The 56,746-nt window shown below is 71.5% G+C and carries 51 protein-coding genes and 2 riboswitches (2 of these 53 running past the window's edge); of the genes, 20 read left to right on the top strand and 31 right to left on the bottom strand.

The genetic code is table 11. The annotated features are described in order from the left end of the window. Positions 1-965, top strand: the 3' portion of a protein-coding gene (locus tag AB0B45_RS28610) for a peptide ligase PGM1-related protein (RefSeq protein WP_358136529.1). Its footprint begins 382 nt before the window's first position; the window shows 965 of its 1,347 coding nt (coding positions 383-1,347); the start codon falls outside the window, past its left edge; its stop codon occupies positions 963-965. An 11-nt stretch (positions 966-976) separates the two neighbouring features. Here AB0B45_RS28610 and AB0B45_RS28605 read toward each other — a convergent pair whose 3' ends face one another. From AB0B45_RS28605 to AB0B45_RS28595, 3 genes are all read right to left on the bottom strand, one after another. Next, the gene (locus AB0B45_RS28605; protein WP_358136526.1) at positions 977-1,105 is read right to left on the bottom strand and encodes a hypothetical protein; all 129 of its coding nucleotides are present in this window, start codon (positions 1,103-1,105) and stop codon (positions 977-979) included. 48 nt (positions 1,106-1,153) lie between these two features. After that, positions 1,154-2,044: a class I SAM-dependent methyltransferase gene (locus tag AB0B45_RS28600; protein ID WP_358136524.1), complete on the bottom strand. Its 891-nt coding sequence runs from the start codon at positions 2,042-2,044 to the stop codon at positions 1,154-1,156. Positions 2,045-2,115: 71 nt separating this feature from the next. Next, the gene (locus AB0B45_RS28595) at positions 2,116-2,325 is read right to left on the bottom strand and encodes a hypothetical protein (RefSeq protein WP_358136521.1); all 210 of its coding nucleotides are present in this window, start codon (positions 2,323-2,325) and stop codon (positions 2,116-2,118) included. Between the two features lie 71 nt (positions 2,326-2,396). Between AB0B45_RS28595 and AB0B45_RS28590 the strand changes: the two genes are divergently transcribed. Continuing rightward, positions 2,397-3,527, top strand: coding sequence for a D-alanyl-D-alanine carboxypeptidase (locus AB0B45_RS28590; protein ID WP_358136518.1), 1,131 nt, complete (start codon positions 2,397-2,399; stop codon positions 3,525-3,527). 89 nt (positions 3,528-3,616) lie between these two features. Here AB0B45_RS28590 and AB0B45_RS28585 read toward each other — a convergent pair whose 3' ends face one another. Together AB0B45_RS28585 and AB0B45_RS28580 are read right to left on the bottom strand one after the other, a co-directional pair. Further along, positions 3,617-4,549 (bottom strand): YhjD/YihY/BrkB family envelope integrity protein, encoded by a 933-nt coding sequence (locus AB0B45_RS28585; protein WP_358136515.1) that lies wholly within the window; start codon positions 4,547-4,549, stop codon positions 3,617-3,619. 55 nt (positions 4,550-4,604) lie between these two features. Continuing rightward, complete coding sequence (locus AB0B45_RS28580; protein ID WP_358136512.1) at positions 4,605-5,825, bottom strand: amidohydrolase family protein; 1,221 nt, start codon at positions 5,823-5,825, stop codon at positions 4,605-4,607. 59 nt (positions 5,826-5,884) lie between these two features. On the opposite strand from AB0B45_RS28580, the gene AB0B45_RS28575 reads away from it, so the two are divergent. Then, positions 5,885-6,388, top strand: coding sequence for a MarR family transcriptional regulator (locus AB0B45_RS28575; RefSeq protein ID WP_358136509.1), 504 nt, complete (start codon positions 5,885-5,887; stop codon positions 6,386-6,388). 83 nt (positions 6,389-6,471) lie between these two features. Here the strand turns inward: AB0B45_RS28575 and trpS are convergent, their stop codons facing one another. After that, positions 6,472-7,479, bottom strand: coding sequence for a tryptophan--tRNA ligase (trpS, locus tag AB0B45_RS28570; protein WP_358136506.1), 1,008 nt, complete (start codon positions 7,477-7,479; stop codon positions 6,472-6,474). A 14-nt stretch (positions 7,480-7,493) separates the two neighbouring features. Beyond that, positions 7,494-8,804: a hemolysin family protein gene (locus AB0B45_RS28565; protein ID WP_358136503.1), complete on the bottom strand. Its 1,311-nt coding sequence runs from the start codon at positions 8,802-8,804 to the stop codon at positions 7,494-7,496. Between the two features lie 105 nt (positions 8,805-8,909). Here AB0B45_RS28565 and galE point away from each other — a divergent pair, with 105 nt between their 5' ends. From galE to AB0B45_RS28550, 3 genes are read left to right on the top strand one after another with little or no spacing between them, the layout of a single operon-like run. Beyond that, positions 8,910-9,869: a UDP-glucose 4-epimerase GalE gene (gene galE, locus AB0B45_RS28560; protein ID WP_358136500.1), complete on the top strand. Its 960-nt coding sequence runs from the start codon at positions 8,910-8,912 to the stop codon at positions 9,867-9,869. A 26-nt stretch (positions 9,870-9,895) separates the two neighbouring features. Further along, positions 9,896-10,039, top strand: coding sequence for a hypothetical protein (locus tag AB0B45_RS28555; RefSeq protein WP_358136498.1), 144 nt, complete (start codon positions 9,896-9,898; stop codon positions 10,037-10,039). 27 nt (positions 10,040-10,066) lie between these two features. Then, the gene (locus AB0B45_RS28550; RefSeq protein ID WP_358136495.1) at positions 10,067-11,314 is read left to right on the top strand and encodes an MFS transporter; all 1,248 of its coding nucleotides are present in this window, start codon (positions 10,067-10,069) and stop codon (positions 11,312-11,314) included. Here the strand turns inward: AB0B45_RS28550 and AB0B45_RS28545 are convergent. The 3 genes from AB0B45_RS28545 to AB0B45_RS28535 all read right to left on the bottom strand — a co-directional run bounded on the left by AB0B45_RS28545 (position 11,252) and on the right by AB0B45_RS28535 (position 15,764). Beyond that, entirely contained in the window at positions 11,252-12,364 is a 1,113-nt protein-coding gene (locus AB0B45_RS28545) for a hypothetical protein (RefSeq protein WP_358136492.1), read from the bottom strand. The two genes, AB0B45_RS28550 and AB0B45_RS28545, sit on opposite strands and share 63 nt — an antisense overlap. Positions 12,365-12,628: 264 nt before the next feature. Continuing rightward, on the bottom strand, positions 12,629-13,603 hold the full coding sequence (locus tag AB0B45_RS28540; protein ID WP_358136489.1) for a malate dehydrogenase: 975 nt from the start codon (positions 13,601-13,603) through the stop codon (positions 12,629-12,631). A 55-nt stretch (positions 13,604-13,658) separates the two neighbouring features. Next, a complete protein-coding gene (locus tag AB0B45_RS28535; RefSeq protein WP_358136486.1) occupies positions 13,659-15,764 on the bottom strand; it encodes a transporter substrate-binding domain-containing protein in 2,106 nt (701 codons plus the stop codon). Positions 15,765-15,972: 208 nt separating this feature from the next. On the opposite strand from AB0B45_RS28535, the gene AB0B45_RS28530 reads away from it, so the two are divergent. Further along, positions 15,973-17,103 (top strand): saccharopine dehydrogenase NADP-binding domain-containing protein, encoded by a 1,131-nt coding sequence (locus AB0B45_RS28530; RefSeq protein ID WP_358136815.1) that lies wholly within the window; start codon positions 15,973-15,975, stop codon positions 17,101-17,103. Positions 17,104-17,170: 67 nt separating this feature from the next. Here the strand turns inward: AB0B45_RS28530 and AB0B45_RS28525 are convergent, their stop codons facing one another. The 4 genes from AB0B45_RS28525 to AB0B45_RS28510 form a co-directional block, all read right to left on the bottom strand. Beyond that, positions 17,171-18,211 carry a polysaccharide deacetylase family protein gene (locus AB0B45_RS28525; protein ID WP_358136483.1) on the bottom strand — a complete coding sequence of 347 codons (1,041 nt, stop codon included), beginning with the start codon at positions 18,209-18,211 and terminating at the stop codon, positions 17,171-17,173. 251 nt (positions 18,212-18,462) lie between these two features. After that, positions 18,463-19,677, bottom strand: a complete 1,215-nt coding sequence (locus AB0B45_RS28520) for an NADP-dependent isocitrate dehydrogenase (RefSeq protein WP_358136480.1) — start codon at positions 19,675-19,677, stop codon at positions 18,463-18,465. A gap of 52 nt (positions 19,678-19,729) precedes the next feature. After that, positions 19,730-20,062 carry a DUF3017 domain-containing protein gene (locus AB0B45_RS28515; RefSeq protein ID WP_358136477.1) on the bottom strand — a complete coding sequence of 111 codons (333 nt, stop codon included), beginning with the start codon at positions 20,060-20,062 and terminating at the stop codon, positions 19,730-19,732. Between the two features lie 229 nt (positions 20,063-20,291). After that, on the bottom strand, positions 20,292-21,413 hold the full coding sequence (locus AB0B45_RS28510) for a citrate/2-methylcitrate synthase (RefSeq protein ID WP_358136474.1): 1,122 nt from the start codon (positions 21,411-21,413) through the stop codon (positions 20,292-20,294). Positions 21,414-21,594: 181 nt separating this feature from the next. Here AB0B45_RS28510 and AB0B45_RS28505 point away from each other — a divergent pair, with 181 nt between their 5' ends. Further along, entirely contained in the window at positions 21,595-22,236 is a 642-nt protein-coding gene (locus AB0B45_RS28505) for an FHA domain-containing protein (RefSeq protein WP_358136472.1), read from the top strand. Positions 22,237-22,478: 242 nt separating this feature from the next. On the opposite strand, the gene AB0B45_RS28500 is transcribed toward AB0B45_RS28505, so the two are convergent. Then, entirely contained in the window at positions 22,479-24,002 is a 1,524-nt protein-coding gene (locus AB0B45_RS28500; RefSeq protein ID WP_358136469.1) for a family 10 glycosylhydrolase, read from the bottom strand. Positions 24,003-24,147: 145 nt separating this feature from the next. Here AB0B45_RS28500 and AB0B45_RS28495 point away from each other — a divergent pair, with 145 nt between their 5' ends. The 3 genes from AB0B45_RS28495 to murQ all read left to right on the top strand — a co-directional run bounded on the left by AB0B45_RS28495 (position 24,148) and on the right by murQ (position 27,395). Further along, positions 24,148-25,551 carry a glycoside hydrolase family 3 protein gene (locus AB0B45_RS28495; RefSeq protein WP_358136467.1) on the top strand — a complete coding sequence of 468 codons (1,404 nt, stop codon included), beginning with the start codon at positions 24,148-24,150 and terminating at the stop codon, positions 25,549-25,551. After that, complete coding sequence (locus AB0B45_RS28490) at positions 25,536-26,408, top strand: MurR/RpiR family transcriptional regulator (protein WP_358136465.1); 873 nt, start codon at positions 25,536-25,538, stop codon at positions 26,406-26,408. Before AB0B45_RS28495 ends, AB0B45_RS28490 begins: the two co-directional genes overlap by 16 nt. 81 nt (positions 26,409-26,489) lie before the next feature. Then, positions 26,490-27,395 carry an N-acetylmuramic acid 6-phosphate etherase gene (gene murQ / locus AB0B45_RS28485; RefSeq protein ID WP_358136463.1) on the top strand — a complete coding sequence of 302 codons (906 nt, stop codon included), beginning with the start codon at positions 26,490-26,492 and terminating at the stop codon, positions 27,393-27,395. 32 nt (positions 27,396-27,427) lie between these two features. On the opposite strand, the gene AB0B45_RS28480 is transcribed toward murQ, so the two are convergent. After that, on the bottom strand, positions 27,428-28,279 hold the full coding sequence (locus AB0B45_RS28480) for a bifunctional methylenetetrahydrofolate dehydrogenase/methenyltetrahydrofolate cyclohydrolase (RefSeq protein ID WP_358136461.1): 852 nt from the start codon (positions 28,277-28,279) through the stop codon (positions 27,428-27,430). A gap of 111 nt (positions 28,280-28,390) precedes the next feature. On the opposite strand from AB0B45_RS28480, the gene AB0B45_RS28475 reads away from it, so the two are divergent. The 4 genes from AB0B45_RS28475 to AB0B45_RS28460 are packed head-to-tail and all read left to right on the top strand — an operon-like array spanning position 28,391 to position 31,465. Continuing rightward, positions 28,391-28,780 (top strand): TIGR03618 family F420-dependent PPOX class oxidoreductase, encoded by a 390-nt coding sequence (locus tag AB0B45_RS28475; RefSeq protein WP_358136812.1) that lies wholly within the window; start codon positions 28,391-28,393, stop codon positions 28,778-28,780. Continuing rightward, the gene (gene cbiE / locus AB0B45_RS28470) at positions 28,777-29,982 is read left to right on the top strand and encodes a precorrin-6y C5,15-methyltransferase (decarboxylating) subunit CbiE (RefSeq protein WP_358136459.1); all 1,206 of its coding nucleotides are present in this window, start codon (positions 28,777-28,779) and stop codon (positions 29,980-29,982) included. The genes AB0B45_RS28475 and cbiE overlap by 4 nt, the downstream gene beginning before the upstream one ends. Then, entirely contained in the window at positions 29,979-30,725 is a 747-nt protein-coding gene (gene cobM / locus AB0B45_RS28465) for a precorrin-4 C(11)-methyltransferase (protein WP_358136456.1), read from the top strand. The genes cbiE and cobM overlap by 4 nt, the downstream gene beginning before the upstream one ends. Positions 30,726-30,748: 23 nt before the next feature. Next, entirely contained in the window at positions 30,749-31,465 is a 717-nt protein-coding gene (locus AB0B45_RS28460; RefSeq protein ID WP_358136809.1) for a cobalt-precorrin-6A reductase, read from the top strand. Here the strand turns inward: AB0B45_RS28460 and AB0B45_RS28455 are convergent. Genes AB0B45_RS28455 through cobG form a run of 3 tightly spaced genes read right to left on the bottom strand, consistent with a single transcriptional unit; the run spans position 31,453 to position 34,786 of the window. Then, complete coding sequence (locus tag AB0B45_RS28455) at positions 31,453-32,916, bottom strand: precorrin-2 C(20)-methyltransferase (RefSeq protein WP_358136453.1); 1,464 nt, start codon at positions 32,914-32,916, stop codon at positions 31,453-31,455. The two genes, AB0B45_RS28460 and AB0B45_RS28455, sit on opposite strands and share 13 nt — an antisense overlap. A 5-nt stretch (positions 32,917-32,921) precedes the next feature. Further along, positions 32,922-33,542, bottom strand: coding sequence for a precorrin-8X methylmutase (locus AB0B45_RS28450; RefSeq protein WP_358136450.1), 621 nt, complete (start codon positions 33,540-33,542; stop codon positions 32,922-32,924). Then, entirely contained in the window at positions 33,539-34,786 is a 1,248-nt protein-coding gene (gene cobG / locus AB0B45_RS28445) for a precorrin-3B synthase (RefSeq protein WP_358136447.1), read from the bottom strand. Before cobG ends, AB0B45_RS28450 begins: the two co-directional genes overlap by 4 nt. A 17-nt stretch (positions 34,787-34,803) precedes the next feature. Beyond that, a riboswitch (cobalamin riboswitch) is annotated at positions 34,804-34,989 on the top strand. A 32-nt stretch (positions 34,990-35,021) separates the two neighbouring features. Here cobG and cobN point away from each other — a divergent pair. Next, positions 35,022-38,612 (top strand): cobaltochelatase subunit CobN, encoded by a 3,591-nt coding sequence (cobN, locus tag AB0B45_RS28440; protein ID WP_358136446.1) that lies wholly within the window; start codon positions 35,022-35,024, stop codon positions 38,610-38,612. Here the strand turns inward: cobN and AB0B45_RS28435 are convergent. Genes AB0B45_RS28435 through AB0B45_RS28410 form a run of 6 tightly spaced genes read right to left on the bottom strand, consistent with a single transcriptional unit; the run spans position 38,567 to position 44,123 of the window. Next, positions 38,567-39,904, bottom strand: a complete 1,338-nt coding sequence (locus tag AB0B45_RS28435) for a cobyrinate a,c-diamide synthase (protein WP_358136807.1) — start codon at positions 39,902-39,904, stop codon at positions 38,567-38,569. The genes cobN and AB0B45_RS28435 overlap by 46 nt on opposite strands. An 8-nt stretch (positions 39,905-39,912) precedes the next feature. Further along, a complete protein-coding gene (cobO, locus tag AB0B45_RS28430; RefSeq protein ID WP_358136443.1) occupies positions 39,913-40,515 on the bottom strand; it encodes a cob(I)yrinic acid a,c-diamide adenosyltransferase in 603 nt (200 codons plus the stop codon). A 1-nt stretch (position 40,516) separates the two neighbouring features. Beyond that, positions 40,517-42,595: a VWA domain-containing protein gene (locus AB0B45_RS28425; RefSeq protein WP_358136441.1), complete on the bottom strand. Its 2,079-nt coding sequence runs from the start codon at positions 42,593-42,595 to the stop codon at positions 40,517-40,519. Beyond that, the gene (locus AB0B45_RS28420; protein WP_358136438.1) at positions 42,592-43,272 is read right to left on the bottom strand and encodes a histidine phosphatase family protein; all 681 of its coding nucleotides are present in this window, start codon (positions 43,270-43,272) and stop codon (positions 42,592-42,594) included. Before AB0B45_RS28420 ends, AB0B45_RS28425 begins: the two co-directional genes overlap by 4 nt. After that, entirely contained in the window at positions 43,167-43,922 is a 756-nt protein-coding gene (locus AB0B45_RS28415; RefSeq protein WP_358136436.1) for a CbtA family protein, read from the bottom strand. Before AB0B45_RS28415 ends, AB0B45_RS28420 begins: the two co-directional genes overlap by 106 nt. A gap of 9 nt (positions 43,923-43,931) precedes the next feature. Continuing rightward, entirely contained in the window at positions 43,932-44,123 is a 192-nt protein-coding gene (locus AB0B45_RS28410) for a CbtB-domain containing protein (RefSeq protein ID WP_358136434.1), read from the bottom strand. Between the two features lie 30 nt (positions 44,124-44,153). Then, a riboswitch (cobalamin riboswitch) is annotated at positions 44,154-44,283 on the bottom strand. 195 nt (positions 44,284-44,478) lie between these two features. On the opposite strand from AB0B45_RS28410, the gene AB0B45_RS28405 reads away from it, so the two are divergent. From AB0B45_RS28405 to AB0B45_RS28395, 3 genes are read left to right on the top strand one after another with little or no spacing between them, the layout of a single operon-like run. Beyond that, a complete protein-coding gene (locus AB0B45_RS28405) occupies positions 44,479-48,570 on the top strand; it encodes an NEW3 domain-containing protein (protein ID WP_358136431.1) in 4,092 nt (1,363 codons plus the stop codon). Then, entirely contained in the window at positions 48,567-49,343 is a 777-nt protein-coding gene (locus AB0B45_RS28400) for a hypothetical protein (RefSeq protein ID WP_358136428.1), read from the top strand. Before AB0B45_RS28405 ends, AB0B45_RS28400 begins: the two co-directional genes overlap by 4 nt. Beyond that, entirely contained in the window at positions 49,343-50,281 is a 939-nt protein-coding gene (locus tag AB0B45_RS28395) for an ROK family protein (RefSeq protein WP_358136425.1), read from the top strand. Before AB0B45_RS28400 ends, AB0B45_RS28395 begins: the two co-directional genes overlap by 1 nt. Here AB0B45_RS28395 and AB0B45_RS28390 read toward each other — a convergent pair. The 3 genes from AB0B45_RS28390 to purN all read right to left on the bottom strand — a co-directional run bounded on the left by AB0B45_RS28390 (position 50,241) and on the right by purN (position 52,760). Continuing rightward, on the bottom strand, positions 50,241-50,417 hold the full coding sequence (locus AB0B45_RS28390) for a hypothetical protein (RefSeq protein WP_358136422.1): 177 nt from the start codon (positions 50,415-50,417) through the stop codon (positions 50,241-50,243). The genes AB0B45_RS28395 and AB0B45_RS28390 overlap by 41 nt on opposite strands. Positions 50,418-50,574: 157 nt before the next feature. Then, on the bottom strand, positions 50,575-52,140 hold the full coding sequence (purH, locus tag AB0B45_RS28385) for a bifunctional phosphoribosylaminoimidazolecarboxamide formyltransferase/IMP cyclohydrolase (RefSeq protein ID WP_358136420.1): 1,566 nt from the start codon (positions 52,138-52,140) through the stop codon (positions 50,575-50,577). Continuing rightward, the gene (gene purN / locus AB0B45_RS28380) at positions 52,137-52,760 is read right to left on the bottom strand and encodes a phosphoribosylglycinamide formyltransferase (protein ID WP_358136417.1); all 624 of its coding nucleotides are present in this window, start codon (positions 52,758-52,760) and stop codon (positions 52,137-52,139) included. Before purN ends, purH begins: the two co-directional genes overlap by 4 nt. A gap of 76 nt (positions 52,761-52,836) precedes the next feature. Here purN and AB0B45_RS28375 point away from each other — a divergent pair, with 76 nt between their 5' ends. Continuing rightward, positions 52,837-53,253 (top strand): hypothetical protein, encoded by a 417-nt coding sequence (locus AB0B45_RS28375; protein WP_358136415.1) that lies wholly within the window; start codon positions 52,837-52,839, stop codon positions 53,251-53,253. 59 nt (positions 53,254-53,312) lie between these two features. Here AB0B45_RS28375 and AB0B45_RS28370 read toward each other — a convergent pair whose 3' ends face one another. From AB0B45_RS28370 to sucC, 3 genes are all read right to left on the bottom strand, one after another. After that, complete coding sequence (locus AB0B45_RS28370; RefSeq protein WP_358136412.1) at positions 53,313-54,935, bottom strand: DUF6350 family protein; 1,623 nt, start codon at positions 54,933-54,935, stop codon at positions 53,313-53,315. A gap of 253 nt (positions 54,936-55,188) precedes the next feature. Then, positions 55,189-56,064 carry a succinate--CoA ligase subunit alpha gene (gene sucD, locus AB0B45_RS28365; protein ID WP_183650574.1) on the bottom strand — a complete coding sequence of 292 codons (876 nt, stop codon included), beginning with the start codon at positions 56,062-56,064 and terminating at the stop codon, positions 55,189-55,191. Further along, positions 56,064-56,746: the 3' portion of an ADP-forming succinate--CoA ligase subunit beta gene (gene sucC, locus AB0B45_RS28360; RefSeq protein ID WP_358136410.1), read on the bottom strand. It continues 499 nt past the right edge of the window; only the last 683 of its 1,182 coding nucleotides appear in the window; its start codon lies beyond the right edge, outside the window — the gene reads right to left on this strand; the stop codon is at positions 56,064-56,066. The genes sucD and sucC overlap by 1 nt, the downstream gene beginning before the upstream one ends.

The following is a 56,746-nucleotide window of genomic DNA, read 5'->3' as shown; positions in this document are numbered from 1 at the left end:
AGCAGCTCGCCGCGTCACTCAACGTCCCCATCTACGGTCCGGCGACCTCGCTGGCCTACTACGGCTCCAAGAGCGGGGCGCGCGAGATCGGCACGGAGGCGGGCGTGCCGATGGCGCGCGGCTTCGGCGACCTGTACACGATGTCGCAGATCGAGGACGCCGTGCTCTCGCTGCCCGGCGAGCGCGTCATGGTCAAGCTGAACGACGGCTACTCGGGCCTCGGCAACGCGATCGTGCCCAAGGACGACTGGACCCGCACCGAGTTCTCCGCGGGCGCGGACGAGACCTGGACCGGCTTCGCGGCCAAGCTCGCCGAGCGGGGCGGGGTGGTGGAGGAGTTCATCGAGCACCGCCCGCTCTACTACCCCAGCGCGCTGGCCAGGATCACCCCCGGCGGCCACTACGACGTCGTCGCCACCCACGACCAGGTGCTCGACGGCCCGGTCTACCAGGGCTGCACGTTCCCCGCCAGGATCGAGTACCGGCAGGAGGTCAGCGCCTCCGCCACCAAGATCGCCAAGCTGCTGGCGGAGCGAGGCGTGGTCGGCCTGTTCGGCATGGACTTCTTCGCGATGAAGACCGACGCGGGCTACGCGGCGCTGCTGTGCGAGGTGAACCTGCGCATCGGCGGCACCACCCACCCGTTCGGGGCGGCGCTGCTCACCACGGACGCCGTCTACGACCCCGCCACGGGGTTACTGATGAGCGGGGACCAGCCGAAGTACTACACCGCCACCGACAACTGCTCGGCGGGCTGCCTGCGCGGCCACACGCCCGGCCAGGTGGTGCGGATGGTCGAGAGGCTCGGGCTCGGCTTCGACGGGCGGCGCCGTACGGGGAACGTGTTCCACCTGCTCGGCGCCGTTCCCGAGCACGGCAAGCTGGGCTTCACCAGCATCGGCGACTCGCGGGAGGAGGCCGAGGAACTGCACAGGATCACCCGGCAGGCGCTCTGCGGAGGCTGATCCGCCCGAAGCTAGCGGCTGAGTTCGTAGACGTTGTTGAACGGGTCGTCGAGCGGCAGCCGCCTGAGTTGGGTGAAGCCTGCCTGGAGCGCCATCTCGCGCAACCGGCCCTCCGGCAGGCCGCAGGTGCCCAGGCCCATGCCGCCGTTGGCCAGGGAGACCGGCAGGCAGTAGGCGAGGCTGAGGCCCTACAGCACGGTGCCCATCGGACCGGCGTTGTCCTGGCTGCGTTCGGCGCAGTTGATGTCGACGCAGACGTACCTGCCGTCCGGGTCGAGGCCGTCGTGGATGGCGGTCAGCAACCCGAGGGGGTCGGCCGAGTCGTGCAGCACGTCGAACGTGGTGACCACGTCGAACGTGCCGGGCAGCCCCTCGGCGGCGTCGTGGAGCTCGTACCGCAGCCGATCGCCCACCCCCGCCTCGCGCGCCTGCTCGGTCGCGGCCTGGATCGACGGCTCGTACAGGTCGAGGCCGACCAGCTCGCTGCGGGGGAACGCCTGCGCGAGCTTGAGCAGCGCGCGGCCACGCCCGCAGCCCACGTCGCAGACCTGGGCACCGGCCTCCAGCTTGGCCCGCGCCTCGGGCATCAGCGGCAGCCAGACGGGGACGAGCTGGTGCTCGAACCAGGGTGCGGTGAACCGGTCGATGGACTCGGCCACCTCTGGCCCGTACAGCTCCTGCGAGACGCCGCCGCCCGAACGGAAGGCCCGCAGCAGCTCGTGGAAGCTCTGGCCGTAGTTGGTGGAGTAGTCGAAGAAGGCGTTGCCGAGGAACATCGTCCCCGCCTCCTCGGCGAGCACGGGGACGTGCTCGGCCGGCAGGCCGAACCGGCCGCCGTCGTCCTGTGTCAGGTACCCGGCGGCGGCCATCCCCGCCAGCCACTCGCGCACGTATCGCTCGGTCAGGCCGGTACGGCCGGCCAGTTCCTCACCCGAAGCCGGCCCACGGTCCGCGAGGTCCTTGAAGAGCCCCAGGCGATCCCCGATCGCGGCCATGAACACCGCGTTCGCCCCTGCGTAGTCGGCGAAGACCTTCTCCATGAACTCTTCGGCCCCGGCCTGGCTCGTGCCGTCCGCCATCTCGCCTCCCCGTCGTCATGCGCGCGCGTGCGTCGGGGGGCGCCAGGGAATTTGCCCGGATCGTGCTCTTATCAACCCCCTCGACGGGCCGTGCCCATGTAGCCACGCCAGCCGATCAGGGCGAGCACCACGCCCAGGACCACGTTCACGGCGATGAGTATGCCGTGGACCACGTAGAAGCCGGTCGAATGCCCTTCGGCGAGGTTGAATCCAAGGTTGATCCACTCGAACACCATGAACGCACCAATGATGATCAGGAATCCGGCGATCTTTCGTGACATGCCCATCTCTCTGCTGCTTGGCGGGTAGTGACGCCTCATGCGCTATGTCACGAAGCTACGCTGAGGTCGCTATGGGGACGAAACTGGTGCCGGTCGCGGCACTCCTGGCCACGGTCGTTCTGGCCGCCGGCCCTGCCTTGGCCGCACCGCCTGCCGCCGACGGCCCGCTGGGCGGCGACCAACTGGCCGCCAAGGGCCTGGTCGCGCCCAAGGGCGTGAAGGCGCCGCCGAAGACGAAGGCCACCTCCTTCGTCGTCGCCGACGCCGAGACGGGGCAGGTGCTCGCCGCCAAGAACGCCCACGGCCGCTACCTGCCCGCGAGCACGCTCAAGACGCTCACCGCGCTCGCGCTCATCCCCAAGCTCGACAAGAACCTCAAGGTCAAGCCCAGCAGGACGGCCGTCAACCAGGAGGGCAGCGCGGTGGGTCTGTCCACCAAGCCCATCTACAAGGTCGACGACCTGTTCAAGGCGCTCATGCTCACCTCGGGCAACGACGCGGCGATGGCGCTGGCCGAGGCGAACGGCGGGCTCACCGCGACGCTCGCCGAAATGAACGCCGTGGCGAAACGCCTGCAAGCCAACGACACGGTGGCCAAGACGCCGAGCGGCCTGGACAAACCCGGACAGAGCAGCTCGGCCTACGACCTGGCGCTGATCGCCCGCGCAGGCCTGGCCAATGCGGAGTTCCGCAGGTACGTCAGCCTCAAGTCCTCACGCTTCCCCGCGCCCAAGGGCTACTACGAGATCGGCAACCACAACAAGCTGCTGTGGCGCTACAAGGGCATGGTCGGCGTCAAGAACGGCTGGACCTCCAAGGCCCTCGGCAGCTTCGTCGGCGCGGCCACCCGCAACGGGCACACGATCATCGTGACGATCATGCGCCATGACGGCTACTTCTGGGAGGAGGTCGAGCACCTGCTCGACTGGGGCTTCGCCACGCGCGGCAAGGTCGCTCCGGTGGGCATGCTGGTGGACCCGCTGCCCGCCCAGCCGGCGACGAAGCAGGTGCAGGCGCCCGCCGTGCCCGCCACTCGCGCCGCCACGCCGGCGCAGGGCGCCTCCTCGGAGCCCGCCACGAGCCGCGCGATCGGCGCCCTCGCGATCGGCGGGGCCGTGCTCGGCGGCGCGGGGTTGCTGTTCTACGGCATCCGCAGGCGCAGGACCGCCCGTGGATCCTCGCGTACGGCAGGCCCCCGATAGCCCACCGCGGTCACCGCTGACCGCCCGTCTGTCACGCCGCTCCAGCGGGACTCCGGCGGGCCGCCGTCACGTCGCCTGTTTCACGGGCCTCACGGCAGGTACCCGTAGGACGGCAGGGGGGTGGGGTCGGGCGGTGGGTGCAGGCCCGAGGTGGCGGTCCACGCGGCCACGTAGAGCGTCAGCCGCGCCGAGAAGTTGATCCACAGCAGCAACCCCGCCGTCACGGCGAACGTGCCGTACACGGGGTTGCTCAGCGTGCCCGCCAGCAGCAGCGTCGCCACCTGCTTGAGCACGCCGAACCCGATCGCCCCCAGTGCCGCTCCCCTGGCCAGGACCTTGAACGGCTTGGTCGTCCTGGCCACCCAGCCCAGGACGATGAGGAACAGCACCCAGTCGGCCGCCACGCTGGCCGCGAGGCCGACCGCGGCCAGCGTGAACTCGGCCCCCGCCGACGTCTCCACGCCGAGGAACGTCGCCACGGTCGTCGTCGCCTGGGTGGCGAACCCGCCGACCAGCGCCGAGGTGATGAGCGTGACACCGAGCATGAGCAGCGTGACCAGGTCGCGGGCCTTGCCGATGAAGAAGTTGAGCGGCGGCGTCGTCGTCATCGACATCTCGCGCAGGGCCCCGCGCAGGGCGTCGACCGCGCCGAGCCCCGCGTACAGCAGACCGACCAGACCGATCATTCCGGCGCTCGTCCGCGCCTGTGCGATCCCATCCAGGTTGATGAGGTCGGCGAGGCCGGGGAGCAGCTCGGTGATGGACTTCTCCAGCGCTTCGCGGATCTCGGTCCGCTCCTGGAGGATGTAGCCGAACAGCGCGAACGCCAGCGCGATGATCGGGAAGAGCGACAGGAACGCGAAGTAGGTGACGGCCCCCGCCAGCCTGTCGCCGTTCTGCAGCTGGTACCGCTGCACGGTCCTGAGCAGGTGGTCGACCGGGTGCCATCGCACCCTCGATCGCGCGGTCGTCCGGCGACCCCATTCCTTGACCGCGCCGATCCGGTCGACCCATGTGCCCATGACGAATGCTTCTACCCGATCCGCCCCTGGACAGCCAGCAGCCAAGGGGCGGGTGTCACACCGTGACCAGCCGGCCTCCGCGCTTGAGGATCCGCCCCGACACCAGCACGGTGTCGACCGCGCTGGTGTCCGCGTTGAGCACCACCGCGCCGATCACGTCCTGCGCGCCGGCCATCGAGGGCGTGTCGGCCCGCAGGAGCTGCAGGTCGGCCTGCTTGCCGACGCGCAGCGACCCGGTGACGTCCGCGAGCCCGACCACCTCGGCCCCCTCGATCGTGGCCATCCGCAGCGCGTCACGGGTGGTGAACCCGAGCCCCGCCCCCTCGGGCCTGCCCCGCTCCAGGGCATGCGCGGCCCGCATCATCCCGAACATGTCGCCGGGCCCGCTGGTCACCGCGTCGGCGCTGAGCGAGGCGGGAATGCCCGCCTCCCTCGCCCTTCCGGTGACGGGGTATCCGATCGCCAGCGCCATCTCGCTGAACGGCGAGACCGACACGCTGCCACCGCTGCCCGCGATGCGCTTGAGATGCTCGTCGGTGTAGTAGTTGGCGTGGATGTAGGTGGTCCGAGGGCCGCCCATGAAGCCGTGCGCGTCGAGGAAGTCCAGGCCGAGTTCGGCGCTCTCGACCCCGTGGCCGCCCATGTGGACGCTCACCGGCACGTCGAGCTCCTGAGCGAGGCGCCATTCACTCGCCGCCCGCTCCAGGTCGCCGAACTCGGGGCCGAACGCGGCGATCGCCATGGTCAGCAGGTCTCCGGTGAGGGCCTCGCGGACCCGGCGCCCCTCGGGCGTCATCTGGTCCTTGTCCGCCCCGCCGTAGCAGAAGCCGAAGACGGCCCTGATGCCGGAGGCGGTCAGCGCGTCCACGGCGGCGTCGGTGTGCTCCGGCGTGAACTGCACGTGCGACCAGTCGAGCATGCTCGTGATCCCGCCGTCGAGGCATTCACGCACGCCCGCGGCGATCCCCGCGTGGACGTCGTCGGGCCCGAAGCGGGGCGCCAGCTCGCCCAGCACGTGCGCCACGTAGTCGCCCAGCGTGGTGTCGGGGGCGACCGCCCTGATCGCCCCCTGCCAGGTGTGCCGGTGGCTGTCCACGAACCCCGGCAGCACGATCATGCCGGTCGCGTCGATCTCCTCGACGCCCTCCGCGCTCAGGTCCGACCCGACCGCGGCGATCTTGCCGTCCCTGACGAGCACGTCGACCTCGCCGACCACGACGGGCTGCGGCTCGGTGTCGATGACGACGCCGTTCTTGATGATCCATGAATTACTCATAGCAAAAGCTTAGAGAGAAGCTTTTCAAAAAGCAATATGACTGAGGGTATCCTCTGAACGTGAACCAGGATGAGGTCGATGGGCTGGTGCCCCGCTGGCGGGAGGCAGGGCTCGCGCCGTCGCTCATCGCCAGCCTGGAGCTGAGCAAGCGGATGGCCCGGGTCCACGGGCTGTTCGAGCAGGCGGTGAAGGCCGAGCTGGCCGAGATCGGGCTGACCTACGCGGAGTTCGACGTGCTCGCCGCGCTGACCCGCACCGGGCCCCCGCACCGGCTGAAGCCGAGCGAGCTGGCTCGCGGGCTGTTCCTGACCTCGGGCGGCACGAGCAACGTCCTGCAACGCCTGACCGCGGCCGGGTATGTCGAACGCGAGGACAACCCGGGTGACGCCCGTAGTCGCTGGGTCCAGCTCACCGCCGAGGGGCTGCGGGTGGCGAACCTGGCCCTCGAGGGCTCCAGCCGCGCCCACACCGAGGCGATGGCCGGTGTGCCCGAGTCGACCCTCCGCCACGCGGCCGACGCCCTGCGCGAACTCACCCTCGCCCTGGGCCGCCGCGTCCGCTGACCCGCCCCAGGGTTTCCCGGCCAGACACGACGAAGGCCCTCACGACGGTGGTGACCGTACCGGAGGGCCTTCGAGGGTGGCGATCAGAACGCGCGCGGCAGGAAGCCCACCCGGTCGCGCACCTGCTCCATGGTCTCGCGAGCCACCGCGCCCGCGCGCTCGGCCCCGATGGCCAGCAGCCTGTCGAGCTCGACCTCGTCCGCCAGCAGCTTCTCCGTGCGCTCGCGAATCGGCGTGAACGCCTCGACGACCACCTCGGCGACGTCCTTCTTGAACGTCCCGTACCCCTGCCCCTCGTAGCGCGCCACCAGCTCGGGGATCGGCGTGCCCGACAGGGCGGACTGGATGCGCAGCAGGTTGGAGATGCCCGGCTTGTTCTCCTCGTCGAACAGCACCTCGGACCCCGTGTCGGTCACCGCGCGCATGACCTTCTTGCGCAGCGGCCCCTGCTGCTCCAGCACGTCGAGGATGCCCGCGGGAGACGAGGACGACTTCGACATCTTCGCGGACGGGTCCTGGAGGTCGGAGATCTTCTCGACCTCCTTGAGGATGTGCGGCTCGGGGAGGGTGAAGGTGTCGCCGAAGCGGTGGTTGAAGCGCTGCGCGAGGTCGCGGGTCAGCTCCAGGTGCTGCTTCTGGTCGGCGCCGACCGGTACGCTGTTGGCCTGGTAGAGCAGGATGTCGGCGGCCTGCAGGATCGGGTAGGTGAACAGGCCGACGCTGGCCGCGCTCTCCCCGAACTTGGCCGACTTGTCCTTGAACTGCGTCATCCGCGCCGCCTCGCCCATGCCGGTGAGGCAGATCAGCACCCACGCCAGCTCACTGTGCTCGCGCACGTGTGACTGGACGAAGACGGTGGAGCGCTCGGGGTCGAGCCCCGCGGCGAACAGCTGCGCGGCGGCCACCCGGGTACGGCGGCGCAGGTCGGCCGGCTCGGTGGGCACGGTGATCGCGTGCAGGTCGACCACGCAGTAGAACGCGTCGTGCGTGTCCTGCAACGTCACCCACTGGCGGACCGCACCCAGGTAGTTGCCCAAGTGGAAAGAGTCCGCGGTGGGCTGGATGCCGGAGAGTACGCGAGGTCTGGCCATAGCCCGCAATTGTGTCAGGAATCCGGCTCGAGCGGCGACTCGATCAGCGCACGGCGCTTCACCCTGACCCGGGAGATCCGCCTGCCGTCGAGCTCGGTGACCGTGAACTCGAAGCCGGGGATCTCCACGCGTTCGCCGGTCGTGGCCAGGTGACCGAGTCCGGCCAGCATGAAGCCGCCGAGCGTCTCGTAGGGGCCGTCGGGGAGCCTGACGCCGGTCTGGGCGGCGAAATCGTTGAGGTTGGTCAACCCGTCGATCTCTATCTCGCCCGCGGGAAGGAGGACGGGATGCTCCTCGATGTCGTACTCGTCCCTGATGTCGCCGACGAGCTCCTCGACGAGGTCCTCCATGGTGACGATGCCTGCCGTCCCGCCGTATTCGTCGACCACGATCGCCAGGTGGTGTCCCTCGTCGCGCATCTCCGACAGCGTGGTGAGCACCCGTTTGGAGGCCGGCACGAGTTTGATGGGCCTGATGGGCACCAGCTGACTGATCGGGTCGATGCGGCCGGTGAGCACGGGGTCGAGCAGGTCCCTGACGTGGACGAACCCCAGGATCTCGTCATAGGAGGAGCGGTAGACGGGGAAGCGGGAGTGCGGCATCGCGGCGACCAGCACCGCGGCCTCGGCCAGCGGCGTGTCGGCCTCCATGAACTCCACCTCGGTGCGCGGCAGCATCACCTCGCGAAGCTGCCGCTTGCCCGCGGAGAACACCTCGCCGATGAGGTGCCGTTCGTCGGCGGTCAGCTCGGTGTGGCCGGCCACCATGTCGCGCAGCTCCTCGGTGGTCATCTCCTCGCGGTCGGCCTCGGGGTTGCCGCCGAGCAGCTTGACCACGCCGTCGGTGGACTTCGACAGCGCCCAGATGATCGGCCTCGACAGACTGGCCAGCCGGTCGAGGAAGGGCGCGACGAACAGTGAGAGCCCCTCGGCGCGCTGCCTCGCCAGGCGCTTGGGCGCGAGCTCGCCGAGCACGAGGGAGAGGTAGGAGATGGCGAGCGTCACCAGAACCAGCGCGGCGGGTTCGGCGAAGCCTTCCGGAAGACCCCAGGTCACCAGGGTAGGTTCGAGTTCACCGGCCAGACGGTCGGCACCGAAGGCGGCCGACAGCATGGTCGCGACCGTGACGCCGATCTGGACGGCCGACAGGAAGCGATTGGGGTCCTGGGCCAGCTTCGCGACTCTGGCGCCTCTGCGTCCTCGCTGTTCGAGCTTGCGGATCTGGCTTTCCCGCAGGGAGACCATGGCCATCTCCGCCGCCGCGAAGAAGCCGCCTATCAGGATGAAGATCAGGACGATGGCGATATTGGCCACAACGCTGTTCAACGCAGGTGCTTTCGACGTAGTGGTCTGCCAGCGTACCCGGCCGGGTGGTGAGGGCCGAGTATGCTGGGGCCGTACAAAATCAAACACGAATAAACAGAGGTGAACATGAAGCTGCTTGTCACGGGAGGCGCCGGATACATCGGCAGCGTCGTCGCCGCCCAGCTCGTCGAGGCTGGGCACGAGGTGACGGTGCTGGACGACCTGTCGACGGGGCACGCCGACGCCGTCCCCGCGGGGGCCAGGTTCGTCAACCGGCCGATCACCGAGCCAGGCGACGCGCTCGAAGGGGTCGAGGGCGTTCTCCACTTCGCGGCCAAGTCGCTGGTCGGCGAGTCGGTGGAGAAGCCGGGGCTCTACTGGGCCAACAACCTGGGCGGCACGCTGGCGCTGCTGGAGGCCATGCGCGTCGCGGGCGTACGCAGGATCGTCTTCTCCTCCACCGCGGCGACGTACGGCGAGCCCGAACGCTCCCCCATCCTGGAGAGCGACCCGACCCGCCCGACCAACCCGTACGGCGCGTCCAAGCTGGCCGTCGACACCGCGCTGACCGCCTACGCGGGCCTGCACGGCCTCGGCGCGGTCAGCCTGCGCTACTTCAACGTGGCGGGCGCCTACACCGCCCCCGACGGCCGCGTCTACCGCGAGCGCCACACCGTCGAGACGCATCTCATTCCCAACGTCCTCAAGGTCGCCACCGGCGAGCGGGATTCGGTCAGCGTGTTCGGCACCGACTACCCGACGCCCGACGGCACCTGCGTGCGCGACTACATCCACGTCGCCGACCTGGCCCGCGCCCATCTGCTCGCCCTGGAGGCGACCACGTGGGGCGAACACAAGATCTACAACCTGGGCAGCGGCACGGGGTTCTCCGTCCAGGAGGTGATCGAGGTCTGCCGCGAGGTGACGGGCCACCCGATCCCCGCGGTCGTGGGGCCGCGCCGCGCAGGCGATCCCGCCGTGCTCGTCGCCTCCTCCGACAAGATCCAGCACGAGCTGGGCTGGAAGGCCGAACGCGCCGCGATCCGCGACATCGTGGCGGATGCCTGGAATGCCGTCACCCGCTAAGCGAAAATATGCTGAGATAGCGAAATGTGAGGACCTTTTCACAGAAGGTGCTGTTCGCTCTCGCGATCCTTCTCGGCAGCAGCGTGACCGCCGCCGGGGTGGTGTTCGCCACGACCGAACCCACCTCGGCGACGCAGCAGGCGCCCAGCTGCACGCCCAAAGCCAGCTAAATAGGGACGACCGATAATCTTTCGGTCGTGCTCCTCCCCGAACGCGGCCCCGTGCGCTCCCTTGCCTTCTCCGTCCTGCTTCGCGCCACAGGCCGCGGTCTGTTCATCACCGTCAGCGTCATCTTCTTCCTCAGCTCGGTCGGCCTGTCGGCCACACAGGTCGGCGTCGGCATGACGATCGCCGGCGTCGTCAGCCTCGCCGCAGGACTCCCGTCAGGACGCCTGTGCGACGTGTTCGGCCCGCGCGCGGTCTCCATCACCTTCGCCGGGCTCGGCGGCCTCGCCATCCTCGGCTACGCCTTCGTGGACTCCTTCTGGGGTTTCGCGGTCGTCGCCGCGCTGGCCAAGTTCGCCGACGCCGGAGACAGCGTCGCCCGCGCCACGCTCGTGGGCGGCATCGCGCCCCCTGGCGAGCGCGTGCGGGTCCGCGCCTACATCCGCGCGGTCACCAACGTCGGCTGGTCCATCGGCGGCCTGGCCGCGGGCGTGGCCCTGGCCGTCGACACCAGGCCCGCCTACCTCGCCATGGTGTACGGCTGCGCGGCCTGCTACCTGGGCGCGGGCGCGCTGACGCTGCGCATCCCCCGTGTCGCCCCCGCCCCGAAGGCCGCCGAGGGCGGACCGACGTGGATCGTCCTGCGCGACCGCCCCTACGTTGTAGTCGCCCTGCTGAACACTGTGCTCGTCATGCACCTGTCGCTGTTCACCACGATCATCCCGATGTGGATCAAGCACATCGGCGCGCCAGGCGTGATGGTCGCCGCCATCGGCCTGATCAACACCATCACCGTCACCCTCCTCCAGGTGCGGCTCAGCCGCGGCACCGGCGAGGTCGCCAGCGCCGCCCGCGCCCAGCGCAGGGCGGGCGCGCTCCTGCTGCTGGCCTGCGTGTTGTTCGCGCTCGCGGCCGGACAGCCGGTGTGGGCCATGGTCGCCGCCCTGGTCGGCGGCGCGCTCCTGCACGTGTTCGGCGAACTCCTGCAGTCGGCGGGCTCGTGGGGGCTGTCCTACGAGCTGGCGCCCTCGCACGCGCTCGGCCAGTACCAGGGCCTCTTCAACACCGGATGGCAGGCCGCCGAGGTCGTCGCGCCCGTCCTGCTCACCACCGTCGTCATCGGCTGGGGCTGGCCCGGATGGCTGCTCGTCGGCGCGCTGTTCCTGCTGGCGGGCCTCGCCGTGCCGCCCGCCGCCCGCTGGGCCGCCAGGACCAGGTCAGCGCACGTCGACGCGCAGGCCCGCCTGGTTGTCGGCGGGACGGCGGTCACCGAAGCGTGACGACCTGACCTCGCCCTTGACGTTCACCACGTCACGCGAGGTGCTGAAGAACAGCTCGAAACGCACCTTGTCACCAGGGGCCACGTTGGCCGGCTCGCACACGACCTGACCGCCCCTCCGCCTGCACACCGCGTCGCCCGCGACCCGAGCACCACCGCTCACCGACCTCCCCGCGACCCGCGCACCACCCGCGTTCTGTGCGCCACCCGCGCGGCCCGCGTTCTCTGCGCGGCCCGCGCTCGCCGGGTCCCCAGGGGTTGCGCCTGCCAGGTTCCCTACGCCGCCCGCGCTGCCCTGGGCGAGCAGCCGCGCCCCTTCCGCCGTGAGCTCGACACGGGCGTCCCGCACGACGTGCGGCCCCCTGTTGTGCACCGTCGCGACCAGCGTGAAACCGCCGTCGCGCGCATGCGTCGCCCTGAGCCGCAGCCCGAGGTCCGCGCCGGGATCGACGGTGGTGGTGAGGGACGCGCGGTTGTCGGAGTCGTCGACATCGGCTCCCTGGGCCGACATGCTCGCCACCAGCCGCAACGGGCCCGCGGCGTGGGGCCGCACGTTACCCTTGATCGTCACTCCGCCCGTGCCGCCCGCGGCCACGTTCACCGGCGAGGGGCAGACCACCTCGTTGAGCGTACGGCCTGGCCTGCACGTGGTCACGTCCACGCCCACGACCTCGACGCCGTCGGGGACGACCACGTTGAGGACGGGCAGCACGGCGTCACCTGGGCCCGCGTTGCGGACGTCGACCCGGTAGGTGATCGGGTGCCCCGGCTGGGCGACCGAAGGGCTGGCCGACACCTTCACGGACAGATCCGCCTGGCCCGGCTGAGCGGCCGAAGGACTGGGCGACACCTTCACCGGCAGGTCGGCCTGCCCCGGCTGAACGACCGACGAACTAGGTGACACCATCACCGGCAGACCCGCCTGGCCCGGCTGAGCGGCCGACGGTCCGGCCGGCACCTTCACAGGCCGATCCGCCTGCCCCGGTACCGGGTCCGCCTTCACCGGCACCGAACCGCTCATCACCGCCACCGCCATCGCAGCGGTGATCATCTTTCTCGCAACGCGCCCCATACCCATCCTGTCCCTCTGACCGGCCACCCATTCTTCCCTGGTGACCTGCGCAAACCCCCAGACCGACACGCGTGGCGGATCGTCGGGGAGGAGGGGCCGGCCGGGGGTCCAGGTGTCGAACCAGTCGTTCGAGGGGCGGGCGACGTGACGGCGGCCGGCCGGAGTCCTGCTGGAGTGCGCGTGAACGACAGACGGCCACCGGTGACCCCGGTGGCCGTGATTCTGCCTTGCCGTACTAGAGGATCAGATCAGTCCGAGCTCGCGCACCGCGTCGCGCTCTTCGACGAGTTCGGCGACGGAGGCGTCGATGCGCTCGCGGGAGAAGCCGTCGATCTCCAGGCCCTGGATGATCTCCCAGCGCCCGCCCGCCGAGCGGACGGGGAACGACGAGATGAGCCCCTCCGGCACCCCGTACGAGCCGTCCGACGGGATCGCGGCGGAGGTCCACTCGGTGCCGTTCACCCAGTCGTAGACGTGGTCGATGGCCGCGTTCGCCGCGGACGCGGCGGAGGAGGCGCCGCGCGCCTCGATGATCGCCGCGCCGCGCTTGGCGACGGTCGGGATGAAGGTCTCGCGCAGCCACTCGGAGTCGACCTGCTCGGCGGCGATCTTCCCGCCGACCTCGGCGTGGAACAGGTCTGGGTACTGCGTCGCCGAGTGGTTGCCCCAGATGGTCATCTTCTGGATCTCGGTGACCGGCACCTGCAGCTTGGCGGCCAGCTGGGACAGGGCGCGGTTGTGGTCGAGGCGGGTCATCGCGGTGAACCGCTCGGCGGGGACGTCCGGCGCGTTCTGCTGGGCGATGAGGGCGTTGGTGTTGGCGGGGTTGCCGACGACCAGGACCTTGATGTCGTCGGCCGCGTGGTCGTTGATCGCCTTGCCCTGCGGGCCGAAGATGCCGCCGTTGGCGCCGAGCAGGTCGCCGCGCTCCATGCCGGCCTTGCGGGGCATGGCGCCGACCAGGAGGGCGACGTTGGTGCCGTTGAAGGCGACGTTCGGGTCGTCGGTGATCTCGATGCCCGACAGCAGCGGGAAGGCGCAGTCGTCGAGCTCCATGGCGGTGCCCTCGGCCGCCTTCACCGCCTGCGGGATCTCCAGCAGGCTCAGCTTGACCGAGACGTCGGCGCCCAGCAGCTGGCCCGAGGCGATGCGGAACAGCAGGGCATAACCGATCTGTCCGGCAGCTCCGGTGACGGTTACCTTGACGGGCGCGGCCATGGCCTTCCCCTAACTCGGAAGAATCTAATCGTGACGTCTGGATGTTACTCGCTCGTCATCGACAGGATTCCATCACGGGTACCTTCAGGTCGGCCCTGAAGTCCACATTGGGAAAATGGGTGGCCACGAGCTGCCCGATCGTGTTGCTCGCGATCATCTCGGAGATCGCGCCCTTGACCGCCTCGCACGTGCGCGCGTCGCCCTGCTTGATGCCGACGGCGTAGCGCTCGTCGCTCAGCGTGGCGTTCAGGATCCGGTAGCGGGCGTTCTCCCTGTTGGCGAAGCCCGCGAGGATCAGGTCGTCGCCCGCCACCGCGTCGACCTTGCCCATGGCCAGCTTCCTGATGCAGTCGGCGTAGTTGGACGCGCTGACGGTGACCATGTCGACCATCTTCTGCACCTTGCTGACCGCCGAGCTGCGCTGGTCGCACAGCTTCATGCCCTTGAGGTCGGCCGGTTTGGAGATCTTCGTGTCGCCGTCGCGAACCAGCAGGCCCTGATGGGCCAGGATGTAGGGGCCCGCGAACTGCACGCCGCTCTCGTCGATCGAGTAGGTGGCGACGATCAGGTCGACCTCGCCCTTGGCCAGCGCCTCGGCCCGCAGCGCCGGCGGGACGACGACGAAGGTGATGCCGCTCTCCGCGACGCGCAGCTCCTTCGCGATGCGCTTGGCGACGTCGATGTCGAAGCCGGAGAACCCGCCGTCGCGGCTGTGGTAACCGACGCCTGGGACGTCGCCCCTGACGCCGATCGTGAGCTTGCCCGTGGCCGCCGCCCTGTCGACGACCGAGTCGCTCGCGGCCGTCGGCTCGGGGCTGCGCTCGCTGACCAGCGCCACGGGCCAGCCGTAGCGGAGGGCGGCGAGCGCGAGCGCGACGACGAGCAGCACGGCCACCGCCAGCGCCACCCACGGCGTCACCGACCTGCGCCGCTTCGCGGGAGGGGCCACGGTGGGCGGCACGAGGTACTGGGCGGACGGCTGGCCTGGCCCCGCCTGATCGGGCGGCATGGCGTGGACGGGCACCGACACGGGCGGCTGGGTCGGCGGCTGGGTCGGCGCCTGGCTCGCGGACACCGCGGGGAACCCCGAGTACGCCGAGCCTCCCGACGTCGCCGAACCCTGGGAAGGGCCTCCGGAGGCCGCCGAGCCCCGGGAAGGGCTTCCCGACAGCACCGAACCCCCCGAAGGGCCTCCCGAGACCGCCGAACCCCGGGAAGGGCCTCCCGAGGCGCCCGTGGCGGCGGGGCGGCCCTGAGCCATGGCCGTGGGGAGCCGCGCCATCGGCGTCGTGTCGTCGCTGGCGATCTTCACACCCTGGCTGAGCACCGCCGTGGACGCGCCCGCCGTACGCGGAGGGTGCCCGAGCAGCCGCAGCAGGATCTCGTCGGCGGAGGGCCGCTCCCTCGGGTCCTTGGCCAGCGCCGCGCTTGCCACCCCGCGCAGCGGCTCAGGCAGCGTGCTGACGTCGACCACGTGGTTGAGGATGCGGTTCAGCACGACCGCGATCGAGTTGCCCTCAAAGACCGTCACGCCCGTCGCCGCGTAGGCGATCGTGGCGCCCCACGCGAACACGTCGGTGTAGGGCCCGATGTCGTCACCCGCGATCTGCTCGGGCGCCATGTACGCGGGTGTGCCGATGGCCCTGCTGGTGATCGTTCCCGTGGAGTCGATGATGCGGGCGATCCCGAAGTCGACCACCCTCGGCCCGTCGGCCGCGATGAGCACGTTGTCCGGCTTGAAGTCGCGGTGGATGATCGACGCCTGGTGGATGGCGGTGAGCGCGGTCGCCGTGCCGATCGCCAGCCGCTCCAGCGCCTGGCCGGACAGCGGCCCGTCGCTCTCCACGAGGTCCCTGAGCGAGAAACCGTCGATGTACTCGCTGGCGATGTAAGGGGTGTTGCCCTCGAGATCGGCCTCGATCACTCGTGCCGTGCAGAACGAGGCCACACGCTGGGCCGCCTTCAGCTCCCTGGCGAAGCGCGACCTGGCGGTCGTGTCGCCGCTGAACTTGACGTGCAGCAGCTTGATCGCCGCACGCTCCCCTTGGTTGTCGGCCCCCAGGTAGACGATCCCCTGACCGCCCTCCCCGATGCGCCCGGACAGCGTGAACGAGCCCAGCTGGCTGGGGTCGCCCGCCATCAACGGCGCGATCTGCGGCATGCGTCATCCCCACGTTGGCTTTCTGCCTGACGAGGCAAACTTTACGACGCTCAGGAACCCCCCAGGGAACCGTTAACCGTTCGTGACGTCACAGTTCGTGACTTCCGGGTAGAGAGGTCGCTGCACGCCGGCCCCTGTGTCATCGGCGGTGTCAACGCTCACAGGAGGCTTGTGCCGTCTCTCGCCAGCGCGTCCACAGAATGTCATTCTGGAGCGTATGTACGACATCGTGCTGCTCGGAGCGACCGGCTTCACCGGCGCCCTCACCGCGGAATACCTGTCCAGAGTCGCCCCTGCGGGATGCCGATGGGCGCTGGCGGGCCGCGATCGCGCCAAGCTCGAAGCGCTGGGCCTGGACGTCCCCCTCCTGCACGCCGACGTCACAGAACCCGCCTCCCTCGACGCCCTCGCGGGCCGGGCGCGCGTGGTCGCCACCACCGTCGGCCCCTATATCCGGTACGGCGAGCCGCTCGTCAAGGCGTGCGCCCAGGCAGGCACCCATTACGTGGACCTGACCGGCGAGCCCGAGTTCGTCGACAGGATGTTCGTCCGCTACGACGGCCTGGCCCGCGGCACCGGGGCCAAGATCGTGCACGCGTGCGGCTTCGACTCCATCCCCTACGACCTCGGCGTCCTGTACACGGTCGAGCTGCTGCCCTCGGACGTTCCGCTCAAGGTGAGCGGATTCCTGCGCGGCGACGGCAGACCGTCGGGCGGCACCCTGCAGTCGGCGGTGACGGCCATGTCGAGGGCGCGGCAGATGGCGGAGGCGGCCACGCAGCGCCGTTCCGCCGAGATCAGGCCGAAGGGCCGCAGAGTGAGCGCGCTGCCCGGCGGGCTGCGCTACGTCGGCGGCTGGGCGCTGCCCATGCCCACCATCGACCACCAGATCGTCGGCCGCTCCGCCCGCGCTCTCGACCGCTACGGCCCCGACTTCACCTACCGCCAGTACTTCGCCGTCAGGCGGCTGCCGTCCGCGCTGGCCGTGGCGGCGGGGGCGGGAGCGATGACGGTCGTCGCCCAGATCCCCGCGGGCCGCGACTGGCTGGTGAAGAGGATCGCCGCGGGTGACGGGCCCTCGGCGGAGCAGCGGGCGCGCAGCTGGTTCAGGCTCACCCTGCTCGGCGAGGGCGGCGGCGAGCGCGTCATCACCGAGGTCTCGGGCGGCGACCCCGGCTACTCCGAGACCGCGAAGATGCTGGCGGAGTCGGCGCTGTGCCTGGCCTTCGACGACGTGCCCGATGTGGCGGGCCAGCTCACCACGGCCGTCGCCATGGGCAGGCCGCTCATCGACCGCCTCCAGGCCGCGGGGATCCGCTTCGCCACCCGCGAGGGCTGAACCCCGGCCATGGACCACCGGGGTCGAGCGGTTGCCGCTCGACCCCCGTGGGGTTCGGCGCCGTCTCCTAGTACGGCAGCGCGCGCTGCGCGAAGGCCTTGCGCAGGAAGGGCGCCTTGAACTTCGGGTAGGCCACCGTCGTCGGGTCGCCGTCCGAGGTGTAGCGCTGGTCGGAGTTGGTCTTCAGCCAGTCGAACCACGCGGTCGAGCAGAACTGCGAGCAGTCGCCCTTCTTGTCCATGGCCCTGATGCGCGGGATGCCGAGCGGGTCGAAGTTCTTGCTGAACGGCGCGGGCGCGGGCGTGTACCCGGCCAGGAACACCCCGGCGTGCTTGTAGACGGTCGAGCCGCTCTTGCCGTTCGCCGCCCACTCCTTCTTGCGGGGCTGGTTCCCGTACGGCAGCGCCAGCGTGATCGGCGGCGCCCCTCCGAGGTCCGTGACCAGCCGCTGACCCGCCGCGATCTCGGCGGTCACCTCCTTCTGCGACTTGCCCAGGAGGTTGAGGTGGTCGCGGGTGTGGTTGCCGATGTCGAAGCCGTTCTGCTTCAGCCACAGCAGCATCTGCGACTGCTCCTCCGGCGTGGTCTTGCCGAACATGTCACGGGTCACGTAGAAGGTGGCGGCGGGGCGGAAACCGGGGTTCTTCCTGGCGACGTCCAGCAGGATCGCGACCGCGGTGTTGGGCTTCAGCTGGCCGAGCTCGTCCATCGAGAGCTGCGCGGGCGAGGAGTCGTCGAAGGTGAGGACGACGGCGTGCTTGCCCGCCGGGATGTCGATCTTGCCGGAGACGAACTCGGCGGCGCTGATCGGCACGTAGTCGTCCTTGACCATGCGCTCGAGGTCGGAGCGGAACTGCTGGGGCGTGCGGTCGTCCTGGGTGGCCGGCTTGTCGATCACCCGGTGAAACATGATCACTGGGATCTGGCCCAGCTCGTTGGCCTTGACCTTGACCGCGGCCGCCATCTTGGCGGCCTTGGCGGCCTGTGCCTGTCGTAGAACGGCGGCCTGGTCCAGCTGCGGCTTGGCGACGTTCGCCGCGGTGTTCGCGCCGCCACAGCCGGCGGACAACGCGCCTATCACTATCAGCCCTGCACCCAGCATCCGCATGGGAACCCCCCGGTAGATCGACTACAGGGGGCTCATACCCAACTACGGGACGTGAATGGACCGTGCGCTGGTATGGAATCAGCCAGAAGGCACGCGGCGGCGTGAACGGCGCCGATCCCCCGGTGGGCGCCACGGCGCGGGGGCGTGGCGGGCTTTCGGGGCTTGGGGATCTCTTTGCCGAAGCGGGTTCTACGTCAGGGGACGCGAAAGGGCCGCCCGGGGGCGGCCCTCGAACGGGAGGAAGAGGAGGGTCAGGCCATCTTCTTCTTCAGGTTCTCGTCCAGCGTCGCCAGGAAGTCCTGGGTGGTGAGCCACTTGGCGTCGCCGCCGACCAGCAGCGCGAGGTCCTTGGTCATCTGACCGCTCTCGACGGTCTCGACGCAGACCCGCTCGAGCTTCTCGGCGAACTCGATCACCGCGGGGGTGTTGTCGAGCTTGCCGCGGTGCTGCAGACCGCGCGTCCACGCGAAGATCGAGGCGATCGGGTTCGTGGAGGTCGGGTTGCCCTTCTGGTGCTCACGGTAGTGACGGGTCACCGTGCCGTGAGCGGCCTCGGCCTCGACGGTCTGGCCGTCGGGGGTCATGAGGACGGAGGTCATCAGGCCGAGCGAGCCGAAGCCCTGCGCGACGGTGTCGGACTGGACGTCGCCGTCGTAGTTCTTGGCCGCCCACACGTAGCCGCCCTCCCACTTCAGCGCCGCGGCGACCATGTCGTCGATGAGGCGGTGCTCGTAGGTGATGCCGGCCTTCTCGAAGTCCGCCTTGAACTCGGTCTCGAAGACCTCGGCGAAGATGTCCTTGAAGCGGCCGTCGTACGCCTTGAGGATCGTGTTCTTCGTCGAGAGGTAGACCGGGTAGTTGCGGGCCAGGCCGTAGCGCATGGAGGCGCGGGCGAAGTCGCGGATCGACTCGTCCAGGTTGTACATCGCCATCGCGACGCCGCCGCCGGGGAAGTCGTACACGTCCATCTCGACCGGCTCGGAGCCGTCCTTGGGGGTGTACGTCAGGGTCAGCGTGCCCGGGCCCGGGATCCTCAGGTCGGTGGCGCGGTACTGGTCGCCGAAGGCGTGACGGCCGACGACGATCGGCTTGGTCCAGCCGGGAACCAGGCGCGGCACGTTCGACATGATGATCGGCTCGCGGAAGATGACGCCGCCGAGGATGTTACGGATGGTCCCGTTCGGGGACCTCCACATCTTCTTGAGGCCGAACTCCTCCACCCGGGCCTCGTCAGGGGTGATGGTGGCGCACTTGACGCCCACGCCGTACTTCTTGATGGCGTTGGCGGCGTCGATGGTGACCTGGTCGTCGGTGGCGTCGCGGTGCTCGATGCCGAGGTCGAAGTACTTCAGGTCGACGTCGAGGTAGGGAAGGATCAGCTGGTCCTTGATGAACTGCCAGATGATCCGGGTCATCTCGTCGCCGTCAAGCTCGACGACGGGGCCCTCTACCTTGATCTTGGGCATGCGTATGGTTCCCCTTCGTGACAAATAATGATTGAGGTTATCGGAGGCGTGGTCATCGGCCGAAAAGGGCCAGGAGCTGCGCCTTCAGTGCGGGGTACTCCAGGAACAGCGCGGTGACCACCAGCGCGGCTCCGAGTACCGCCATCGTCCAGACGTCGATGCTCTTCGCTCGTACGGCAAGCGCCCCGCCGTACCCAGCGAATCGGACGGCGGCCCCGACCAGGAGAATCGCTCCCAGCGCGAACCCGCCCCATTCGGCGTCCACCAGGAAGAGCACGAGCACGCCGACAGCCGCACCCGCCAGAATCAGCGGGTACGGTCCCCATCCCTCATCGCTCGGGCGTCCGCTGACGCGGGCGCCCTCGCCCTCTTCTGCCTGGCTCATCCCTGGTGCCTGTGACTCCTCCGCTCCCCGAAGGAGAGCGGCTTCTCGCTTTCCCCAGCCGGGGTAGGCGACGGACAAGCCCTGCCCGTTTCGAACATGAGAACCATATCAAGGGAGGGATGCCCCTGCCGGGTGGACCCAGCAGTTCCCTCGCTCTCTCCAGGCGGGCCCATGGTCGCGTTCGCCTGGGCTTCCGTTGGCATTGGAGCCTCACTCTCTCCAGCCCGGCTCATCGCTCGTCGATGGGCTTCCATTTCTGGTCACGCTCGCCGATGTACTCACTGTCCGGCCTGATCAGCCTGTTGTCCGCGTGCTGCTCGATCACGTGCGCGGTCCATCCGGACATGCGGCTGATCGAGAAGACCGGCGTGAACAGGTCGGTCGGGATGCCAAGGTAGTGGTAGACGGTGGCGGCGTAGAAGTCGACGTTGGGATAGAGGCTCTTCGTCTCGAAGACGACCTCCTCCATCTCCTTGGACATCCGATAGTAGGTGTCGTCGCCCGAGGCCGTGGCCAGCTCTTCCGACATTCTGCGCAGGTGCGTGGCGCGCGGGTCCTCGGTCTTGTAGACGCGGTGGCCGAAGCCCATGATCTTCTCGCCCGCGGCCAGCTTGTCGCGCACCGACCGCGCCACCTGTGACGGGTCGAGCGACTCCAGCGTCTTCATGACCTGCTCGTTCGCGCCGCCGTGCAGCGGGCCCTTCAGCGTGCCGATGGCGGCGACGATGGCCGAGTGCATGTCGGACAGCGTCGCGGCGCACACGCGGGCGGCGAACGTCGAGGCGTTCATGGTGTGGTCGGCGTGCAGGACCAGGCAGGCATCGAAGATCTCGGCCTCGCGCTGCGTCGGCGTGCGCCCCGTGACCTGCAGGAGGAAGTTCCCCGCGATGCTGAGGGAGTCGTCGGCGTCGATCAGGGCCTTGCCGGTGCGAGCGGCGTGGTACCTGGCCACGAGCTGCGGCTGCTGAGCGGTCAGCCTCGCGGCCTTGCGCAGGTTGGCGTCGGGAGCGATGGAGTCCTTGTCGGGATCGTCGGCTCCGGAGAGGGAGACCAGCGAACGCAGCGCCTCCATCGGCTTCTGCTTCTCCGCGATCTCGGCGATGTTGGCCGAAACCAGCGCGCCCAGTTCGCGTCCCCTGACGAGTTCCTCGCCGTACTCGCCCAGTTCCTGGCGTGTGGGCAGCTTGCCGCGCTGCAGCAGGTGGGCGGTTTCTTCGAACGTCGCGCGGCCGGCCAGGTCATGGATGTCGTATCCACGGTAGAAGAGGCGACCGGCCTTCCCGTCGATGTCGCTCAGCGCTGTGGACGCGGCGACGACATCGGCCAGGCCTTTTGTGGGCTTGTCCGCCATGTGTGTTTCCTCCGCTTATCTTCGTCCGAAGTCTACCCGTGAGCAGGTAAAACCGGCCGCAGAGGTCCAGACCAATTTCACGCCGGATTCTCCTTATGGCAAAGGCGATTCCCCATCCCTTCGTTTGGGTAAGCCGGAGCTGTAGTAACAGTAACGGCGGGCTACCTGGGGAGGAACTGCCGTGGAGGGGCCCTTCATACGCATCGAGGACACCGGCGAGGTGGTCCCGTTGCGTCCCGAGATCACGACTGTGGGAAGGGGCCGTGGTGTCGACATCCGGCTGACCGACCCGAGCGTGTCTCGGCTCCACGCTGAGTTCGTACGGCGCGGACCGTACCTGTATGTCGTTGACCTGGGCCTGTCCCGCAACGGCACGCGGGTGAACGGGAGGCCGATCGCCCGGAGGGTCCTTGACGACGGCGACGTCGTCTCCTTCGGGGCGGCGCGCGGGCGCGTCGGCGGCGTGCCGCGCGAGGACTTCACGCCGGAGGTCGAGCTGCGCAGGGCCGCCGCGCCCGAGCTGACCAGGCGCGAGGTCGACGTGCTCACGTCGCTGTGCAGGCCCGCGCTGTCGGACGAGGCGTTCGTCGCCCCCGCGACGGCACGCGAGATCGCCGATGACCTGGTGGTGACCGAGGCGGCGGTGAAACAGCACCTGCTCAGGCTCTACCAGAAGTTCAGGATCCCCGAGGGGACCAACAGGCGCACCAGGCTGGCCAACGAGGTGGTCGCGCTCGGCCTGGTCAGGCCGACTCCGGTGGTGCCCCCACAGCGCTCTGGAACGTCCCAGGAAAGCCAGCCGGCGGGTCGCCGCGCCAGCTGATCCGCAGGGCGACCGGTGCTTCGGCGAGGGGTTCCGGCAGCCTGAGCGGTGCGGGTCGCGCGGGCCGCCGCCGGAGGGATCACGGTGTCGAGCGCGCGGACCCTCGCCCGTCGTGACGGGCGAGGGTAGTTCGGCGGACGGGCCGCTCGCCGGTGTGGATGATCACACCGGCGAGGGCGCCGTGCTCCGTCGCCCGGCCGGCGACGCCTCGATGCCGTCGTCGCCGGACGTCGGGCCGATCCCTACCAGACCCTGCGACCGTGGCTCGGCCTGCTCGTCCTGCTGACCCTGTCCACGGCCATGACGTAGTAGTGGTCGCCCTTCTTGCCCTCGGCGTCCACCCAGCGGACGAGCCTGTCGCCGGGGATGACCGCCACCAGGTTGCGGGCGTCGTCGAACTGGTCGATCTCGTCGGCCGACCTGAAGATCGCGAACTGGAACGGCTCGTGCCTGCCCGTCGCGATCACGTTCAGCTCGACGCCCCCGCTGACCCTGCGCGCGTAGGCGAGGACGGGCCGCTTGGGCTTCTCGCCGTCGGCGAGCCTGGGCAGCAGGGGCGGGAGCGCGGGCCGCTGGTAGTGGTCCTTCACCGCGGTGCTGATCGAGCCGATCCTGTCGACGCGCACGTCGTTGGCGTTGTACCAGATGTCGCCGCCGATCTGCGGGTGCGCCCTGTTCAGCGTCAGGTGCCTGGCCAGCTCGGCGGGGTCCTGCCACTGCGGGACCTGCGCGGGGTCGCCCGCCTTGTAGGCGGCCTGGCCGATCCACAGCATCGTGCCGGTGCCGTCGGCCACGTCGGACCACCAGGGCACGAGCTTGCTGTAGTCGGCGGGCGGCTGGCCGATGTACCAGTAGAGCTGGGGCGCGATGTAGTCGAGCCACCCCTTCTTGACCCAGCCGCGGGTGTCGGCGTGCAGGCTGTCGTAGGACTGGCCGCCGTTGGTGTCGGAGCCGAGCGGGTCGGTGCCCTTGTTGCGCCAGATGCCCGAGGGGCTGATGCCCCACGCGACCTCCGGCTTGACCTCGCGGACCCGCTGCTGCATCTCCGAGACCATCAGGTCCACGTTGTGGCGCCGCCACGCGGCCAGGTCGGGGAAGCCCGCGCCGTACTTGGCGAAGGTTGCGGCGTCGTCGAAGGCCGTGGTGTTGGTCGGGTAGAAGTAGTCGTCGAAGTGCAGGCCGTCGATGTCGTAGCGGGTCAGCGCGTCGAGCATCGCGTCCTGGCAGAACTTGCGCACCTCGGGGAGGCCCGGGTTGTAGTAGAGCTTCCCGCCGAACGGGAGGATCCAGTCGGGGTGGACGCGCCCGGGGTGCGAGGGGTGCAGCTTGGCGGGGTCGGCCTGCATCGAGACGCGGTAGGGGTTGAACCACGCGTGGAAGGTGAGGCCGCGCTTGTGGGTCTCCTCGACGGCGAAGCCCAGCGGGTCGTAGCCGGGATCCTGCCCCTGGACGCCGGTCAGCCATTGCGACCACGGCTCGAACGTCGATGGCCAGAAGGCGTCGGCCGTGGGCCTGATCTGCACGAACACCGAGTTGAGCTTGCGCTGGACCGCCAGGTCGAGCCAGGCGATGAACTCCGCCTTCTGCTGGTCCGCGGTCAGCCCCGGCTTCGACGGCCAGTTGATGTTGACGACGGAAGCGATCCACATGCCGCGCATCTGGCGCAGCGGCGGCACGTAGTCGGGCTCGGCGAAGGCGGGGAGCGGCACGACGGAGGCGGCCGCGGCGAGGGCCAGACCCTTCAGAACGGTCCTTCTTGTGGGCATGGGGGGTGCCTCTCGGGGGAGGTGGTTGTGTTCGAGGGTGACGATGGCAGAAAATTACCTTCAGATCAACAATTGTGAAGGAAAATGCCGCCTTGGCCGATTGGCGACCCAGCCGCTCGGTCATGAGGCCGACCGAGGAGGTCTCGTGACCGCTGACCTGCACAGACTCGCCCTGACCGTCCTCCAACCCGGGTTCGAGGGCGGCACCGCCCCCGACTGGCTGAGGAAGGCGCTGGGCGAAGGGCTGGGCGGCGCCGTGCTCTTCGCGCGCAACGTCTCGGCCGGTACGGCAGCGCTGGTCGCCTCGCTGCGCGCGGAGAACCCCGGCGCCGTGGTCGCCATCGACGAGGAGGGCGGCGTCGTCACCCGGCTGGAGGCCCGCGAAGGCAGCTCCTTCCCTGGCAACAGGGCGCTCGGCGTGGTCGACGACGTGGCGCTGACCGAGCGGGTGGGCCGCCAGATCGGGCGAATGCTCGCCGAGCTGGACATCACGCTTGACTACGCCCCTTCCGTGGACGTCAACGCCAACCCGGCCAACCCGGTGATCGGCGTCCGCTCCTTCGGGCCGACCGCCGACCTCGTCGCGCGCCACTCCGTCGCCTACATCCAGGGCGTGCAGGGAGCGGGCGTGGCCGCGTGCGCCAAGCACTTCCCCGGACACGGCGACACCGTCACCGACTCGCACCTGGCGCTGCCGACCGTGCACGCCTCCCTCGCCGAGCTGCGCGATCGCGACCTGCCGCCGTTCGAGGCGGCCATCAAGGCGGGCGTGCGGTCCGTCATGTGCGGGCACCTGCTGATCCCCTCGCTCGACCCGTCGACGCCCGCGACGCTGAGCCGTACGATCCTGACCGGGCTGCTGCGGGAGGAGCTCGGCTTCGACGGGATGCTGGTCACCGATGCGATCGAGATGAAGGCGGTCGCGGCGATCTACTCGCCGGGTGAGATCGCCGTGCGGGCGCTCACCGCGGGCGTGGACGCGATCTGCGCGGGCCTGGTCACCGCCGAGGGCCTCTACGAGATCCGCGACGCGATCGTGGCCGCCGTCCTGGACGGGACGCTGCGAGAGGAGCGCCTGGCCGAGGCGGCGGGGCGGGTTCATGCCCTCTCCGAGTGGTACGGCAGGCAACCGCGCGACGCCGAACCCGACGACGAGGCCGGGATGGAGGCGGCCGTCAGGGCGCTCACCATCACGGGCTCCGCCCGGCTGACCACCGCCCCGCTCGTCGTCGAGGTGAACACCCGGCACAACCAGGCGATCGACCCGAACACCCCGACCGGCCTGGCCGCCGCGCTCGGCGAGATTCTGCCGGGGACGGAGCGGACCTCCACCCCCGAGTTCGACGAGCGGCCCGTGGTGCTGGTCGTCCACGACACTGCCCGTCACCCATGGGTGCGGGAGACGGTGGCGGAGGCCGTACGGCGGCGCCCCGATGTGATCGTCGTCGAGACGGGCATCCCAGGCGAGCCCGCGGGCGCGGCCCACATCGCCACGCACGGCATCTCCAAGGTCTCGGCGAAGGCGGTGGCACGGTGGCTGACCAGATGAACGAGCCGGTCAACCCGGTCTCGGCGGTGCGGGCGGTGCTGCCCTCCCTCACCCCCGCGGCGCAGGCGATCGCCAGGATCATCCTGGAGGACCCGGGCGTGGTCGTGCGCAGCACGATCACCGAGTTCAGCGCCGTGTCGGGCACGAGCGAGGCGACCATCGTGCGGACCGCCCGCGCCCTGGGCTACTCCGGCTACTCCCAGCTCCGCTTCGCGCTGGCGGGCGCCGTCGCGAGGGAGACGCCCGAACGGCTGGTGCCCGGCGACCTCGGCCCCGACGACCCGCTCACCGACGTGATCGCCAAGGTGACGCGGGCTGAGGTGGACGCGCTGTCGGACACCGCGGAACAGCTCGTGCCCGACCAGCTGGGCGAGGTGGTGGCGGCCATCGCCGCCGCGCGCAGGATCAACGTCTACGGCGTAGGCGCGTCGGGACTCGTGGCGGCCGACCTCGCGCACAAGCTGATGCGCATCGGCCTGTCCAGCCATCCCTTCAACGACGCGCACCTCGCGCTGACCAGCGCCGCGCTGCTGCGCGAGGGCGACGTCGTGGTGGCGGTGAGCTGCTCGGGCGAGACGACCGACGTGATCGAGCCCACCAGGACGGCGAAGGAGGCGGGCGCGCTCGCCATCGCCATCACCAACAACCCGCGCTCGTCGCTGGCCCAGACGGTCGACCACGTGCTGGTGTCGGCGGGACGGGAGACGGCGTTCCGGCCGGGGGCGCTGGCCAGCAGGATCAGCCAGCTTCTGATCGTCGACTGCATCTTCGTCGGGCTGGCGCAGCGCACGTTCGACAGCTCGGAGACGGCGCTGCGCGCGACCAGGGAGGCGCTCGAGGTCTTCAGGACCCGATAACGGACCGCCGAAGGCCCCTATGAAGGAAACTTTCACCTATAGTCGGGTGTGGCTAGCTTTTCTCCATCCTGCGGGGGGACCATGACGCGCGGCATCTCGGATCTCGTCACCGAGCAGCGGCTGCCCGGGCTCGACGACCTCGACGCGCTCCCCACGATCGACCTGGTCAAACGCATGAGCGAGCAGGACGCCCTCGTGCCCGCCGCGGTGGCGGGGCAGTCCGAGCGGATCGCCGCCGCCGTCGACGCCGTCTCCGCGCGCCTGCGGCGGGGCGGCAGGCTGATCTACCTCGGAGCCGGTACGGCGGGCCGCATCGGCATGCTCGACGCCAGCGAGTGCGGCCCCACCTTCGGCACCACGCCTTCGGAGGTGTTCGCGCTCATCGCGGGCGGCCCCTCGGCCTTCGCGGTCGCCGTCGAGGGCGCGGAGGACTCGGCAGCGCTGGCCGTCGCCGACCTGACAGAGGTGGAGGTGTCGGCCGCCGACGCGGTGGTGGGCATCTCGGCCAGCGGGCGGACACCGTACGCGGTGGGAGGTGTACGGCACGCCCGCGCCGCCGGTGCGCTGACCGTCGGAGTCGCGTGCAACGCGGGCTCGGCGCTCGGCGCGGCGGCGGAGATCGCCATCGAGGTGGTGGTGGGCCCCGAGTTCCTGACGGGGTCCACCAGGCTGAAGGCGGGGACGGCGCAGAAGCTGGTCTGCAACATGATCTCGACGCTGACGATGGTGCGGCTCGGCCGCACGCACGGGAACCTGATGTCGCACCTGGTGGCCTCGAACGAGAAGCTGTGGGCACGCGCTCAGGACATGGTGTCGTCCATCACCGGACTGCCGGACTCGGAGGTCGGGCCCGCGCTCCGCGCGGCGGACGGGTCGGTGCCCGCCGCCGTCATCATGCTCCTCACCGGCGCCGACCCCACCGAGGCCCGCGCCGCCCTCGACCGCACCTTTGGCAACCTCCGCGAGGCCCTCCGCTCCCTCAGCTGACCCGCTCCCGGAGCGGCCACCTCGGAAGGACCTCAGCGAAGCGCGTGCTCGGCCGCCTCCACCACGTTGGACAGCAGCAGCGCCCGCGTCATCGGCCCCACGCCACCCGGGTTCGGCGTGAGGAACCCGGCCACCTCGGCCACGTCCGCCGCCACGTCACCCGCGATCTTCCCGTCCACCCGCGACACGCCCACGTCGAGCACCGCCGCGCCGGGCTTCACCATGTCCGCCGTGATGAGCCCCGGCACGCCTGCGGCCGCCACCACGACGTCCGCGCGCCGCACGTGCGCGGCCAGGTCGGCGGTCCCGGTGTGGCAGAGCGTCACGGTCGCGTTCTCGGTGCGCCTGGTCAGCAGCAGCCCGAGCGAGCGCCCCACCGTGATCCCGCGACCGACCACCACGACGTCGGCGCCCTTCAGCGGCACGCCGTACTCCTGCAGCAGCAGCACGATGCCGTGCGGCGTGCAGGGCAGGGGCGCGTCGACCATGTGCACGAGGCGGCCGAGGTTGACGGGGTGGAGCCCGTCGGCGTCCTTGGCGGGGTCCATGCGCTCCAGCAGCGCCATGGTGTCCAGGTGCTTGGGCAGCGGGAGCTGGACGATGTAACCGGTGCAGGACGGCGAGGCGTTGAGCTCGTCGATGGCGGCCTCGACGTCGGCCTGGGTGGCGGTCTCCGGCAGGTCGACGCGGATGGAGGCGATGCCGACCTCCGCGCAGTCGCGGTGCTTGCCCGCGACGTAGATCTGGCTGCCGGGGTCGTCGCCGACCAGCACGGTGCCGAGCCCGGGGACGACGCCCCGTGCCTTGAGCGCGGTCACCCGCGCGGTGAGGTCCGCCTTGATCTTGGCCGCGGTCGCCTTGCCGTCGAGTTTCACAGCGCTCATGCCCACATCCTTGCAGAGCCTCCTCCGCTGTCCGCAAGCCCCGCCCCGATGACCCGGGCAAACGGCCTCGCTACGCTGACCGTGCACGAGAACCAGACGGAAGGGGCGAAGGTGGATCTGGCCGCGCGGGGAGCGGAGTTCGCCGAGTTCTGGCGGGAGCGGCACCTGTGCACGCTGACCACGGTCAGACCGGACGGCACGCCGCACGTGGTGCCGGTGGGCGCGACGCTCGACCTGGAGACCGGGATCGCCAGGGTCATCACCTCGGGCGCCTCGCACAAGGCGCGCACGCTCGCGGGGAGCGACGGCGCGCGAGTGGCGTTGTGCCAGGTCGACGGCCGCCGCTGGTCCACGCTCGAGGGCACGGCCGTGGTGCGCACCGAGCCCGAGCAGGTCGCCGACGCCGAGGCCCGCTACACCGCCCGCTACAAGCCGCCGCGGCCGAACCCCGCCAGGGTCGTCATCGAGATCAGCGTCACCAGAGCCATGGGCACAGTGTGATCACCGTCGTCGGCATCGGGGCCGACGGCTGGGACGGCCTGACGTCCCAGGCGCGGCAGGCCGTGCAGGACGCGGAGGTGCTGCTGGGCTCGGCCCGCCAGCTCGACCTGGTCCTTGAGACCGGAGCGCGCAAGGTGCGCTGGCCCTCGCCGCTGCTGCCCGCGCTGCCCGGGCTGCTGGCAGAGTTCGGTGATGCCGCGCTGTGCGTGCTGGCCAGCGGCGACCCGATGTTCTTCGGGATCGGCTCGACGCTGGCCAGGCTCGCGGGTCCGGAGAACCTGCGCGTGCTGCCTCATCCGTCCAGCCTGTCGCTGGCGTGCGCGCGCCTCGGCTGGCCGGTCGAGGAGACGGCGGTGATCAGCCTGGTGGGCAGGCCCCTCGACGCGCTGCGGCGTGCCGTACTGCCGGGGCGTCGGTTGCTGGTGCTGGCGGCCGACGCGAGCGGGCCCGCCCGCGTGGCGGGACTGCTGAAGGAGCACGGCTACGGCGCGAGCGTCCTGCACGTCCTGTCGGACCTCGGTTCGGCGGCCGAGTCGCACCTCACGGGAACGGCCGTCACCTGGCGGCAGGAGGGCTCAAGCCTGAACGTGGTCGCGGTCGAGTGCGTGGCCGACGAGGGGACGGTGCCGCGCCCGCTGGTGCCGGGGCTGCCCGACGACGCGTTCGAGCACGACGGCCAGCTCACCAAGCGCGAGGTGCGCGCGGTCAGCGTCGCCCGCCTCGCCCCGCTGCCCGGCGAGCTGCTGTGGGACGTCGGCGCGGGCGCGGGCAGCATCGCGATCGAGTGGATGCGCGCCCACGCCACGTGCGCGGCGATCGCCGTCGAGAGCGACCCCGAGCGGGCGGCCAGGATCGGGCGGAACGCGGCCGCGCTGGGCGTGCCAGCGCTGAAGGTCGTCACGGGGCGGGCGCCCGAGGCGCTGGAGGGGCTGCCGGCCCCCGACGCGGTGTTCGTCGGCGGAGGGGCCACCGTACCCGGCCTGCTGGAGGCCTGCTGGCGAGCCCTGCCGCCCGGCGGCAGATTGGTGGCCAACGCGGTCACGCTGGAGTCGGAGTCCGTCCTGACCACCTGGTACGGCAGGCACGGCGGCGACCTGGTCCGCCTCTCGGTCAGCAGAGCCTCCCCCGTGGGCGGCTTCACCGGCTGGCGGACCATGATGCCGGTGACCATCTGGACAGCGACCAAGGAGACCGGCACGTGACCGTCCACTTCATCGGCGCGGGGCCCGGCGCGGCCGACCTCGTCACGCTGCGCGGGCTGCGCCTGATCGAGAGCTCGCCCGTATGCCTGTACGCGGGCTCGCTCGTGCCGGAGGAGCTGCTGGAGTCGTGCCCGCCGGGCGCCCGGCTGGTCGACACCGCGAACCTCACCCTCGACGAGATCGTCGCCGAGCTGGCCGACGCCCACGCCAAGGGGCTCGACGTGGCCAGGCTGCACTCGGGCGACCCTTCGGTGTTCAGCGCGATGGCCGAGCAGATGCGGCGGCTCGACGCGATCGGCGTGCCGTACCAGGTGGTGCCGGGGGTGCCCGCGTTCGCGGCGGCGGCCGCGTCGCTCGGCAGGGAGCTGACCGTGCCAGGCGTCGGCCAGACGATCATCCTGACCAGGACCTCTGCGCGGGCGACGCCGATGCCCGAGGGCGAGGACCTCGCCACGCTGTCGGCCAGCAGGGCCACGATGGTGCTGCACCTGGCCGTGCAGCGGATCGCGGAGGTCGCGGCCGAGCTGGTCCCCGCCTACGGGGCCGACTGTCCCGTGGCGGTCGTCGCCAGGGCCAGCCGTGACGACGAACTGGTCATCAAGGGGACGCTGGCCGACATCGCCGATCAGGTGAAGGCGGCGGGTGTGGTCAGGACCGCGGTGATCGTGGTGGGCAGGGTGTTGGCGGCCACGCAGTTCCCCGACAGCCACCTGTACTCCGCCGAACGCTGCCGCCGGCCGTGACACCCCACGACCGCAGGCGACGGATCTTGATCTTGGGTGGCACGGCCGAGGCGCGGGCGCTGGCGGCGGCCCTCGAAGGCGCCGTCCACGTGGTGTCGTCGCTGGCGGGACGGGTGCGCGAGCCCAGGCTGCCGGTGGGCGACGTGCACGTCGGCGGGTTCGGCGGCCCCGAGGGGCTGGCCGCCTGGGTGTCCGCCAACGGCATCGACGCCGTGGTGGACGCCACGCACCCGTTCGCGCGGCGGATGACGGCCTCGGCCGTCGAGGCGTGCCGTACCGCGGGAGTGCCGTTGCTGGTGCTGCGGCGGCCCGGCTGGCCGCCGCGGCAGGGCTGGGTGCTGGTCGACTCGCTGGAGGAGGCGGCGCGGGTGCTGCCCTCGCTCGGCCGCCGCGTGTTCCTGACGACCGGGCGCAGAAGCCTGCCGGTGTTCGCGGGCCTGACCGGCCTGTGGTTCCTGGCCAGGTCGGTCGACCCGCCCGCGCCGCCGGTCCCCGCCAACGTCCACGTGGTGCTGGCGCGCGGGCCGTACACCGTCGAGGGCGAGCGGGCGCTGATCCGCGAGCACCGCCTCGACGTGCTGGTCACCAAGGACAGCGGCGGCGAGATGACCACCGCGAAGCTCGCGGCGGCCGACGAGCTCGGGCTGCCCGTGCTGGTCGTGCGACGGCCGCCGTTGCCCGAGGGGGCGGTGCTGGTGGACAGCGTCGCGGCGGCCGTGGCGTGGGTTCAGGCGGGGTAGCGCCTCGGGGTGTAGACGACGCCTTCCCCTGTGACCCGCGTGGTGGAGGAGCCGATGATCAGCAGGCAGCGCATGTCCACCCGCTCGGGGTCGAGCTCGCCGAGCGTGGTGACGGTGATCGTCTCCTGCGGTCCGCCCACGTCGCGCCCGATCACCACGGGGGTGGCCGGTTCACGGTGCTCCAAGAGCAGGTCGCGGGCCGCGCCCACCTGCCAGGTACGGCTGCGCGAGGCGGGGTTGTAGATCGCCAGCACCAGGTCGGCCACGGCGGCGGCCCGCAGCCGCCCGGCGACGATCTCCCACGGCTTGAGCAGGTCGGACAGGGAGATCACGCAGTAGTCGTGCCCGAGCGGCGCCCCCGCCCTGCTCGCCACGGCGTGCGCGGCCGTCAGACCAGGCACGATCCGCACGGGAACGTCGGGGAAGTCCTCGGCCGCCTCCAGCACCGCGCTGGCCATCGCGAACACGCCGGGATCGCCTGAGGAGACGACCGCCACCCTGCGGCCCTCACGGGCCAGTTCCAGCGCGTGCGCGGCGCGCTCGGCCTCGACCCTGTTGTCGGTGCGGTGCCTGATCTGGCCCGCCCGCTGCGGCACCCTGTCGACGTAGGGGCCGTAACCGACCAGGTCGGTCGCCTCGGCCAGCACGTGCCGCGCCTCGGGGGTGAGCCACTGCGAACCCGCGGGCCCGAGACCGACGACCGCCACCCCTGGCTCCAGGTGGTCGTCGTCGCGTCCGCCGCCGCTGGGCAGCAGCGCCAGCGAGAAGTACGGCACGCCGGCCGGGTCCACGTCCTTCAGCGGCTCGATCCGCTGGTTCGCCGTGGTCGCCCGCTCGACGTACCACGCCTCGTCGAGGCGGCCCGCCTCGGCCAGCGCGTCGCGGACCTTCTCGAAGGTCCTGCCGAGCTTGAGCACGGCCACCGAGTCCGCGTTCCTCAGCTTCTCGGTGATGACGTCGGCGGGGAGCGTGCCGGGCAGCACGGTCAGCGTCTCCTCGTGCTCCACCAGCGGACGCCCGAGCACGGCCGCGGCGCCCGCCACCGAGGTGACGCCCGGCACCACCTCGGTCTCGTAGCGGTGGGCGAGCCGCTTGTGCATGTGCATGTAGGAGCCGTAGAAGAGCGGGTCGCCCTCGCACAGCACCACCACGTCCCTGCCCTCGTCCAGATGGGCCGCCAGACGTCGCGCGCACTCGGCGTAGAAGTCGTCGAGCGCGCCCTGGTAGCCGCCGGGATGGTCGGTGGTCTCCGTGGTCAGCGGGTACTTCAGCAGCTCCTCGACCTGCCCCTCCCGCATGTACGGCAGCGCGATCGAGCGCGCGATGCTCCTGCCGTGCCTGGCGCTGTGGTAGGCGATCACGCCCGCCTCGCCGATCAGCCTGGCCGCCTTGACCGTCACCAGCTCGGGGTCCCCAGGCCCCAGCCCCACCCCGAACAGCCGTCCCGCCACGCCGCTCACTCCTGTTCGCTCGCGATCGCGTTGACCGCGGCCGCCGCCATCGCACTGCCGCCTCTGCGACCGTGCACCACCAGGTACTCCAGATCGCTGCTCGCCAGCGCCTGCTTCGACTCCGCCGCCCCGATGAAGCCCACCGGGATGCCGAGCACCGCGGCCGGGCGGCCCGCGCCCTCCTCGACCAGCTCCAGCAGCCTGAACAGCGCGGTGGGCGCGTTGCCCACGGCGACGACGGCGCCGTCCAGCCGTTCGCGCCACAGCTCCACCGCCGCCGCGCTGCGCGTGGTGCCCATCCGCTCGGCCAGCTCGGGCACGCCCGGGTCGCCGAGCGTGCAGATCACCTCGTTGTCCTTCGGCAGGCGGGCCCTGGTGACGCCCGAGGCGACCATCATGGCGTCGCACAGGATCGGGGCGCCGCCGCGCAGGGCCGCTCTCGCCGCGGCGACCACGCCGGGCGAGTAGGCCAGGTCGGTGACCAGGTCGGTCATACCACAGGCGTGGATCATGCGGACGGCCACCTGGGCGACATCCGCGGGTAGTCCCGCGAGGTCGCTCTCGGCGCGGATGGTGGCGAACGAGCGCCGGTAGATCTCCGCGCCGTCGCGGATGTAGTCGGTCATTTCCCCTCTTCTTCGGTACGGCCTGCGACCCGGTAGCCGGTCGGAGTGGCGACGATGTCGACCACCTCTCCGGCGGGACGCCCGCAGCGCCGCTCGCACCCGGCCCAGTGGACGGGACGGGCCTCTGGTTCGTGGTCCGGCCGCTCCGCCCAGCGTCGCGCGTCGAGCTGGACGTCGGCCAAGGACTTCGCGCAGCCGGGGCGGCCCGTGCAGGCGCTTAGCCCGGCCCACGAGGTGCCGGGGACGGTGACCAGGCCCGCCTCGGTGAGCCTGTCCGCGACCGGTTGCACGGCATCGGGCGGCAGGCCGGGCAGGACGACGGTACGCCACGGCGTGACGCGGGCCTCGAGGGCGGCGTCGGCGAGCGCCGTGGCCTGGTGGGCGGACAGGCGGCCGAGCGGGACCACTACCTCGAGCGCGACAGCCCCGTCGACCTGCCGGAAAATCCCGGCATCATGCACCCGCACGCCTTCCGAGCCGGTCAGGCCGGGCTCTTCGGCCAGGTGGACCGCGGGCTGGGCGGGGCTCTCCTGGACCGCGTCGGTCAGGCGAGCCGCGAGCCGGGCGGGGCCTTCGGGGAGGTCGGTGACGCGCCACGCGGTGCCGTCGCTGAGCTCCATGAACGCGGTGGCGGCCGCGAGCATCAGCGCGACCACGTCGGACACGTCCACGGGCAGCCCGGGCCGTACGCCGCCGAGCAGCAGCACGCCGCCGGAGGGCGAGGTGGCGAGGAAGGTCACGTCGGCGCCGCAGGACAGGACGTCGCCGGTGCCGTCGTCCAGCGCGAAGAGGAAGCGGCCCGAGAGCGCGGCCAGCTCAGGGGTGCCGCACAGCCCTCTGTCCAGGGCGGCGACCAGCGGCCGGACGTCCACGAGGGACGAGGGGGCGCGACCCGCGAGGGGGGAGGCGAGGATGTTGCGCACCCGCTCGTGCGTGGCGGACGGCAGCAGCCCCGCCGCCGCCATCCGGGCCGCGAAGGCCGGCACGCTCGAAGGGTCCGAGGGGTCGGGGGCACGCAGGCCGCGGACCTGGACGTTCGCGCGGGAGGTCAGCTCGATCACGCCGGACCCGAGCTCGGCGGCGCAGGCGGCCAGCTCTCTCAGCTGGCCCGACGAGAGCGCGCCTCCCGGGATGCGGACCCTGGCGAGGGCGCCGTCCGCGGCGGTGTGGACCTGGAGAGCCCCAGGACACGCGTCAGGGCGCGCCTGGCCCGAAAAGTCGCCTATGTCCGCAGTTATGTCCACGCGGAGGATGGTAACCCGTCCAAAACCCTCTAGTCTGATCGCAGACGAGGGCGACGGAGGAAGCCGGTGCGAAGCCGGCGCGGTCCCGCCACTGTGACCGGGGAGCGAACCCCACCGCAGGCCACTGTCCGGAGACGGATGGGAAGGCCGGGGTGTGCGTCGATCCGGGAGCCAGGAGACTCCCGCACTCGTGACACCCGCGACCGGGGCGAGGACCCCGAGGGAGGAGTTCCCTGTGCCCGAGAGCACGGCCGTTCTGCTGCTGTCGACCTCCGACACCGACCTGCTCAGCGCGAGGGCGAGCGGCGCGCCGTACCGGCTGGGAAACCCCGCGAGGCTCACGGTCGACGACCTGCCCGCGCTGGTCGAGGGCACGGACCTGGTGGTGGTGCGGCTGCTCGGCGGGCGCAGGGCCTGGGAGGAGGGGCTCGACCACCTGCTCGCGGGGCCGCGCCCCGTCGTGGTGCTGGGCGGGGAACAGGCGCCCGACGCCGAGCTGATGGAGCTGTCCACGGTCAGCGGCGGCGTCTGCGCCGAGGCGCACGCCTACCTCGCCCACGGCGGCCCTGCGAACCTGGCCGAGCTGCACGCCTTCCTCTCCGACACGGTGCTACTGACCGGGCACGGGTTCGCCGCGCCCGAGCCGACCCCGACCTGGGGGCTGCTCGACAGGGAGCAGGCCGCCGAAGGTCCCGTCGTGGGCGTGCTCTACTACCGGGCGCACCACATGGCGGGCAACACCGGGTTCGTGCGGACGCTCTGCGACGCGATCGAGGAGGCGGGCGGGCGGGCGCTGCCGGTCTTCTGCTCCTCGTTGCGTACGGCGGAGCCCGAGCTGCTCGACACGCTGCGGAGGGCCGACGCGCTCGTGGTGACCGTACTGGCCGCGGGAGGCACGCGGCCCGCGACGGCGGGAGCGGGCGGCGACGACGCGGCGTGGGACGTGGGCGCGCTGGCCGAGCTCGACGTGCCGATCCTGCAGGGCCTCTGCCTGACCACGAGCAGGCAGGCGTGGGAGGAGAACGACGACGGCCTGTCGCCGCTCGACGCGGCCTCGCAGGTGGCGATCCCCGAGTTCGACGGGCGAATCATCACGGTGCCGTTCTCGTTCAAGGAGGTGGACGAGGACGGGCTGACCGTCTACGCGGCCGATCCCGAGCGGGCGGCCCGCGTGGCGGGCACCGCCGTACGGCACGCCAGGCTCAGGCACGTCCCGAACGCCGAGAAGAAGCTCGTGGTGATGCTGTCGGCCTATCCGACCAAGCACTCGCGCGTCGGCAACGCGGTCGGCCTCGACACGCCCGCGAGCACGGTGAAGCTGCTGGCCAGGCTGGCCGCCGAAGGCTACGACCTGGGCGAGGGCCTGCCCGGCGTCGCGGAGCGGGACGGCGACGCGCTCATCCACGCGCTCATCGCGGCGGGCGGCCAGGACCAGGAGTGGCTGACGGAGGAGCAGCTCGCCGCCAACCCGGTGCGCATCCCGGCCGCTGCGTACATCGCCTGGTACGACACGCTTCCCTGGGAGCTGCGCGAGGCGATGGAGCGGCACTGGGGGCCGCCGCCCGGCGAGCTGTTCGTGCACGAGGGCGACATCGTGCTCGCCGCGCTCCAGGCGGGCAACGTCGTGGTGATGGTGCAGCCGCCGCGAGGCTTCGGCGAGAACCCGATCGCGATCTACCACGACCCCGACCTGCCGCCCAGTCACCACTACCTGGCCGCCTACCGGTGGCTGTCGGCGGAGTTCGGCGCGCACGCGATGGTGCACGTCGGCAAGCACGGGAACCTGGAGTGGCTGCCGGGCAAGTCGGCGGGCATGTCGGCGGCGTGCGGGCCCGACGCGGCGCTGGGCGATCTGCCGCTGGTGTACCCGTTCCTGGTGAACGACCCCGGCGAGGGGACCCAGGCGAAGCGGCGGGCGCATGCCGTCCTGGTGGACCACATGGTGCCGCCGATGGCGCGCGCCGAGACCTACGGCGACATCGCGCGGCTGGAGCAGCTCCTGGACGAGCACGCCTCGATCGCGGCGATGGACCCGGCCAAGCTGCCCGCGATCAGGGCGCAGATCTGGACGCTGATCCAGGCGGCGCGACTCGACCACGACCTGGGGCTGGCCGACCGGCCGCACGACACGGAGTTCGACGACTTCCTGCTGCACGTGGACGGCTGGCTGTGCGAGGTGAAGGACGCGCAGATCCGCGACGGCCTGCACGTGCTGGGCGCGGCGCCCGAGGGTGCGGTGCGGGTCGACCTGGTACTGGCGATGCTGCGGGCCAGGCAGATGTGGGCGGGCACCGAGACGCTGCCTGGGCTGCGGGAGGCGCTGGGGCTCGCGGAGGACGGTACGGCGAGCCTGGCCTGCGTGGACGCGGCAGAGTCGACGGCCAGGGCGCTCGTGGAAGGCATGGAGGCCCGCGGATGGGACGTGACGGCGGCCCGCGAGGTCGCCGCGTCCATCGCGGAGGAGCGGCGGGAGCTGGTGGTGCGGATCCTGGAGTTCGCCGCCACCGAGGTCGTCCCCAGGCTGGCGAGGACCGTCGACGAGCTCGACCATCTCCTGCACGCGCTCGACGGCGGCTACGTCCCCGCGGGCCCCAGCGGCTCCCCGCTGCGCGGCCTGATCAACGTGCTCCCCACCGGCAGGAACTTCTACTCAGTCGACCCGCGTGCCGTGCCCAGCAAGCTGGCGTGGGAGACCGGCCAGGCGATGGCCGAGTCGCTTCTGGCCCGCTACCGCGCCGACACCGGCGAGTGGCCTCGCTCGGTCGGCCTGTCGGTGTGGGGGACCAGCGCCATGCGTACGGCGGGCGACGACGTCGCCGAGGTCCTCGCGCTGCTGGGGGCCAGGCCGGTGTGGGACGACGCGTCCAGGAGGGTCACCCGCCTGGAACCGATCCCGCTCGGCGAGCTCGCCAGGCCGCGCATCGACGTCACGATCCGCATCAGCGGCTTCTTCCGCGACGCCTTCCCGCACGTCGTGGCCATGCTGGACGACGCCGTGCGCATGATCGCCGCCCTGGACGAGCCCGACGAGGACAACTACGTCCGCGCCCACGTCGCCGCCGACCTCGGGACGCACGGCGACGAGCGCCGGGCCACGATGCGCGTCTTCGGCTCCCGTCCTGGCGCGTACGGCGCGGGCCTGCTCCCCCTGCTCGACAGCCGCAACTGGCGGGACGACGCCGACCTGGCCGAGGTCTACGCGGTGTGGGGCGGTTTCGCCTACGGCCGCGACCTGGACGGCGTGCCCGCCCGTCAGGACATGGAGAGCGCCTACCGGCGGATCGCGGTGGCGGCCAAGAACATCGACACCCGCGAGCACGACATCGCCGACTCCGACGACTACTTCCAGTACCACGGGGGGATGGTGGCCACCGTACGGGCGCTGACGGGACGCGCGCCCGCCGCCTACGTGGGCGACAGCACCCGCCCCGACGCCGTGCGCACGCGTACGCTGTCGGAGGAGACGTCGCGGATCTTCAGGGCGCGCGTGGTGAACCCGAACTGGCTGGCCGCGATGCGGCGGCACGGCTACAAGGGCGCGTTCGAGCTGGCCGCGACCGTCGACTACCTGTTCGGCTACGACGCCACGACAGGTGTGATCGCGGACTGGATGTACGACAAGCTCACGCAGACGTACGTGCTCGACCCCGTGAACAGGGAGTTCATGGAGAAGTCGAACCCGTGGGCGCTGCACGGCATCGCCGAGCGGCTGCTGGAGGCGGCCGAGCGGGGAATGTGGGAGCACCCCGACCCCGACGTGCTGCGCGAGCTCCAGGAGGCCTATCTCAAGGCGGAGGGCGACCTGGAGGACGACACCAGCCGCTGAGCCGACAGCGGGCTGCCTGCCCAGTGGAGGTGCAGGTAGGAGGCGGTCACCAGCGGGTCTCCGTGGCCGTCTCCCCCGCCCTCCCATCGGAAGAGGGGCTCGTCCGCACTGGTCACGGCCGTCCGGTGGAACTCGTGGCCCCGGTAGCGCTCGCCCGCGCGGGTGAGCAGGGAGTCGCGGGTGGCCGTGGCGTCGCGGTAGCCGAGGGTCAGCCTGGGCGTCATTTCCGCCTTCGCCATGATTTTTCCGCACATGGGGTGATTGTCGAGGCTCTCGCACAGGTACAGCAGGCCCGCGCACTCCGCGGCGATCGGGCCGCGGAAGGCGGCGATCTCCCGCTTGAGCGGCTCGTTGGCGGCGAGGTCGGCCGCGTACATCTCGGGAAAGCCGCCGCCGATCACGACGGCCGCCGTGCCCTCTGGGAGCGCCTCGTCGCGCAGCGGGTCGAACGTCGCCACCTCGGCGCCCGCCGCCCTGAGCAGCTCGGCGTGCTCGGCGTAGCCGAACGTGAACGCCGCTCCCCCCGCCACCGCGACCACAGAGGTCCCGCCCTTGCCGGTCTCCGAAGCCCGCAGGAGGAGGGCCTCGGCCGGGTTCCACGGCCGTTCGTCCAGCGCGGGAGCGGTCCGTGCCAGCCGTACCAGCGCCTCCAGGTCGCACGACCTGGCCACCAGCTCACCCAGCCGGTCCACGGCGGCCACCGCTTCGCGCCCCCGCTCGGCGGCGGGGATCAACCCCAGGTGGCGCGAGGGCGTCGACACCGCGTCGTCCCGTCTGATCGCGCCCAGCACCGGCATTCCCGCCGCCGCCAGCGCCGACCTGCACAGCTGCTCGTGCCGGTCGGAGCCCACCCTGTTGAGGACGACCCCGCCCACCCGCACCCGCGGGTCGAACGTGGCGAACCCGTGCGCGACGGCCGCGACCGACCTGCTCTGCCGCGCCGCGTCCACGACCAGCACGACGGGCGCGTCCAGCAGCCTGGCGACGTGCGCGGTCGAGGCGAAGTCCGTGTCCCCCCTGCCGTCGAACAGCCCCATCACGCCCTCGACCACCGCGACGTCCGCGCCCGCCGCCCCGTGCAGGAACAGCGGCGCCACCAGCTCCTCGCCGGTCAGCCACGGGTCCAGGTTGCGTCCGGGCAGACCCGTCGCCAGCGCGTGGTAGCCGGGGTCGATGTAGTCGGGCCCGACCTTGTGCGGCGAGACCCGCAGCCCACGCGCCCGCAGCGCCGCCATCAGCCCCGTCGCCACGGTCGTCTTGCCGCTGCCCGACGCGGGCGCGGCGATCACCAGGCGCGGAACTACCACTCGATGCCCTTCTGCCCCTTCTGCCCCGCGTCCATGGGGTGCTTCACCTTGCCCATCTCCGTCACCAGGTCGGCCGCCGCGAGCAGCTTCTCCGGCGCGTCCCTGCCGGTGATCACCACATGCTGGCTCCCCGTACGGCCGGCGAGCGTCTCCACCACGTCGTCCAGGTCGAGCCAGCCCCACTTGAGCGGGTAGGTGAACTCGTCGAGCACGTAGAACCGGTAGGCCTCCGCCGCCAGGTCGCGCCTGATCTGCTCCCAGCCCTCGCGGGCGTCTGCCGCGTGGTCCTCCTCCGTGCCTGGACGCTGAATCCACGACCAGCCCTCGCCCATCTTGTGCCAGGTCACAGGGCCGCCCTCGCCCGAATCGCCGAGAACGCGCAGGGCCCGCTCCTCGCCGATGCGCCACTTGGCCGACTTCACGAACTGGAACACGCCGATCGGCCAGCCCTGGTTCCACGCCCGCAACGCCATCCCGAACGCGGCCGTCGACTTGCCCTTGCCCGGACCCGTGTGCACGATCAGCAGCGGCCTGTTCCTGCGCTGCCGGGTGGTGAGGCCGTCGTCGGGGACGACCTCGGGCTTGCCCTGCGGCATGTCAGCTCGCCCTTCTGTAGTCGCGGATGAGGTCGTCCATCCCGTCGAGCGGGATGAGCCGGGCGCGCAGCCTGGTCGCCAGGCGTCCGGCCAGGCCGAGGCGTACCGGGCCGGACTCGCAGTCGACGACGACGCTCGCCGTACCGGTGAGCAGGGCCGCCGCGCGTTCCACGTCGCCGCCTGAGGTGGCGCGGCCGTCGGTCACCACCACCAGCAGCGGCCTGCGGTCGGGGTCGCGCATGCGCTCCACGCGCAGCACCTCGGCGGCGCGGGCCAGCCCCGCCGCCAGCGGGGTGCGTCCGCCGGTCGGCAGCGCGCGCAGCCGCGCGGCGCCCGCCTCCACCGACGAGGTCGGCGGCAGCGCCACCTCGGCGGCGCTGCCCCTGAACGTGACCATGCCGACCTTGTCGCGCCGCTGGTAGGCGTCGAGCAGCAGGCTCAGGACGGCGGTCTTGACGGCGGTCATCCGCTTGCGGGCGGCCATGGATCCGCTGGCGTCGACGACGAACAGCACGAGGTTGCCCTCCCTGCCCTCCTTCACCGTCTCGCGCAGGTCTTCCTCGCGGATGAGCAGGCCGGGGGCGGTGCGTCCGCGTTCCCTCTGGTACGGCGCGGCGGCGACGAGCGTGGCGGTGAGGTGGACCGAGCGAAGGGGGCCTTCGGGGGCGCGGGAGCCCGTGGTGCGGCCCTGCGGGGTGCGGGCACGCGACCGCCTGCCGGACGCGCCGTTGCCGAGTCCCCGCACCTTCAGCCACGGCACCCGGTACGGCGCCGCCACCCCCGCCACCTGGACCTGACCTTCCTGGTCCGTGGGCTCGTCTTGTCCAGGCGCCCGGCTGTCGTGCGGCCCGCGCGCGTCCTGCGGGAGCGCGCGGTCGCCGTCTCGGCGGGACTCGCCCGCTGGGGCGCGGTCCTCCGTCCGGGTGTCGCCGGAGGCCGTCGCGTCATCATCCCGCCTGTCCTCGCCGTCGGAGCCCGGTCCCTCATCGCCGTCGGGGCCGCCCTTGGGGTCGTCCCCGGCAGGGGGCGGGGTGTCGGGGTCGGTGTCGTCGTCGGGGTGCTCGTCCTCCGAGGTCCTGTCCAGCAGCTCCTCCAGCAGCCGCTCGTCCAGCCCCGGCGCGTCGAACGGGTCGCGCCGCCGCCGGTGCGGCAACGACAGCCTGGCCGCCACCCGCACGTCCTCCGTCGTCACCACCCCCGCACCCCGCCACGCGGCGTGCGCCACGGCGGCGTTCGCCGTGACCAGGTCGGCGCGCAGGCCGTCCACCTCGAACGCCGCGCACACCTCCGCGATCTGCCGCAGGCGCGCGTCCGGCAGCTCCACCGCCCCGAGACGATCTCTGGCCGCCGCGATCCCCGCCGCCAGCTCCGCCTCCTGGGCCGTCCACCGTGCCGCGAACCCCTCCGGGTCGGCGTCGTGCGCCATGCGCCGCCGTACCACCTCGGCCCTCTCCGACGGCTCGCGCGACGCCCGCACCTCCACCGTCAGCCCGAACCGGTCCAGGAGCTGGGGCCGCAGCTCGCCCTCCTCCGGGTTCATGGTCCCGACCAGCAGGAACCTGGCCGCGTGCCGGACGGAGACGGCCTCCCGCTCGACGTAGCAGGTGCCGAGCGCGGCCGCGTCGAGCAGCAGGTCCACCAGGTGGTCGTGCAGCAGGTTGACCTCGTCCACGTAGAGCACGCCCCTGTGCGCGGCGGCCAGCAGACCGGGCTCGAACGCCTTGACCCCCTCCGTCAGCGCCCGCTCCAGATCGAGAGAGCCCACCAGACGGTCCTCCGACGCGCCCACCGGCAGCTCCACCAACGCCGCCGCCCTGGTCACCACCCGTTCGCCCGGCTCGTGCGGCCCGTCGGGACACGCCGGGTCGGGCGCGGAAGGGTCGCAGGCGAACCTGCAGGCCGCCAGCACCTCAACCGGAGGCAACTGCGCGGCGAGCGCTCTGACGATCGTGGACTTCGCCGTGCCCTTCTCTCCCCTGACGAGCACGCCGCCCACACGAGGAGAGACGGCGTTGAGCACCAGCGCCAGCTTGAGATCGTCCAGGCCGACGACGGCGCTGAAAGGATAGGTGGCGGTCAAGGTGTGGCCTTCCGGTTGACGTACCCGATCCGCCAGCCCTCCCGGGCGGCGGACAACTGCGTGAGGGAGAGGGGGGCGAGATCGAAACGCGCGGCGACGAGAGGCCCGATCCCGAGCGCGTGCCCCACCACCGCCCGCACCGCGCCCACGTCGCACACGACCACCACGCCCTCCCCCCGCCGGGCGTCCTCGCGGAGGGTTTCCAGCCAGCTGACGACCCGAGCCGCCGCCTGGTGGTGGGACTCCCCGCCGTGGGGCGCCGCGCCGGGGTCGGTGAGCCAGCGCGCGAAGGACTCGGGGTCGGCCTGGGCGACCTCCTCGTACGGCAGGCCGCGCCACCTCCCGTGGTCCGGCTCGGCCAGCTCGAGCACGACCACCGGCTCGCACCCGAGCGCCACCGCGGTCTCCCTGGCGGCACGACCCGGCGCGACGAACGCCGTTCCCTCGGCGAACGTCCGTGCCAGGCGGTGGGCCTGCTCAAGGCTCGACGGATCGGCGCGTTCCTCCCCCGTGGGGAAGCGCGCGCCGCGCATGCCGACGGTCAAGGCATGCCGTACGAACAGCGCTCTGGTCAGCTGACCCGCACCTTCGCGCGTTCGCCCGCCACCGCGAAGAACACCCCGAACGCCGCCCAGAACACCAGCTGGGTGCCGAGGGACGCCACTCTGAAGTCCCACAGCAACGCGGCGGGGAAGCCGACGGGCACCTCGTCCACGCGTGGGAGGAGCGCCCATGCGGCGATCACGGGAACCAGGAAGGTCGCCCCGCCTACCAGGCCCTTCGCCCATACGCCCGGCACGGTGACCCTGCGGCTCGCGGCGACGGCGATCGCGACGGAGGCGAGGCCGACGAGGACCATCACGACGTAGAGGAGCGTCCTGGAGTTGATCGTTTCAGGGTCGCCCACGGCGGGTGGGTTGGCGGGATATTTGAGGAAGGGAACCAGGATGATGGCGCCGAACGCGACCGCCGCGGCGGCGACGGCCAACGCGGGCTCCGACCTGGGGCCCACCCTGCCGCGGAGTCCGGCGAAGACGAGGGCGAAGATGCCGCCCACGGCCACGCCGTACAGGCCGGTGGCGAGGAAGAGTCCGGCCTTCTGCACCGGTCTGCTGACCACGGCCTCTTCTCCGTGATCATGGGAGGCTCCCGCGCCGTCGTCGTGACTGTGCGGTGCGCTTTCGGCGGGAGCGGCGGCGGAGGCCGCCTCCTCGAGGGCGATCGCGGCGTCGACGCGCGGCTCACCCACGAAGAAGGCGAACGCGCCCGCGACGAGTCCGGCCAGGAGCCCCACGAGCAGGCCCCTGACCACCAGGGATTTGATCACGGCCGTGCCCTAGTGGCAGGGCACGCCGAGCAGATGACGCCCGTCGTGCATGAGCTCGTGCAGGAACGTGCCGGTCTGCGAGATCGCGCCGTTGTCCATCAAGACGAGGTACGCGAGCAGCATCAGAACGGGCACCGCCAGCAGCCAGCGCGTGAGACGGTGAAGCGGAATGGCGGTTACGGACGTGGACAGACCACTCATGTGAAGCCTCCTCAGGGATGACGCGTCCCGCTGGTTGAGGTCGCGGCGGTCAGGTGACCTGGCTCCCGAGGGTTTATTCCCGGATACAGTGGCGCGTCCGCACCGGCATCTCACCGGATTTCCCCTGAGTCGCCGCGAAATCTACCGGAACGTATCCCTTTCTACGGATCTCGTCAATATCGCCCAGTTCCTGGAGTCCATGGTTCATGGGGCTCGGACCCTCCGGCGCCCGAGACGTTCCATGAGTTCCGAGGGGTTTCGTGAGCGGGTGGCTACGGTTATGACAACGTTGCCATTGATCTTGATAAGACCTAGGGTGACGGCGACAGCCCCCTAGGACGCCAAGGGAGACCCTGTGCCCGTTCGCCTGTTGTCAGCCGAGTCGACCGACCTTTTCGTGGGGACGGACGCGCAGCCGTACCAGGTCCTCAGGGTCACCGCCGAGCAGGGCGAGCGCGACGCCGACCTCGAGGTGCGCGGTGAGGGGATCGCCGGGCGTGCGGTCGTGCCCGCCGGTGAAGGGACCGTCGTCGTAGAGGTCCCGCTGGAGGTGACCGCCCCGGCCGGAAGCACGCTCGCCTGCCACGTGACCGCCGCTGACAGTGAGATCGCCGCCGAGGTGACCGTCGAGGAGCCCGGCTGGACGATGCACATGGTGTCGCACTTCCACTACGACCCCGTCTGGTGGAACACGCAGGCGGCCTACACCAGCCCGTGGGAGCTGCTGTCGGGCGACGCGACGACCAGGCCGCTGTGGGAGCGCAACGCGTTCGCGCTGGTGGAGGCGCATCTCGCGCTGGCCGCGCGGGACCCCGACTACAAGTTCGTCCTCGCCGAGATCGACTATCTGAAGCCGTTCTTCGACACCCACCCCGAGCGCAGGGCCGACCTGCGCCGCCTCATGGCCGAGGGCAGGGTCGAGCTGATGGGCGGCACCTACAACGAGCCCAACACCAACCTGACGGGCGCCGAGACCACGATTCGCAACATCGTGTACGGCATCGGCTACCAGCGCGACATCCTCGGCGGTCAGCCCCGCACGGCGTGGCAGCTCGACGCGTTCGGCCACGACCCGCAGTTCCCCGGGTACCTGGCCGCCGCCGGCCTGACGGGCAGCGCGTGGGCGCGCGGCCCCTTCCACCAGTGGGGCCCGATCAGCAAGAACTTCAAGCAGGCCAAGAACGACGCCACGCTGATGCAGTTCCCGAGCGAGTTCGAGTGGATCTCACCGTCGGGCCTGGGTGTGGTGACCCACTACATGCCGGCGCACTACTCGGCGGGCTGGTGGATGGACTCCTCGGCGACGCTGGAGGAGGCGATGACGGCAGTCTACGAGCTGTTCGCGAGCCTGAAGCCGGTGGCCGCCACCAGGAACGTGCTGCTGCCCGTCGGCACCGACTACACGCCGCCGAACAAGTGGGTGACCGAGATCCACCGGGAGTGGGCCGCCCGCTATGTGTGGCCGAAGTTCGTCTGCGCGGTGCCGCACGACTTCTTCGAGGCGGTGAAGGCCGAGACGAGCGTGTTCAGTCCGCAGACGCGCGACATGAACCCCGTCTACACCGGCAAGGACGTCTCCTACATCGACACCAAGCAGGCCCAGCGCGCCGCCGAGGTGGCCGCGCTCGACGCCGAGCGGCTCGCCGCGTTCGCGTCGCTGCTGGGCCTCGGCCGCTACCCGCACGCGGCGCTGGACAAGGTGTGGCGGCAGCTCGCCTACGGCGCGCACCACGACGCGATCACCGGGTCGGAGTCCGACCAGGTCTACATCGACCTGCTCACCGGCTGGCGTGAGGCCTACGACCTGGCCGCCGACGCCCGCGACCGCTCGCTCGACGCGCTGCTCGGGCAGGTCGCCGTGGACGGCCGCTCGGTCGTCGTCACCAACACGCTCTCCTTCGCCCGCGACGGCCTGGTCAGGGTACGGCTGGAGCCAGGGCTGCGGGTGGAGGCGCCCTCGGTCGTCGAGGACGGCACGCACATCTTCCTCGCGAAGGACGTGCCCGCGCTCGGCTGGCGGGCCTACCGGGTGATCGAGGGCGACGCCGAGGCCTGGCAGCCGGTCGAGGGCCACACCATCGAGAGCGAGCGCTGGCGCGTCACCGCCGACCCCGCGCAGGGCGGCGGCCTGACCTCCCTCGTCCGAGACGGTCGCGAGCTGCTGACCGGCCTCGGCAACGAGCTGCGCCTCTACGACGAGTACCCGCAGCACCCCGACATGGGCGAGGGCCCGTGGCACCTCATGCCCACAGGGGCGATCGCAGGCGCGGGCGCGACCACCGCCGCCGTGAGAGCCGAGACCAGCCCGCTCGGCTCCCGCCTGATCGTCACGGGCGAGGTCGGCGACCTGTCCTACGAGCAGGTGGTCACGCTCGGAGAGGAGCGGGTCGAGTTCACCACCCGCGTCCTCGACCACTCCGGCGCCGACCGGCTGCTCAGGGTCCGTTTCCCCGCCCAGGTGCGGGGCGCGCTGCCCGTCTCCGACGTCGCGGGCGCGGTCGTCGGACGCGGGTTCGCCCTGCCCGACGTCGACAGCGCCGAGCATCCGTGGACGCTGGACAATCCCGCCAACACCTGGTTCGGCCTGTCGTCCACCGCCCGCGTGGACCTGGGCGAGGCGGGCGCCCGCGCGATCGGCGTGGCCGAGATCGTCGTCCGCTCCCACGCGGAGGCGGCCGCCGCCCGCGATCTGGTGGTGGCGCTGGCCAGGGTGGGCGTGACCGCCACCACCTCCTCCGCCTCGGGCTCCAGGTACGGCTGGCTCGACGTCGACTCCAACCTTCCCGACGTCCGCATCATCCTCGGCGGCCCCGACACCAACCCGCTGGCCGCCGAGCTGCTGTCGCGCAGCGACCCCGCCTTCCTCGACGCGCTCGACGCGGGCGCCGCCCGGGTGTGGGTGCCGGCGGAGAAGCCGCTGGCCGAGGTGTGGCAGCCGAGCGCCGACCTGCGCGACGTGCGCGCCCTGCCCGCGCTGATCGTGGCCGACCCCGCCGACACGCTGCTGGACGGGGCGGTCATCCACGCCTCGTGCCCCGTGGGGGGCGAGGAGCTGGAGGACAGGACGGTCGCGCTGCTCACCTACGGTCTGCCGGGCTTCGCCGTCGATCCTTCTGGGGCGCTGCACCTGTCGCTGATGCGCTCGTGCACGGGCTGGCCCTCCGGCGTGTGGCTGGATCCGCCCCGCCGTACGACGCCTGACGGGTCGGGGTTCCAGCTGCAGCACTGGACGCACGAGTTCTCCTACGCGCTGGCGGCGGGCGACGGCGACTGGCGCGCGCTCGGCCTGCCCGCCGTGGGACAGGAGTTCAGCACGCCGCTGCTGCCCCGCGTGCTCTCCGCCCAGGACGGCGACCTGCCCCCGCTGCACTCGCTGCTGCGCGTGGACCCGCCGCGCGAGGTGCTGTTCAGCGCGGTCAAGGCCACGGGCAACCCGCTCGCGCACGGCCTCTCCGCGGGACAGGACGGCGTGACGATCAGGCTCGCCGAGTCGACGGGCCTGGGCGCGACCGCCTCGCTGCACTCGCCCGTGCTGGACCTGGACGGGCTGGTCCGCTCCGACCTGCTCGAAGGCCCCGGCGCGCCGGGCACGCTCGGCCTGTCGGGCGCCGAGGTCGCGACCTTCGTCGCCTCCGCGCCGCTCGACGGGCCGGGGGCCGTCCTCGGCGCGACCGCCGAGGTCGCCCAGCCGGTCTACAGCCGCTACTGGCTCCACAACAAGGGTCCCGCTCCGCTCGGGTACCTTCCCGTGAGCCTGGCCGCCTCCCCCGGTCTGGTCACCCCTGCGGGCCCGTTCGAGATGGACGTCGTCGTCTCCTCCCACCTCGTGGACGCGCCCCACGAAGGCGTCGTGACGCTGGAGCTGCCCGAAGGCTGGACCGCCGAGCCGTCCCAGCGGGTCTTCCGCCTCGAACCCGGCGGCCACGCCCGCTTCCCGTTCACCGTCACCCCGGGCCGGGGCGACGGCCTCCACTTCGTGACCGCCCGCACCCAGGTCGGCGACCAGGTGGTCGAGGACGCCGTCACCGTCGCCCTCGGCGAGGCCCCCGAGCTGCCCGCGCCCATCGAGTCCGTGCCCGAGGACGGGGCCGCCGCGCAGGGCACCACGGCAGGCGAGGGCAGGCCGACAGGGCTGTCGATCACCGCCGTCACCGAGGAACTCTCCCTGCGTCCCGGCGACCGGACCGTCCTGACCGTACGGCTGGCCAACACCACCGCGGGGCCCATCCGCGGCGAGGCCCAGCTCGCCTCGCCGTGGGGCACGTGGGAGCTGCTCCCGTCGGTCGTCCAGGGCTTCGAGGTGGCTCCTGGCGCGGAGGCGGACGTCTCCTTCCCCGTCACGGTCCCGCCCGACGCGCCCGAGGTCCGCTCGTGGGCCCTGGCCAAGATCATGTGGTACGGCAGATGCCAGTACACGCCCGCCGTCCGCGTGGAGGTCGCGCGATGACCCACACCCACCCGCACCCCGCTCAGGTCCACGGCTCCGCGATCGGCACGGTCGACGGGCACGCCGTACCGCGTGACCTCCTGGACGCCCGCCTGCGCGACCTTCGGGAAGGCCCGCTCAGCGCGGCCCTGCCGACCCCCGACAGCTCCGAGGACAGGCAGATGGCCCGCTGGGTGACGCAGGTCGTCCTGACCGAGGTGTTGTGCGAGCACGAGGCGCTGGCCAGGGGTCTCGCGCCGGTCGAAGGCCCGGCGCTCGACCGCCTCGCCGCCGTCGAGCTGGGCTCCATCAACGCCTCCGCATACAACGGCAGCCCGTGGGTCCGCGCCGTCCACCGTTCCGTGGCCGCGTCGGCGCGGGTCCCGTCCGCGTGGTCGCCAACGTCGCCGGAGCCGTCCCCACCCCTCCACCTGGTACGGCACGCGCTCTTCGCCGACGAGCGGGCCGCCGCCTCCGCCACCGCCGACGACCTGGAGCATCTGGGCGCGATCTCCCTCGACTCGCTGCCTTCCGCGATCGCGGGCGCGTTGCGGAGCGTTCCCTACGGGACGCCTGCCGGGCCGGTCCGCGACCCGCTCGGCTGGCACGTGGCCGTCGCCCGGCCCGCGCCCGCCCCGGCGCGGGACCCGTCCGACGCCGCGCTCGTGGCGGCTGCCGGGCGGCGGGCGTTCGCCAGATGGCTGGACGTGCAGCGGGCGGCGCGGGTGGAGCTCGTCCCCGGCCTCGAACATCCTGGCGACCCACGCCAGCCCGACAACCACCACAAACACTGATGGCCTACGTACTCGCCATCGACATCGGTGGCACCAAGCTCGCGGCGGCCCTCGTCGACCGCTCGGGAACCGTCCTGCGCTCGGCCACCCGCCCCACGCCCCGCGAGGACGTCTTCGACGGGCTCGCCCTGCTCATCGCCGAGGTGGTGGCCGAGGGTCCGGTGCCCGTCGCGGTCGGGATCGGCTGCGCGGGCCCGCTCAACCTGGCCGCGGGCACGGTGAGCCCGGTCAACATCACCACCTGGCGCGACTTCCCTGTGAGGGAGCGGGTGCGGGAGCTCACCGGGCTGCCGACCGTGCTGGCGGGGGACGCGCAGTGTTTCGCGCTGGGCGAGCACTGGCTCGGCACCGGCGCCGAGAGCCGGTCGATGCTGGGCATCGTGGTCTCGACGGGCATCGGCGGCGGGCTGGTCATCGACGGCGCGCCGCTGCTCGGCCCCACCGGCAACGCCGGACATGTCGGGCACATGACGGTCGACCCCTACGGCGACCCGTGCGCGTGCGGGAGCCGGGGATGCGTCGAGCGGTACGCCAGTGGGCCCAACCTGGTCCGCTGGGCGACCGAGAACGGCTGGACCCCCGAGGTCACGCCCGATGGGGCGATGTTGGCCAGGGATGCCGCGGCGGGTCACCCCGTGGCCGTCGCGGCGTTCGAGCGGGGCGCCCGCGCGCTGGCCGCGATGATCGTCTCGACGGCGGCAGCGGTCGAGGTGACGCACGTGGTCATCGGCGGCGGCGTCGCCAACGCGGGCCCGATCCTGTTCGACCCGCTGAACCGCGCCATGGACGAGCTGGCCGGCCTCGACTTCGTCAGGCGCGTCGAGATCCGCCGTTCCAAGCTGGGCGTCCAGGCCGCGCTGGCCGGGGCCGCCAAGCTGGCGTGGACGACGGGACGGCCTACTGCCGCTCCGCCGCCTGAGCCTCACGACGCTCGATGATCCGCCGGGTGTAGGGGATGACCTCCACGAGCTTCGCCCCGAGGTAGGCGCCGACGAAAGCGAGCACCAGGAGGACGATCGGACTCGTGGAGAACCCGTTCACCGTCACGAAAACCTGCAGGATCGTTTCGAGCATCGGCATAAGTGGACTCCGGGGTAAGAACCAGACAGAGGACTCACCATAACCGGCGCCCGAGCATGGTCGTCGCGGTTTACACCTGTCCCTACCGCCACTGTCCTATCCCCCGTGTCGGCTACCGCTCCCGTCGCGGGAGCGGTAGCCGTACCGGTGCTCAGTGGAAGAAGTGGCGCGTCCCTGTGAAGTACAGCGTCACGCCCGCCTTCTCGCACGCCGCGATGACCTCGTCGTCCCTGATCGACCCGCCGGGCTCCACGATCGCCTTCACGCCCGCCGCGATGAGCACCTCGGGCCCGTCGGCGAACGGGAAGAACGCGTCGGAGGCGGCCACCGACCTCGCCGCCCTGTCGGCCGCGCGGGTGACCGCGAGACGGCAGGAGTCGACCCGGTTGACCTGCCCCATGCCGACGCCGACCGTCGCCCCCTCCGAGGCCAGCACGATCGCGTTGGACTTCACCGACCTGGAGGTGCGCCAGGCGAAGTCGAGCTCCCGCAGCAGCTCGGGCGAGGCCGCGGGCCCCGCCTTGAGCTCCCAGCGCTCGGGCGCGTCACCCGGGGCGTCGATCCTGTCGGCGGTCTGCACGAGCAGCCCGCCGTCGATCCTGCGGAACTCGGTGGCGTTGGCAGGCCGCTGCTCGCAGCGCAGCAGGCGCAGGTTCTTCTTCTCGGTGAGGACGGCGAGCGCCTCGGGAGCGAAGGCGGGCGCGACCACCACCTCGGTGAACACCTCCGCGATCTGCCTGGCCAGCTCGGCGCTCACCTCTCCGTTGACCGCGATGACCCCGCCATAGGCCGACACGGGGTCGCACGCGTGGGCCTTGCGATGCGCGTCGGCGACGTCGCCACCGACGGCGATGCCGCACGGGTTCTGGTGCTTGATGATCGCGACGCACGGCGCGTCGAAGTCCCACGCGGCCCGCCACGCGGCGTCGGCGTCGAGGTAGTTGTTGTAGGACATCTCCTTGCCGTGCAGCTGCTCGGCGTTGGCGAGGCCACCCTCCTCCGAGACGTACAGGGAGGCCCGCTGGTGCGGGTTCTCGCCGTAGCGCAGGACGCTCTTGAGCTGCCCCGCCGTGCCGGTGAACCGCTGGTCGCCGGTGTAGGCCGAGGCGAACCAGTCGGCCACGGCGACGTCGTAGGCGGCCGTGTGGGCGTAGGCGCCCCCCGCCAGGCGCCTGCGCTCGTCGAGGGTGAAGCCGCCCTGGTCGAGCGCCTGGTAGATCTCGTCGTAGGAGCCGGTGTCGACGACGACCGCGCAGGTGGCGTGGTTCTTGGCGGCGCCGCGGATCATGGCGGGCCCGCCGATGTCGATCTGCTCGACGCACTCGGCGTCGGACGCGCCCGAGGCCACGGTCTGCTGGAACGGGTAGAGGTTGACCACGACCAGCTGGAACGGGTCGATCTCCAGCTCCGCGAGCTGGGCGACGTGGTGCTCCTTGGTCAGGTCGGCCAGCAGGCCCGCGTGGACGCGCGGGTGAAGGGTCTTGACCCTGCCGTCCAGGCACTCGGGGAAGCCGGTGAGCTGCTCGACCTTGGTGACGGCCACGCCGAAGGACGCGATCGCGGCCGCCGTGCCGCCGGTCGAGACGATCTCCACCCCCGCGGCGTCGAGCGCGCGGGCCAGTTCCTCCAGCCCGGACTTGTCGTACACCGCGATCAACGCGCGCCTGATGGCGATGCGGCTGTCGGGCTGGACAGCGCTGTCGCTGCGCTCGGTCACTTCTGTTCTCCTCCTGATCCGAGGCGGACGGTACGGCCTGCGACGGTCCAGCCCTCGCGGGCCATCCGGCCGACGATGTCGACGAGCAGCCCTCGTTCGACGGTCTTGATGCGCTCGTGGAGCAGGTGCTCGTCGTCTCCGTCGAAGACGCGCACCGCCTCCTGGGCGACGATGGGCCCGGTGTCGACCCCCGCGTCGGCCAGCATCACCGTGCAGCCGGTGACCTTGACCCCGTGGGCGAGCGCGTCGCGCACACCGTGGGCTCCGGGGAAGGACGGCAGCAGCGCTGGATGGGTGTTCAGCACGGGGAACGCGCCCAGTGTCGGCTCGCCGAGGATCTTCATGAATCCCGCCGAGATCACCAGGTCGGGCTTGTGAGCGGAGATGCGGGCGGCCATGGCGGTGTCCCACTCGGCGCGGGAGCCGTACGAGGAGAGCTTCTCCACGAACGTAGGCACGCCCGCGCGCTCGGCCCTGGCCAGCCCCTCGATGCCGTCGCGGTCGGCGCCGACCGCCACCACCGTCGCACCGTACGACGGGGCTGCTGAGGCATCCAGAAGGGCCTGTAGGTTGGTTCCAGAGCCGGAGACGAGAACCACAAGCCGACCTGCCTGCGACACAGGCGCACTCCATTCACATGCTTGGGTGGGGCTGCCAGGGTATCTGTTCCTCGTCCGGCAACGTTGAGGAGGTCAGGTGACGACACCGGTGCAGGCACCGGGCGGCCCCCAGGTCGCGGACTCCGCGGGCCGCAGGGCGATATGGCTGTCCATCGCGGCGCTGGCCATGACGTTCATGCTCCCGCTCGCCGGCCTGGTCATGGCGGTCTTCGCCCTGTTCGCGGGGTTCAGGGCGCTGCCGCTGCTGCGTGGCGCCGGCAAATCCCAGGGAGTGGCGGTGGGCGGCATCGTGGTCGCCACGGTGTCGTTGCTGCTCTCGGCGGCCGCTACGGCGATGCAGCTGTACCTGATGAACGAGTACTCCGCCTACCAGGAGTGCCGCAAGGGCGCGGGCACGGTGGCGGCGCAGAGCGCGTGCTTCACCCAGTTCAGGGACGCGGCGGCGGCCAAGCTCCCGCCCGGCGTGATCGACTTCCTGGGCTCGGTGCAGTAGCCCGCCGCGAGCCCCGGGACGCGAACCGGAGCTCGGGTCGCGCGCTCGGGTCGCGGTCCCTAGTCGCGGTCCCAGGCGTAGGGGTCGAGGTAGATGACGTGGCCGCCGCGGTCGTCCGACTCGTCGACGATGTCGCGGCGGGGCGGCCTCGGCGGCTCGGGCCTGGGCGGCTCGGCCTGTGACACGGCCTCGGCCGCCGCTGAAGCGTGCTCGTCCTGCCAGTCGTCCCGGATGACCGGGATCGCCTGGGTGTCCGCCTCCGTGGCGTCCATCCAGTGTCCTGGCAGAGCGCGGCCCTCGGGCTCGGCGAAGCCGACCTTGCTCGCCGCCTTCGCGATCACCGCGCCGGCCTTGCGCGCCGTGCTCAGCTTGCGCGCGATCGGGCCCTTGCCCCGCGCGCCCTGGTAGAGCAGCCACCAGTTGGCCAGCCCCGCCGAGATGCCGGCGGCGACGCCGACCTCCAGGCAGACCGACAGCGCGACCTCCCAGGGCGAGGGCCCGACGACGGCCAGCCTGGCGCCGCCGATCGGCCCGCCCGACAGCGCGGCGAGCAGCCCGGCGGCGAGCCCCGTGGTGATGCCGGTGACGAACCCCCACAGCGGCGCGGCCTCGTACGACGGCGAGGGCGCGATCCTGGCGACGACCACGCCCGCGACGGCGCCCGCCGCGAACGGCAGCGCGATCACCGCCATCATGAGACCGGGCACGGTCCCGTTGTCGGGCAGCGCGCCGAGCAGCGGAAGCGTGGGCACGTAGCCGAGCTGCACGCCCGTCGGGGCGACCAGCGTGCCGGTGCCGACCGCGAAACCGGGCCCCGCGATGTAGGCCAGCCCCCAGATGACGGCGTTCAGCAGATACAGGACCTGGACCAGCACGAGCAGCAGCCCGCCGACGAACCCGGGGGCCAGGCCGTTGGTCAGGTCGCGCACCTGCGCGAAGTTCACCACGACCGCCACCAGCACCAGCACCAGGCCCGCGACCAGCAGCAGGGCGACGGCGACCGCCGTGCCGACAGTGACGGCGCGCAGCCGCTCGGGCAGCAGCCGCAGCATCGACCGCCAGGGACCGATCGTGCGCGCGGTGGCCAGCACGCCCGCGACGAACGCCAGCAGGAAGTGGCTGAGCAGCGCCTCGCCGATGAAGGGCTGGGTGATGTCGTTCCTGGCCACCAGCGCGATCAGCCCCGCCAGCAGCGCGTACGGCGCCGCCAGCGAGACCCCCGCCTGCGCCACCAATACGAGCTGGGCCTTGCGCCTGGCTCCCGCCTGCTCCTTCGGACTGTTCTTCGGCAACCGCGCGGGCAGCCGCAATCTCAGATCGGCGTCGCGCGCCATCCAGATGGCCGCCTTGTACAGCAGCCCGGCCGGCAGCACCATGAGGCCCAGCGGCAGCAGCCCGAGCTGCCCGCCGGGCCACGCGAACCCCGCGTGGTGCGCGGCCAGCCAGATCTGCGCGGCCGTGCGGAACACGCCCGGCAGGCCCGTGCCGAGCGCGCCTCTGGGCGCGGCGATCCAGCCGACCAAGGTGAGGGTGATGAGCACGGCCAGCCCGACCCCCAACGTGGCCGCCGCCGCGAGCATCCCTGAGACGGGCAGCGGCCGCCTCGTCTCGTCGTCCTCTCCGGAGATCTTGCTCAGTACCGTCCGGGGAGCTGTCCGCAGTTGGTCGAGAAGGGCCGTCACAGTGCTCGATGTTCTCAAGTTTTCGGTCAAGAACCCCACAGCCGCGCCGGGCGTGGCGATTGATCCTGTACGGCACGCCGCCCCCGGCCGCCGTTCGGCCCCCGAATGCGGGCTCACGATCCCGACGTGGCGGCGGGCACCGGAGTCCCGCTGGAGTGGCGTGGACACGCGGACGGCCACCGAGTGACCCCGGTGGCCGTCACCACGCTTTGCCGTACGGAGGGACTCAGGAGAGAGTCCCGCCGAGACGGGACTAGCGGGACTGCATGATCTCGCGCATCAGGCGGGCGGTCTCGGAGGGCGTCTTGCCGACGCGGACGCCGACCTTCTCCAGCGCCTCCTTCTTCGCCTGCGCGGTGCCGGCCGAGCCGGACACGATCGCGCCCGCGTGACCCATCGTCTTGCCCTCGGGGGCGGTGAAGCCCGCCACGTAGGCCACGACCGGCTTGGTCACGTGCTGCTCGATGTAGGCCGCGGCCCGCTCCTCGGCGTCGCCGCCGATCTCGCCGATCATCACGATCGCGTCGGTGCCCGGGTCCTCCTGGAAGGCCTGGAGCGCGTCGATGTGCGTCGTGCCGATGACGGGGTCGCCACCGATGCCGACGGCGGTCGAGAAGCCGAAGTCACGCAGCTCGTACATGAGCTGGTAGGTCAGCGTGCCCGACTTCGACACCAGGCCGATGCGGCCCGCGGTGGTGATGTCGGCCGGGATGATGCCCGCGTTCGACGCGCCGGGCGAGGCGATGCCGGGGCAGTTCGGGCCGATGATGCGGGTCTTGTTGCCCTTGGAGACCGCGTAGGCCCAGAACGCCGTCGTGTCGTGGACCGGCACGCCCTCGGTGATGACCACGCAGAGCGGGATGCCCGCGTCGATCGCCTCGATGACCGCGTCCTTGGTGAAGGCCGGAGGCACGAAGACGACGGAGACGTCGGCTCCGGTCTGCTCCATGGCCTCCTTGACGGTGCCGAAGACCGGCAGGCCCTCGTGCACGGTGCCGGCCTTGCGGGCGTTGACGCCGCCCACGACGCGGGCGCCGGAGGCGAGCATGCGGCGGGTGTGCTTGGTGCCCTCACCGCCGGTCATGCCCTGAACAATGATCTTGCTGTTCTCGGTCAGCCAGATTGCCATTACGCACCTACCGCAGCGAGCTCGGCGGCGCGCTTGGCCGCGTCGTCCATCGTGTCAACCAGCTCGACGCCCTTGAGCGCGGCGTCGTGCAGGATCTGGCGCCCGAGCAGGGCGTTGTTGCCGTCCAGGCGGACGACCAGGGGGCGGGTCACGGCCTCGCCGCGCTCCTCCAGCAGCTTGAACGCCGAGACGATGCCGTTGGCGACCGCGTCGCAGGCGGTGATACCGCCGAAGACGTTCACGAAGATCGACTTCACGGCGGGGTCGGAGATGATGATCTCCAGGCCCGCGGCCATGACCTCGGCGCTGGCGCCGCCGCCGATGTCGAGGAAGTTGGCGGGCTTGGGCCGGCCAGGGAAGGCCTCGCCCGCGTAGGCGACGACGTCGAGGGTCGACATGACCAGGCCCGCGCCGTTGCCGATGATGCCGACGTTGCCGTCGAGCTTGACGTAGTTGAGGTCCTTCTCCTTGGCCGCGGCCTCGAGCGGGTCCTCGGCGGCCTTGTCGGCGAACTTCTCGTGGTCCGCCTGACGGAAGGTCGCGTTCTCGTCGAGCGTGACCTTGCCGTCGAGGGCCTTCACCTGGCCGTCGGCCGACAGGATCATCGGGTTGACCTCGACGAGCGAGGCGTCCTCGTCGACGAAGCAGCACCACAGCTTCTCGATGAGCTCGGCCGCGCCGT

Origin of the sequence: Nonomuraea sp. NPDC049152, from assembly GCF_040648355.1 — a bacterium.
In the GTDB taxonomy this organism is placed as follows: Bacteria; Actinomycetota; Actinomycetes; order Streptosporangiales; family Streptosporangiaceae; genus Nonomuraea.
The sequence above is the reverse complement of the archived record's forward strand: the minus strand, read 5'-3'. Positions and strand labels throughout refer to the sequence as shown.

Excerpts from the sequence above, each read along its gene's own strand:
- AB0B45_RS28525 (WP_358136483.1), bottom strand. The coding sequence starts at position 18,211 with ATGCGGATGCTGGGTGCAGGGCTGATAGTGATAGGCGCGTTGTCCGCC.
- AB0B45_RS28400 (WP_358136428.1), top strand. The coding sequence starts at position 48,567 with ATGACCCACACCCACCCGCACCCCGCTCAGGTCCACGGCTCCGCGATC.
- AB0B45_RS28540 (WP_358136489.1), bottom strand. The coding sequence starts at position 13,603 with ATGGCCGCGCCCGTCAAGGTAACCGTCACCGGAGCTGCCGGACAGATC.
- AB0B45_RS28580 (WP_358136512.1), bottom strand. The coding sequence starts at position 5,825 with ATGAGTAATTCATGGATCATCAAGAACGGCGTCGTCATCGACACCGAG.
- AB0B45_RS28535 (WP_358136486.1), bottom strand. The coding sequence starts at position 15,764 with ATGCCGCAGATCGCGCCGTTGATGGCGGGCGACCCCAGCCAGCTGGGC.
- AB0B45_RS28585 (WP_358136515.1), bottom strand. The coding sequence starts at position 4,549 with ATGGGCACATGGGTCGACCGGATCGGCGCGGTCAAGGAATGGGGTCGC.
- AB0B45_RS28605 (WP_358136526.1), bottom strand. The coding sequence starts at position 1,105 with ATGGGCCTGGGCACCTGCGGCCTGCCGGAGGGCCGGTTGCGCGAGATG.
- AB0B45_RS28450 (WP_358136450.1), bottom strand. The coding sequence starts at position 33,542 with ATGACCGACTACATCCGCGACGGCGCGGAGATCTACCGGCGCTCGTTC.
- AB0B45_RS28595 (WP_358136521.1), bottom strand. The coding sequence starts at position 2,325 with ATGTCACGAAAGATCGCCGGATTCCTGATCATCATTGGTGCGTTCATG.
- AB0B45_RS28390 (WP_358136422.1), bottom strand. The coding sequence starts at position 50,417 with ATGCTCGAAACGATCCTGCAGGTTTTCGTGACGGTGAACGGGTTCTCC.
- cobO (WP_358136443.1), bottom strand. The coding sequence starts at position 40,515 with ATGCCGCAGGGCAAGCCCGAGGTCGTCCCCGACGACGGCCTCACCACC.
- AB0B45_RS28545 (WP_358136492.1), bottom strand. The coding sequence starts at position 12,364 with ATGATCACCGCTGCGATGGCGGTGGCGGTGATGAGCGGTTCGGTGCCG.
- AB0B45_RS28410 (WP_358136434.1), bottom strand. The coding sequence starts at position 44,123 with ATGAGTGGTCTGTCCACGTCCGTAACCGCCATTCCGCTTCACCGTCTC.
- AB0B45_RS28590 (WP_358136518.1), top strand. The coding sequence starts at position 2,397 with ATGGGGACGAAACTGGTGCCGGTCGCGGCACTCCTGGCCACGGTCGTT.
- AB0B45_RS28600 (WP_358136524.1), bottom strand. The coding sequence starts at position 2,044 with ATGGCGGACGGCACGAGCCAGGCCGGGGCCGAAGAGTTCATGGAGAAG.
- AB0B45_RS28395 (WP_358136425.1), top strand. The coding sequence starts at position 49,343 with ATGGCCTACGTACTCGCCATCGACATCGGTGGCACCAAGCTCGCGGCG.
- sucD (WP_183650574.1), bottom strand. The coding sequence starts at position 56,064 with ATGGCAATCTGGCTGACCGAGAACAGCAAGATCATTGTTCAGGGCATG.
- galE (WP_358136500.1), top strand. The coding sequence starts at position 8,910 with ATGAAGCTGCTTGTCACGGGAGGCGCCGGATACATCGGCAGCGTCGTC.
- trpS (WP_358136506.1), bottom strand. The coding sequence starts at position 7,479 with ATGGCCAGACCTCGCGTACTCTCCGGCATCCAGCCCACCGCGGACTCT.
- AB0B45_RS28510 (WP_358136474.1), bottom strand. The coding sequence starts at position 21,413 with ATGGCGGACAAGCCCACAAAAGGCCTGGCCGATGTCGTCGCCGCGTCC.
- AB0B45_RS28480 (WP_358136461.1), bottom strand. The coding sequence starts at position 28,279 with ATGAGCGCTGTGAAACTCGACGGCAAGGCGACCGCGGCCAAGATCAAG.
- AB0B45_RS28515 (WP_358136477.1), bottom strand. The coding sequence starts at position 20,062 with ATGAGCCAGGCAGAAGAGGGCGAGGGCGCCCGCGTCAGCGGACGCCCG.
- murQ (WP_358136463.1), top strand. The coding sequence starts at position 26,490 with ATGACGCGCGGCATCTCGGATCTCGTCACCGAGCAGCGGCTGCCCGGG.
- AB0B45_RS28520 (WP_358136480.1), bottom strand. The coding sequence starts at position 19,677 with ATGCCCAAGATCAAGGTAGAGGGCCCCGTCGTCGAGCTTGACGGCGAC.
- AB0B45_RS28500 (WP_358136469.1), bottom strand. The coding sequence starts at position 24,002 with ATGCCCACAAGAAGGACCGTTCTGAAGGGTCTGGCCCTCGCCGCGGCC.